The sequence below is a fragment of the Paenibacillus sp. MSJ-34 genome, assembly GCF_018918005.1.
Lineage (GTDB): Bacteria > Bacillota > Bacilli > Paenibacillales > Paenibacillaceae > MSJ-34.
The window spans coordinates 1-57,671 of the sequence record NZ_JAHLPR010000046.1 but is presented as its reverse complement, the minus strand read 5'-3'; the positions used below and the strand labels follow the sequence as shown (position 1 = coordinate 57,671).

Annotated in this window: 43 protein-coding genes and 1 pseudogene; 35 read left to right on the top strand and 9 right to left on the bottom strand. The window is 52.6% G+C overall.

Annotation, left to right across the window (positions count from 1 at the left end):
- The first annotated feature begins 61 nt into the window (after positions 1-61).
- Positions 62-328 (top strand): hypothetical protein, encoded by a 267-nt coding sequence (locus tag KQI79_RS21595; protein ID WP_216540377.1) that lies wholly within the window; start codon positions 62-64, stop codon positions 326-328.
- On the opposite strand, the gene KQI79_RS21590 is transcribed toward KQI79_RS21595, so the two are convergent.
- Complete coding sequence (locus KQI79_RS21590) at positions 310-777, bottom strand: GNAT family N-acetyltransferase (RefSeq protein WP_216540376.1); 468 nt, start codon at positions 775-777, stop codon at positions 310-312. The genes KQI79_RS21595 and KQI79_RS21590 overlap by 19 nt on opposite strands.
- Before the next feature lie 479 nt (positions 778-1,256).
- Between KQI79_RS21590 and ilvB the strand changes: the two genes are divergently transcribed.
- From ilvB to KQI79_RS28050, 6 genes and pseudogenes are all read left to right on the top strand, one after another.
- Positions 1,257-3,002: a biosynthetic-type acetolactate synthase large subunit gene (ilvB, locus tag KQI79_RS21585; protein ID WP_216540375.1), complete on the top strand. Its 1,746-nt coding sequence runs from the start codon at positions 1,257-1,259 to the stop codon at positions 3,000-3,002.
- A complete protein-coding gene (ilvN, locus tag KQI79_RS21580; protein WP_216540374.1) occupies positions 3,003-3,494 on the top strand; it encodes an acetolactate synthase small subunit in 492 nt (163 codons plus the stop codon).
- A 122-nt stretch (positions 3,495-3,616) separates the two neighbouring features.
- Positions 3,617-4,609: a ketol-acid reductoisomerase gene (ilvC, locus tag KQI79_RS21575; RefSeq protein WP_216540373.1), complete on the top strand. Its 993-nt coding sequence runs from the start codon at positions 3,617-3,619 to the stop codon at positions 4,607-4,609.
- Between the two features lie 811 nt (positions 4,610-5,420).
- Positions 5,421-6,305 (top strand): LamG domain-containing protein, encoded by an 885-nt coding sequence (locus KQI79_RS21570; protein WP_216540372.1) that lies wholly within the window; start codon positions 5,421-5,423, stop codon positions 6,303-6,305.
- 11 nt (positions 6,306-6,316) lie between these two features.
- Positions 6,317-7,999 (top strand): annotated as a pseudogene (locus tag KQI79_RS28055) (endo-alpha-N-acetylgalactosaminidase family protein); the annotation flags it as partial.
- A gap of 138 nt (positions 8,000-8,137) precedes the next feature.
- A complete protein-coding gene (locus KQI79_RS28050) occupies positions 8,138-10,180 on the top strand; it encodes a cohesin domain-containing protein (RefSeq protein WP_367398224.1) in 2,043 nt (680 codons plus the stop codon).
- A gap of 775 nt (positions 10,181-10,955) precedes the next feature.
- Here the strand turns inward: KQI79_RS28050 and KQI79_RS21560 are convergent.
- Both KQI79_RS21560 and KQI79_RS21555 read right to left on the bottom strand, forming a co-directional pair.
- Positions 10,956-12,146, bottom strand: a complete 1,191-nt coding sequence (locus KQI79_RS21560) for an MFS transporter (protein WP_216540370.1) — start codon at positions 12,144-12,146, stop codon at positions 10,956-10,958.
- A 105-nt stretch (positions 12,147-12,251) separates the two neighbouring features.
- Complete coding sequence (locus KQI79_RS21555; RefSeq protein ID WP_216540369.1) at positions 12,252-12,818, bottom strand: TetR/AcrR family transcriptional regulator; 567 nt, start codon at positions 12,816-12,818, stop codon at positions 12,252-12,254.
- Positions 12,819-13,066: 248 nt separating this feature from the next.
- Between KQI79_RS21555 and leuB the strand changes: the two genes are divergently transcribed.
- Together leuB and KQI79_RS21545 are read left to right on the top strand one after the other, a co-directional pair.
- The gene (gene leuB, locus KQI79_RS21550) at positions 13,067-14,146 is read left to right on the top strand and encodes a 3-isopropylmalate dehydrogenase (protein ID WP_216540368.1); all 1,080 of its coding nucleotides are present in this window, start codon (positions 13,067-13,069) and stop codon (positions 14,144-14,146) included.
- A 136-nt stretch (positions 14,147-14,282) separates the two neighbouring features.
- Positions 14,283-14,831, top strand: a complete 549-nt coding sequence (locus KQI79_RS21545; protein ID WP_216540367.1) for a peroxiredoxin — start codon at positions 14,283-14,285, stop codon at positions 14,829-14,831.
- A gap of 852 nt (positions 14,832-15,683) precedes the next feature.
- Here the strand turns inward: KQI79_RS21545 and KQI79_RS21540 are convergent.
- The 5 genes from KQI79_RS21540 to KQI79_RS21520 are packed head-to-tail and all read right to left on the bottom strand — an operon-like array spanning position 15,684 to position 23,798.
- Entirely contained in the window at positions 15,684-17,648 is a 1,965-nt protein-coding gene (locus tag KQI79_RS21540) for a glycoside hydrolase family 15 protein (protein WP_216540366.1), read from the bottom strand.
- Positions 17,649-17,652: 4 nt separating this feature from the next.
- Entirely contained in the window at positions 17,653-20,070 is a 2,418-nt protein-coding gene (locus KQI79_RS21535) for a sugar phosphate nucleotidyltransferase (protein ID WP_216540365.1), read from the bottom strand.
- Positions 20,067-22,985: a 1,4-alpha-glucan branching protein domain-containing protein gene (locus tag KQI79_RS21530; protein WP_216540364.1), complete on the bottom strand. Its 2,919-nt coding sequence runs from the start codon at positions 22,983-22,985 to the stop codon at positions 20,067-20,069. Before KQI79_RS21530 ends, KQI79_RS21535 begins: the two co-directional genes overlap by 4 nt.
- On the bottom strand, positions 22,982-23,569 hold the full coding sequence (locus tag KQI79_RS21525; RefSeq protein WP_216540363.1) for a DUF4912 domain-containing protein: 588 nt from the start codon (positions 23,567-23,569) through the stop codon (positions 22,982-22,984). The genes KQI79_RS21530 and KQI79_RS21525 overlap by 4 nt, the downstream gene beginning before the upstream one ends.
- 19 nt (positions 23,570-23,588) lie before the next feature.
- The gene (locus KQI79_RS21520; RefSeq protein WP_216540362.1) at positions 23,589-23,798 is read right to left on the bottom strand and encodes a hypothetical protein; all 210 of its coding nucleotides are present in this window, start codon (positions 23,796-23,798) and stop codon (positions 23,589-23,591) included.
- A gap of 151 nt (positions 23,799-23,949) precedes the next feature.
- Here KQI79_RS21520 and KQI79_RS21515 point away from each other — a divergent pair, with 151 nt between their 5' ends.
- A complete protein-coding gene (locus KQI79_RS21515) occupies positions 23,950-24,360 on the top strand; it encodes a hypothetical protein (protein WP_216540361.1) in 411 nt (136 codons plus the stop codon).
- A 225-nt stretch (positions 24,361-24,585) separates the two neighbouring features.
- Positions 24,586-25,692 (top strand): ATP-binding protein, encoded by a 1,107-nt coding sequence (locus KQI79_RS21510; protein ID WP_216540360.1) that lies wholly within the window; start codon positions 24,586-24,588, stop codon positions 25,690-25,692.
- A gap of 177 nt (positions 25,693-25,869) precedes the next feature.
- On the opposite strand, the gene KQI79_RS21505 is transcribed toward KQI79_RS21510, so the two are convergent.
- Positions 25,870-26,883 (bottom strand): LacI family DNA-binding transcriptional regulator, encoded by a 1,014-nt coding sequence (locus tag KQI79_RS21505; protein WP_216540383.1) that lies wholly within the window; start codon positions 26,881-26,883, stop codon positions 25,870-25,872.
- Positions 26,884-27,360: 477 nt separating this feature from the next.
- On the opposite strand from KQI79_RS21505, the gene KQI79_RS21500 reads away from it, so the two are divergent.
- From KQI79_RS21500 to KQI79_RS21385, 24 genes are all read left to right on the top strand, one after another.
- Positions 27,361-28,737 carry an ABC transporter substrate-binding protein gene (locus KQI79_RS21500; RefSeq protein WP_216540359.1) on the top strand — a complete coding sequence of 459 codons (1,377 nt, stop codon included), beginning with the start codon at positions 27,361-27,363 and terminating at the stop codon, positions 28,735-28,737.
- 106 nt (positions 28,738-28,843) lie between these two features.
- Positions 28,844-29,734, top strand: coding sequence for a carbohydrate ABC transporter permease (locus tag KQI79_RS21495; protein WP_216540382.1), 891 nt, complete (start codon positions 28,844-28,846; stop codon positions 29,732-29,734).
- Positions 29,734-30,570: a carbohydrate ABC transporter permease gene (locus tag KQI79_RS21490; protein ID WP_216540358.1), complete on the top strand. Its 837-nt coding sequence runs from the start codon at positions 29,734-29,736 to the stop codon at positions 30,568-30,570. The genes KQI79_RS21495 and KQI79_RS21490 overlap by 1 nt, the downstream gene beginning before the upstream one ends.
- 32 nt (positions 30,571-30,602) lie before the next feature.
- On the top strand, positions 30,603-33,824 hold the full coding sequence (locus KQI79_RS21485; protein ID WP_216540357.1) for a cellobiose phosphorylase: 3,222 nt from the start codon (positions 30,603-30,605) through the stop codon (positions 33,822-33,824).
- Positions 33,825-33,861: 37 nt separating this feature from the next.
- Entirely contained in the window at positions 33,862-36,600 is a 2,739-nt protein-coding gene (locus KQI79_RS21480; RefSeq protein ID WP_216540356.1) for a GH36-type glycosyl hydrolase domain-containing protein, read from the top strand.
- The gene (locus KQI79_RS21475; protein WP_216540355.1) at positions 36,597-37,472 is read left to right on the top strand and encodes a hypothetical protein; all 876 of its coding nucleotides are present in this window, start codon (positions 36,597-36,599) and stop codon (positions 37,470-37,472) included. Before KQI79_RS21480 ends, KQI79_RS21475 begins: the two co-directional genes overlap by 4 nt.
- An 867-nt stretch (positions 37,473-38,339) precedes the next feature.
- Entirely contained in the window at positions 38,340-40,127 is a 1,788-nt protein-coding gene (locus KQI79_RS21470; protein ID WP_483311405.1) for an ABC transporter substrate-binding protein, read from the top strand.
- Between the two features lie 66 nt (positions 40,128-40,193).
- Positions 40,194-41,156, top strand: coding sequence for an ABC transporter permease (locus KQI79_RS21465; RefSeq protein WP_216540354.1), 963 nt, complete (start codon positions 40,194-40,196; stop codon positions 41,154-41,156).
- Positions 41,157-41,168: 12 nt separating this feature from the next.
- A complete protein-coding gene (gene opp4C / locus KQI79_RS21460) occupies positions 41,169-42,095 on the top strand; it encodes an oligopeptide ABC transporter permease (protein ID WP_216540353.1) in 927 nt (308 codons plus the stop codon).
- Positions 42,096-42,175: 80 nt separating this feature from the next.
- Positions 42,176-43,165 carry an ABC transporter ATP-binding protein gene (locus KQI79_RS21455; protein WP_216540352.1) on the top strand — a complete coding sequence of 330 codons (990 nt, stop codon included), beginning with the start codon at positions 42,176-42,178 and terminating at the stop codon, positions 43,163-43,165.
- Positions 43,162-44,127 carry an ABC transporter ATP-binding protein gene (locus tag KQI79_RS21450; RefSeq protein ID WP_216540351.1) on the top strand — a complete coding sequence of 322 codons (966 nt, stop codon included), beginning with the start codon at positions 43,162-43,164 and terminating at the stop codon, positions 44,125-44,127. Before KQI79_RS21455 ends, KQI79_RS21450 begins: the two co-directional genes overlap by 4 nt.
- A gap of 172 nt (positions 44,128-44,299) precedes the next feature.
- Positions 44,300-44,854 carry a GNAT family N-acetyltransferase gene (locus tag KQI79_RS21445; RefSeq protein WP_216540350.1) on the top strand — a complete coding sequence of 185 codons (555 nt, stop codon included), beginning with the start codon at positions 44,300-44,302 and terminating at the stop codon, positions 44,852-44,854.
- 262 nt (positions 44,855-45,116) lie between these two features.
- On the top strand, positions 45,117-46,211 hold the full coding sequence (locus KQI79_RS21440; protein WP_216540349.1) for a sulfate ABC transporter substrate-binding protein: 1,095 nt from the start codon (positions 45,117-45,119) through the stop codon (positions 46,209-46,211).
- A gap of 35 nt (positions 46,212-46,246) precedes the next feature.
- Positions 46,247-47,098, top strand: a complete 852-nt coding sequence (gene cysT / locus KQI79_RS21435; protein ID WP_216540348.1) for a sulfate ABC transporter permease subunit CysT — start codon at positions 46,247-46,249, stop codon at positions 47,096-47,098.
- A gap of 31 nt (positions 47,099-47,129) precedes the next feature.
- Complete coding sequence (cysW, locus tag KQI79_RS21430) at positions 47,130-48,026, top strand: sulfate ABC transporter permease subunit CysW (RefSeq protein ID WP_216540347.1); 897 nt, start codon at positions 47,130-47,132, stop codon at positions 48,024-48,026.
- Positions 48,027-48,053: 27 nt separating this feature from the next.
- A complete protein-coding gene (locus tag KQI79_RS21425; protein WP_216540380.1) occupies positions 48,054-48,269 on the top strand; it encodes a YezD family protein in 216 nt (71 codons plus the stop codon).
- 193 nt (positions 48,270-48,462) lie between these two features.
- Positions 48,463-49,416 carry an aldolase catalytic domain-containing protein gene (locus KQI79_RS21420; protein WP_216540346.1) on the top strand — a complete coding sequence of 318 codons (954 nt, stop codon included), beginning with the start codon at positions 48,463-48,465 and terminating at the stop codon, positions 49,414-49,416.
- Positions 49,417-49,870: 454 nt separating this feature from the next.
- Positions 49,871-50,536, top strand: coding sequence for an MBL fold metallo-hydrolase (locus tag KQI79_RS21415; RefSeq protein ID WP_216540345.1), 666 nt, complete (start codon positions 49,871-49,873; stop codon positions 50,534-50,536).
- A 432-nt stretch (positions 50,537-50,968) separates the two neighbouring features.
- Positions 50,969-51,859, top strand: a complete 891-nt coding sequence (locus KQI79_RS21410; RefSeq protein WP_216540344.1) for a carbohydrate ABC transporter permease — start codon at positions 50,969-50,971, stop codon at positions 51,857-51,859.
- Positions 51,859-52,743 carry a carbohydrate ABC transporter permease gene (locus KQI79_RS21405; protein WP_216540343.1) on the top strand — a complete coding sequence of 295 codons (885 nt, stop codon included), beginning with the start codon at positions 51,859-51,861 and terminating at the stop codon, positions 52,741-52,743. Before KQI79_RS21410 ends, KQI79_RS21405 begins: the two co-directional genes overlap by 1 nt.
- Positions 52,744-52,796: 53 nt before the next feature.
- On the top strand, positions 52,797-54,146 hold the full coding sequence (locus KQI79_RS21400; protein ID WP_216540342.1) for an ABC transporter substrate-binding protein: 1,350 nt from the start codon (positions 52,797-52,799) through the stop codon (positions 54,144-54,146).
- A gap of 106 nt (positions 54,147-54,252) precedes the next feature.
- The gene (locus tag KQI79_RS21395; protein ID WP_216540341.1) at positions 54,253-55,248 is read left to right on the top strand and encodes a LacI family DNA-binding transcriptional regulator; all 996 of its coding nucleotides are present in this window, start codon (positions 54,253-54,255) and stop codon (positions 55,246-55,248) included.
- A 378-nt stretch (positions 55,249-55,626) separates the two neighbouring features.
- Entirely contained in the window at positions 55,627-56,583 is a 957-nt protein-coding gene (locus KQI79_RS21390) for an ABC transporter permease (protein ID WP_216540340.1), read from the top strand.
- A gap of 30 nt (positions 56,584-56,613) precedes the next feature.
- Positions 56,614-57,507: a carbohydrate ABC transporter permease gene (locus KQI79_RS21385; RefSeq protein WP_216540339.1), complete on the top strand. Its 894-nt coding sequence runs from the start codon at positions 56,614-56,616 to the stop codon at positions 57,505-57,507.
- Positions 57,508-57,671: the final 164 nt, after the last annotated feature.

Genomic DNA, 57,671 nt, shown 5'->3' with positions numbered 1-57,671 from the left:
AAGCATTGCTATTAAAAAAGAATAGATTATAGAGAATACAAATCGAAGGAGGGAACGAAGCATGAAAAACTCCGTGACGAAAAGTCAGGCGCAGAAATTGCTGGGCAAACAGATTTACGCGGTCCGCAAAGACGGTACGGTAGTATCGGGCAAATTGGTTCGCATATCCGGCAATCAACTGATACTGCAAAAAAAATCAGATAAAAAAGCACAGACTAAAGCGATTATTCCGCTCGTATTATTCGATTTATTGGCGATCGGCACCGGTCCGTACGGATACGGCTATCCTTATGGAGGATATTACGGCGGCTATCCGTTCATATGGTAATCCGGGGTTGACAACGATTTATTCATTTCGAAACAATAGGTTTCCGGCATATAGCGAACCGTTCGGTATCCTAGCCGTTCATAGAAATGCAGCGCATACGTATTGCGAATGTCGACTAACAGCTTGGCCCGCTCGCATCCGCGCTTTTTGGCGGCGGATTCGCAGCGGGCCATTAACTTTGTGCCGTAGCCTTTGCCGCGGTAGGAACTGTCGATTGCGAGCATATCTACGTACAACAGCGCGCCGTGAACCATAAAATGAACGAAACCGAACGGTTCGCCGTTCTCCTCGTCTGCGGCAACATAGGTGATTCCGTTTTTCAGGCGCATCGGCATTTCCTTCCTTAATTGCTCGTCTGTGTATTGAAAATGGGAAAGCGGCAACAATTCGCGTTGAATTAAGCGGATAATGGCGGGGTCGTCGAGGCGCGGCCTCCGTATACGAATCATGTTATGCCTCCTGTTCGTGCGGTTCTGGGGTATTGTATTTTATGCACGAACGCGCGCTTCGGAACCTTTTTTACGATTGCTATTGACTAATGGTAGGACTAGGAATATAATATTCCTTAACATTTGAAACATACTGCAATCGGCAATGAAGAGGACGAAGCGATAAGGGCCCTTATGCTCAGAGAGTGTGCGGATTAGCTGCAACCGCCACCTTAATCCCTTATAGGCGAGCTCACCTCGGAGCTGTTTCCCTGAAAAATCAGGCTAGCATGATCTATTAGGGGAAATCGTCGGGCGTACGTTACACGTCAGGGTATGATGCGAATCGTACTCGGCAAGGTCGGCCATTGCGAAGTGGTCGGCAAATTTGGGTGGTACCACGGAAGCGACAACCTTTCGTCCCTCGGCACAGTCTATGTGCGAGGACGAAAGGTTTTTTTATTTTACAGGAAGTTCAAAAACTTTGAGGAGGAAAGCCAATGAACGCACATCAAGCAACAACAATGCGGTCAAAAGAACAATTACGTGAAAAATGGATGAAGCCGGAAGTCATCACAGGTTCGGAAATTTTGCTTCGCAGTCTGCTGTTGGAAGGTGTCGAATGTGTGTTCGGTTATCCCGGCGGGGCAGTATTGTATATTTACGATGCGATGCACGGCTTTACGGATTTCAACCACATTTTGACACGCCATGAACAAGGCGCCATTCATGCGGCGGACGGTTATGCGCGGGCCAGCGGCAAAGTCGGCGTCTGCATTGCGACGAGCGGTCCGGGCGCGACGAATTTGGTAACGGGAATCGCAACGGCATATATGGATTCGGTGCCGCTGGTCGTCATTACCGGGAACGTCGCGACGACGGCGATCGGCACGGATGCGTTCCAGGAAGCGGATATTACCGGCATTACGATGCCGATTACGAAGCACAGCTACTTGGTTCGCAATGTCGAAGATTTGCCGCGCGTCATTCACGAAGCGTTCCACATCGCATCGACCGGCCGCAAAGGTCCGGTATTAATCGACATTCCGAAGGACGTTTCGGCGCAGACGACGCTGTTCAAACCGGTCACGGAAGTGAACATTCGCGGGTACAACCCGACGGTTCAGCCGAACAAGCTGCAAACCGACAAGATGATCAAGGCGATCGAAGAGGCGGAACGGCCGATCGTGCTGGCCGGCGGCGGAGTCGTTTATTCCGGCGGACACGATGAGCTGTACGAGTTTATTACGAAAACGCAAATTCCGGTCACGACGACGCTGCTCGGATTGGGAGGATTCCCGAGCGGGCACGAGCTATGGATGGGCATGCCGGGCATGCACGGCACGTACACGGCGAACTTTGCCATCCAGCAAGCCGATTTGCTGATCAATATCGGGGCCCGCTTCGACGACCGGGTAACGATGAAGCTGGAAGGCTTCGCGCCGAACGCGAAAATCGTGCACATCGACATCGATCCGGCCGAAATCGGCAAAAACGTCAAGACGGACATTCCGATCGTGGGCGACGTCAAATCGGTGCTGCAAGTATTGAATAAAGACGCCAAGAGAACGGACAAAGCGGATGCCTGGCGCGCGCAAATCGCCCGTTGGAAACAGGAAATGCCGCTCAAATACGTCGATTCCGACAAGGAATTGAAGCCGCAATGGGTCATCGAAATGATCCACGAGACGACCAAAGGCGACGCGATCGTCACGACAGACGTCGGGCAGCATCAAATGTGGGCGGCGCAATATTATAAATTCAACCAACCGCGCTCCTGGATCACCTCCGGCGGTTTGGGCACGATGGGATTCGGCTTCCCTTCGGCGATCGGCGCGCAGCAAGCTCATCCGGACCGGCTCGTCGTTTCGATCAACGGGGACGGCGGCATGCAGATGTGCGCGCAGGAACTGGCCATTTGCGCCATTAACAATATTCCGGTCAAAGTCGCGATCATCAACAATCAAGTGCTGGGCATGGTTCGGCAATGGCAGGAAATCATTTACGACAATCGCTACAGCCATATCGACTTGGCCGGCAGCCCGAATTTCGTCAAGCTGGCCGAAGCCTACGGTGTGAAAGGATTGCGCGCGACGAACAAGGAAGAAGCGCTCAGCGCATGGCGCGAAGCGATCGAAACGCCGGGTCCGGTCGTGGTGGAATTCGTCGTACGCAAAGAGGAGAACGTCTACCCGATGGTTACGCAAGGTTCGACCATCGATCAAATGATATTGGGGGATTCGTAAATGACTGCGACAAAACATACGCTAGCCGTTATCGTCAACGATCAGCCGGGCGTGCTGCAGCGCGTGTCGGGGTTGTTCGGACGCCGCGGTTTTAATATCGAGAGCATTACGGTCGGGCCGTCGGAAGAAGAAGGATTGTCCAGAATGGTCATCGTCACTTCCGGCGACGACAACACGCTGGAGCAAATCGAGAAGCAATTGTATAAGCTGATCGATGTCATCAAGGTCATCGATTTGGGAGCCAAACCGATGGTCGGACGCGAGCTTGCGCTTCTGAAAGTGAAAGCCGAGCCAAGCATGCGTCCGGAAATTATGGGCGTCGTCGAGACGTTCCGCGCCGCGGTGGTCGATATCGGGACGCATAGCATGATCGTGCAAGTCGTCGGCGATTCGGATAAAATCGACGCCATGATCGAATTGATGAAGCCTTACGGCATTCGCGAGTTGAGCCGTACCGGCGTCACGGCGATGATTCGCGGCAACGCGCAATAACAAAGGAATCAAATGCCCGCTTAAGCGGGTGTTTGAGAGGATGTGCGGATTGCGTACTGCGGACGTCCTTTGAAACACCCGCTTTAAGAAGGGGCTTATATTTTAAAGGAGGAACGAATACAATGGCAGTAACAATGTACTATGAAAACGATGCAGATTTAGGTGCTCTTAAAGGAAAAACGATTGCGGTTATCGGGTACGGCAGCCAAGGTCACGCCCAAGCGCAAAACTTGCGCGACAGCGGCTTGAAAGTCATTATCGGTTTGCGCGAAGGGAAATCCGCCGACAAAGCCCGCAACGACGGGTTCGAAGTGGTATCCGTTGCGGAAGCGACAAGCCGCGCCGATGTGGTTCAAATTTTGATGCCGGACGAAACGCAAGCGAGCGTATATAAAAACGAGATCGAACCGAACTTGAAAAAAGGCGCGGCACTCATGTTCTCCCACGGGTTTAACGTGCATTTCGGCCAAATCGTCGCTTCCAAGGACAACGATGTATTGCTCGTCGCTCCGAAATCGCCGGGCCATCTTGTACGCCGCACTTATGTAGAAGGTTTTGGCGTACCGGGCTTGATCGCCATCGAACAAGACGCGACAGGCAATGCGAAAGCGATCGGCCTCGCTTATGCGAAAGGGATCGGCTGCACGCGTGCCGGCGTCATCGAGACATCGTTCCGCGAAGAGACGGAAACGGATTTGTTCGGAGAGCAAGCGGTATTGTGCGGCGGCGTGAGCGCGTTGATCAAAGCGGGCTTCGAAACGTTGACCGAAGCGGGATACGCGCCGGAAATGGCTTACTTCGAATGCTTGCATGAATTGAAGCTGATCGTCGACCTGATCTATGAAGGCGGTTTGGCGACGATGCGCGACTCCATCAGCAATACGGCGGAATACGGCGACTACGTTACAGGCCCTCGCATCGTAACGGAAGAAACGAAGAAAGCGATGAAAGAAGTATTGGCCGATATTCAACAAGGCAAATTCGCTCGCGACTTTATTCTTGAAAATCAATCGAACCGCGCCTTCCTGACGGCTACCCGCCGCAATGAAGCGAATCATCCGATTGAAGTGGTTGGCGGACAATTGCGCGAATTGATGCACTGGATTAAGAAGTAATCATTGCTTATATCGATGCGTTGAACCGGCGGATCGAGAAGCGGGAAACGATAACGCCCGGAGGGGCAACGTAATGTTATGTTAATACGAAGATAATTTGAGGAAATCGGTGGTTTCGGCCACCGGTTTTTTTTGTGTTCCAGCGGTGCGTGGAAGAGTGCCCGCGGGTTCATGCTGTACATAATACAACATTTCCTCGACTCTCCATACTCAAGTGGTCCCCATCTTGTAATATATACAGCATCATGGCGTCATAACGGGTCATTTTGGCCATGTACTTACAATTAGGCTGTACATTGTGCAACATAAGGCTCTATTCCTTCCTTTTTACCCTCCGTATGATGTATTTCGTGCAACTTAGGTGTAGACCGTCCCAGAAGATTGTTCGCCCGCCGCGAAGTTCGCCGATAGAGATTTCTCATGCGTTGCTTCAGGCTGCAATGGTTCCAACGAACCTAAGGGAAGATATTTTGCCGGATCGGGCAGGTCCTAAGTGTTGGTTTCGAAACGATGCGGGCAGCGGAAATTGTCAATTGCGAAAGAACGGTGGCGGCCGGGAGAGCAAGATGGTTCCCTCGGCTTATTTGCGTGCCGTCATAGCAGTATTTGCTGGATGATGAGAACCTTTGTCGAAGTAAAAATAGTTAAGTTAGTAGTCAAAATATTGTATAGGTCGGGCATTGATTTTGTATTAAGATCGGAACGTAAAAAGTTGAAAAAAGGGGTGGTATTGGAAGGCTAGCCAAAAAATTATCGAATAACGATCATACCAAGAGGATGAGAAGAGGAGCCCGCGGAGGCGGCGGCTTGCATGGGGCTTCCCTCTTCCGGGAAAGGACGGATGGAATTGAAAAGCAATGGGAAAAGAGCAAAGTTCTCCGTTATACTTACGGCAATGCTGATGCTGACCTTGGCCGTACCGTGGTCGTCCGCTTTCGCCGCCCAAGATGAGGAGGCGAATCCGGCGAAAGCGGCGGTCGGCGCCACGCCGGCGAATCCCTATCATGTTACTTTCGAGGACGGGAATAACGGGGATTGGAAAGCGGGCGACGGAACCGTTACGCTTAACGTCAAAGACGGCGCGTTGAACGTGGACAATAGAGGAAGAACCGCCATTTACGACAACCAGGCGCCGTCTGTCAAGAACGGCTACTTATCCATGAAAGTTCGGTTTGAAAGCGAGCCGAAGCAATTCGGCATTCTGTTCCGCTATATCGACAAAAACAATTACGCCGGCTTGATTCAAGACGGGCAGAACAATTGGTTATATTATACGATGATCAACGGTCAAGAAGGGTACGGCGGCATTGCGACGAAACCGTACAATCTTGCGGCGGGCCAAACCTATCATTTCGAGGTGACGTTCGACGACGGCAATGCGGCGTTGAAAATTGACGGCAACGAGTTGTTCAGCGGCTCGATCGGCGCGCTGCCTGTCCAAAACGGGAAAATCGGAATGCGATCGTGGTTCGCGAACAAAAGTTGGAACATCGAGGAAGTCACGTACTATGGATTGGACGGAGGCTCGGAACCGAATCCGGACGCCGAGATCATCGAACTGACATCCTCGTCGGGAGCCGTGTCGGCATTCGTGGACAATACGTTTCCGCGCGTAGACCATTACGTGCTCAGAGCGGAAGGTGAAGACGATGTAGAGGTGTATGCGCAAGAGGATCCGGGCTATTCGCTCCGGTAGGTCCGGATACGGCGAAGTATGCGATGATGGTTGACGAGATCGTCAAGTTGACGGTGTTGGTCAAAGCGGAGAACGACGGCCTCGATTTGCGGGTGACCGAGATTGAGGAGTCGAACGGCTTTCAATTGAAGTCGTTGGAATTCCCGGACCACAGCCTCGTTTCGATCCGTTCCACCCAGCCGAAAGCGCAGGAAACCGCCGCTTGGATTACCGGGGGCTGGAATACGATTAACGAAGAGTATAACGATTTGAACAATAACGCCGCGAACGTGAACGGCGGGCGCACATACGCATTCCTTAGTACCGACCGCATGGCGGCGACATTGCTCAGCAACTCGGTCAACGGCAACGATAAAGTCCGCGTCAAAGTCGCGGATCATGCAAGCGGTTACAAAAAAGCCGAGCTATGGAGCGGTGCGTGGACGTATCGCGAAAGCGCGGCGGTGGAACCGGAGCAACTGCCGTTATGGGCGAAAGTCGTCTTTGCCGGAGATGAAAACGCGGACGGCGCCATCGATTGGCAAGACGGGGCGGTCGCATTCCGCAAAGCGGCGGAAGCGAAGGACGAGGCGACAGGCCAATACGCCATGGCTCCTTACGGTCACGAGATGATCCGCGACAACATTTCGTATATCAGCATGAATATCGGTTCTACGACGACGATGCCGTTTCTGCGCGCCTTCGACAATGCGAAGAAAATATCGAATTTGACGGACGGATTCGGGCAAATCGTGCTGTTTAAAGGATATCAGGCGGAAGGACACGACGATTCCCATCCGGATTACGGCGGCCATATCGGCATTCGCCAAGGCGGGGCGAAGGATTTCAATTATGTGTTGAGCGAAGGGAAAAAATATAACATTAAAGGCGGCGTCCACATTAACGCCACCGAATATATGCTTGACGCATTCGAACTGAAATATGACAATTTGAATCAGCCGCTCGGCAAAGGATGGGGCTGGCTCGACCAAGCCTATTACGTCGATCAGCGCAAAGATATCGAATCCGGCGAGTTGAAACGCCGCTTGGATATGCTGAAAGCCGATACGGGCGACAATTTGTCGTTCGTGTACGTGGACGTCTATTCGGGAGCGGGTTGGAATGCGAAAAAGATGGGCGAATATATTAACGCCAACGGCTGGATGCTTGGAACGGAATTTGCCGGACCGTTATTCGAACAAGCGGCTTGGGTTCACTGGGGAACCGATCCCGGATATCCGAACCAAGGCAACAGCAGCAAAATCATTCGTTTCATTCGCAATCATGTAATGGACGGCTTCATGAGCGATCCGCTCTTGAAAGGCAATAAGCAGGTCGGCGTCGGTTATTGGCAGAAGCAATCGGATTTTTACAGCTATAACCGGACGACGGAAGCGTTCTTCAATCATAATTTGCCGACGAAATATATGCAGCATTTCCCGATCGTGAAATGGACGGACAACCGGATTGATTTCGAAGGAAACGTCTATGTGGAGCGCGGGCAAGACGGCAAAATCCATCTGTATAAAGACGATCGTCAAATTGCTGTCATGAGCGACGACAGCGGAATTGCGGCCAGCACGGTCTTCGTTCCTTGGAATCCGCAAACCGAAGAGAAAATCTATCATTGGAATCCCGCCGGCGGGCAGACGACTTGGGACGTACCGCAATCCTGGAGCGGCGTCGCGGCGGCGAAGTTGTACAAATTGACGGATACGGGGCGCGAATTTGTAAGCGATGTCGCCATATCTTCCGGCAAAGCAACGCTTAACGCGGAGGCGCGCACCGGTTACGTTCTGTATAAGCAAGACCCGGGCGAGCAGGCGGAGACGGTTTGGGGCGAAGGCGGGCATGTGAAAGATCCGGGTTTTGACAGCCATACGTTTAACGAGTGGAGTAAATCGTCGAGCTCCGGAGATGCGAACCATATTGCGATGACGGTAGACGGCAACGGCGACGGGCAGTTGCAAATCAAAGGTTCGGGCGATGCAACCGTATCGCAGCCATTGACGGGGCTGACGCCAGGAAAGTATTATACGGCATCGGTATGGGGCAAAGTGGACGGCGTGCGCAAAACGAGCATTACGGTGCAGCAGGGAGAAGACAAGGCGACCAACTGGATGGACAACACGAGCCATCAATATTTGGCGCAGCAGCATAAGTATGTGAGCACCCATTTTCAACGCATCAAGGTGACGTTCCAAGCGAAGAGCGACATCGCGACGCTGCTTCTGCAGGCGGAAGCGGGCGACGCTACGGTCACGCTGGACGACGTGCGCGTATGGGAGAATCCGTCGCATACCGCTCCGGCGGGAGCGGTATTGTACGAAGACTTTGAGAATGTGGACGAAGGGTGGGGACCGTTCGTTTACTCCAAACTGGGTCCGGTGCGCACCCATTTGGTAGAGAGCAACGGCAATCAATATATGTCCTATGTGCTGGAAGGCCGTTATTCCTTAAAAACGAACGAGAGCGGCACCGGCGAATGGCTGCGGACGCTGCCGCAAACGCTGCGGCTGGAAGCGAACACGACATACCGGTTGACGATGGATTACAATGCCGAGACGAAAGATATGTACAGCGTTGCCGTTCGGGTCAAAGAAGGAAGTGCGGTGCGTGATTTGACGCAGACGACTTTGGACGCCGGCAAGGGCAAGCTGGATGTTACGTTTACGACGGATGAAGGCAAAGAACCTTACTTGGCCATTATTAAAAATTTCACGAATAACAACGCCGAATTGACCGGCACGCTAGTCGTAGACAATATCCGCGTTGTAAAAGGCGGCGGTGCCAACATCGCTCCGGTTGTGAAGGAAGAGATCGCGGATCGCACGATTGCGCTCGGCAGCGGCAATGTAGCGATCGATATTAGCGGAACGTTCCATGACGAAGACGGAGACGCATTAACGTATGCCGCCGCTTCCAGCGATGAGACGAAGATTGCCGTCTCGGTGGAAGGCGAAGCCGTCGTGCTGCGGCCGGTGGCTGCAGGTAGGGCGATAATCACGGTAACGGCCGACGACGGCGGCGGCGGAACGGCCAGCGCCGAGTTTCAAGCAACGGTGACGGCAACGAGCGATCCTGCGGCGACGTTAACCGGTCCGGGCACAGTCCAGGCCGGGCAGCCATTCGCGGTGACGTACGGATTGGCCAATGTTTCTCAGCATGTTTACGCTCAGGATATTACCATTCGTTACGACAGCGGGCGATTGGAGTTCGATTCCGCGGCTTCGCTGCGTGACGGCATGGAAGTGATCGAAACTGCCGCGAAGCCCGGGGAAGTTCGTCTGATCGCGGTAAGCCTCGGTCCGGATCATGCGGTAGTCGGCGGGGATGTGCTGGAATTGCGATGGAAAGCGAAACCTTTATCCGAACCTGCGACGGGAACGATTGAAGTAGCGCAAGCCGTTATTGCCGATGAGAAGGGCAATGAAACGACAATCGAGGGCACGCAGCATGCCGTTCGGATTACCGTGACGGATAAGCGCGCGCTGAGCGCGTTGATTGCGGAAGCGCAATCCGTGCATGACGCCGCGGAGGAAGGAACCGGAGTAGGACAATACCCGGCCGGATCCAAGGCGATACTGCAGTCGGCGATCGACGCGGCTAAGGCGGTTGCCGATCGCGCCGAAGCGTCGCAAGAAGAGATCGACGCGGCGGAAGCGGCGCTGCGCGCGGCGTTGAACGCATTTAAAGAATCCGTCCATAGCGGCGTTCCGGGCGATTTGAACGGCGACGGCAAAGTAAGCATCGGCGATTTGGCGATCGTGGCGGCCCATTACGGCAAAACGTCGAGCAGTCCGGATTGGAACATCGCGAAGAAAGCGGATATGAACGGCGATGGAAAAATCGACATCGACGATTTGGCGGCAGTGGCCAAATTGATCCTTCAATAGCGCGGCAATAAAATATAAAGCGGTTGGGCAGAGCTTGGAACTGTCCAGCCGTTTTTCGCTATACTTGGCGAACCCTCGTCTTGGGATCGTTTGGGGCGGAATTTCTGCATAATGAGTCAATTTCAAATACCGCAGCGGCTGACGACCCGTCGGGCGGGGGGCTAACGAAACGTATACACGCTATTAGCCTGTAAATTGCCTTGTTGCCGGTGTAACGAAACGAAAACACGCTAATGAGGGGGAAAAAGCGATAAAACGGCCGATTTCCAAGGAATAACAATACGTACTTTCGTTAGGAAGGGAACCACTTCATTTTGAGCCCAATAAGGATTGCCAGTTTCGTTTACAGCCAAACAAGAGCGCCGCGCGAATCGCCTTCGAAATGTAGGGAAACATCTCCTTCTATATGCGCATTAAAGCCGTTATATCAATGGTTGCGAATGATGAAATTGACTCTTTTCGCAGGCTTTTTGCCTCATTTCCTGTTTCACAGGGCAAATATTCCATGAAATCGAATCCGCAGCCTTTCTCGATGCCGCGCCAGTGGTTACAATCGCAATTTTCTCTACTTAGCGAGTCTTTTCTATCCCTTTTGTCGATATCCCTCTCGATCAGAAAGCCTGTTTCTTGCCGCCTAGCAGCGTTGTTCTCGTTACGGGTTGCCGCAGATATGATACCCGTTTTCCGTTCCGCTTCCCAGCAGCCATACGATGTTTGCCGCTATCCTGAGCGAACGGAATTTCGATAGAAGGGGGAATAAGTAGAAACCCGGCGCCTAGGAAGCCGTTGTTTTCGCGCCCCGCATCAGCCATATCGACAGCGCCGCGACGGAAGCGAGCACCGTTATGCCGACGGCGACGATGGCGGCCGGAACGGTGAGCATATCCGTCAGTACGCCGCCAACGAGCGGCCCGATAATCATGCCGACCGCATGAAACATATTAAAGAGCGAGTAGGCGACGCCGTACGAGCCGCTGCCGTCCCGGTCGACGATTTGGCCCAGCGTCGGCAATGTCGGGGACAAAGCGAATCCGACGCTGCCGCCGGCCAGCAGACCGGCGATCGCGACTTGCCATATGTTCTGCGAGACGACGATCAGCGGCATCGTAACCGCCAGGCAGCCTAGGCCGATAAGCATCAAGATGCGCGGATTGTACCGATCCGCCAGCGAACCGGACACAGGCGCGACGACGCCGTATGCCAGCGTCATCGCCCCGAACAGCAACCCGAGCGCCAGCGGCGAAAGCAGCAAATGCTCCGTCAGAAAGACGGGCAATGTCGGTTCCATCAACGTTAAGCATGATTCCGCGAGCAGAATGACGATCGCGATATACAATACGGAACGGTTGCGCAGCAAGGAGAATAGGCTGGTTTGTTCGCTTGCCGCCCGTTTCCCTTCTTGTAACAAGAATAACACGAGTACAAAGTTCAACAGCGTTAAACCGGCCGCCGTCACGAACGGCGTCATATGTCCGCCGGCTTCAAACAACCAGCCGCCGACCGGCGCCCCAAGGAGCGAGCCTGTCGAGATGCCCGTCAGCGCGAAACCCATCACTTTGCCGCGCGACGCCTGGGGGAACAGGTCTGCGACGAGCGCGAGCGCCGCCGTCCACGTTGCCGCCGCGGCGATCCCTTGGATGAAGCGGGCCGCGATAAGCATGAACATCGACCCGGCGAACATAAACAATACCGTCGACAGCGCAAGTCCGATTAAACCGAGCAGCAGCGGCTTCCGTCTGCCGATCCGGTCGGATAATTTGCCGAAAAACGGCGTAGCCGCAAGCATCGCGACGGCATAGCTGCCGAATAGAACGCCCATGGCCGTAGCCGAAGGTTGAAGCAGCTCGTTGTAGTAAGGGATAATGGGGATAAGAATGCTGTATAGCAACATATCGATAAATAGAATGGATATCGTTAAAGTTAAACCGATGCGTTGCGCTTTGTTCATTTTTGGACTAACCATCATGTATTTCACCTCATATCACTGCATTGCAACATAAGAAACTATTTTTGTTTCTATAGTTTCCACACGCAAAAAAGAAGAACGGCAGAATCCCGCCCGCTGTCCCATTTACTGTTGCTTATGCGCCGGGACCAAGCCGTATAGCAGCACGTCAACGATCGCATGCAAAGCCTCTTGCGCGGAAATGTTGTTTTCCATGTAAAATTTCTGGTCCAGCGTCGAATTGGCCGCATCGATGAACAGCTTCATAATTAAAGACACATTCATATCTTGGATGATCCCATCGCGAATCCCTTGTTCGATTAGCGCGCGCAACGTTCGCCAATCGTCCTTGAGGGCCGAGTCGACCTTGCTCCATTGTTCCGGATAATAGCGCTTCATTTGCTCCAATATGCGCAGATCCAACAATTCGTTGTGTGAAGGGACGACAGTGAAGACCCTTCTGATTTTATCGAGCAGCGTTAACGAGTCGTCTTGCAAAATCCGTTCCGTCTGCTCGTCGGATTCTTGAAACGATTGATCGATGATCGCCTCCAATATTTCCACTTTGGAAGAGTAATGCTCATACAAAGTGCGTTTGCTGATGCCCAATCGTTTCGCTAAATGATCCATCGTGAACTTCATGCCATGGCTTTGAATTTCCTCGACAAACGCTTTTTTGATACGTTCTTTCATGAACAATCCTCCTTGGGAAGCGCAATCGGCCACGCCGGAAAACTAAATAAACGAAAATAGTTTTATGGTTATACTTACTCATTTTCGCATAATTTAGACGTTTATGCAACCGGCGAACGTTACTTCATAGATAAAACCTATGAAGACGATAGATTTTATATCTTGGTCAAGCCTAAGGAAATACGATAAAATAAGTAAAAGTTTGTTTATTGAAGCGAATGACGAATGATAGATAAGGAGCGAACGTAATGGCAGACGTAAAAAAAATCGCGGTCATCGCCGGCGACGGGATCGGCCCGGAAGTAGTAGCGGAAGCGGAAAAAGTGCTGAAACGAACGGAGGAATTGTTCGGCTACCGATTTGAAACGGAGCACGCCTTGTTCGGCGGAATCGCCATCGACGAGAAAGGAACGCCGCTGCCTCAGGAAACGCTGGAAATTTGCCAAAAAGCGGACGCGGTGTTGCTCGGCGCCGTCGGCGGCCCGAAATGGGACAACAATCCGAAGGAGCTTCGTCCGGAAACGGGATTGCTTGGCATTCGCAAGGCGCTCGGGCTGTTCTCGAACATCCGTCCGGCTGTCGTGTTCGATTGCTTGAAAGACGCCTCCACGTTGAAACCGGAAGTGCTTGACGGAACCGATTTGATCGTCGTGCGCGAGTTGACGGGCGGCATTTATTTCGGCGAGAAATACCGCCGCGAAACGGAGAACGGACAAGAAGCGGTCGATACATGCGCCTATAACGTGAATGAAGTGGAACGCATCGTCAGACAAGCTTTCGAAGTCGCGCAGAAGCGCCGCAAAAAACTGGCCTCGGTCGATAAAGCGAACGTGCTGGAAACGTCCCGTTTATGGCGCGAGGTCGTAAACCGCATCGCCCCGGAATATCCGGATGTGGAACTGGAGCATGTGCTTGTGGACAATTGCGCGATGCAATTGCTGCGCCGTCCTTCGAGCTTCGACGTCATCGTGACCGAGAATATGTTCGGCGATATATTGAGCGACGAAGCGGCCATGCTGACCGGTTCGATCGGCATGCTGTCGTCCGCGTCGCTCGGCGAAGGAAGCTTCGGCTTGTACGAGCCGGTGCACGGATCGGCGCCCGATATTGCGGGACAAGGCATCGCCAATCCGATTGCGACGATTTTGTCCGTTGCGCTCATGTTCCGCTTAACGTTCGGATACGAGAACGCTGCCCAATCGATCGAAGACGCGGTGAAATCGGTCCTGGACGCAGGGCATCGCACAGGCGACATTGCGGTGGACAAATCGAAGGCGATCGGAACGCAAGCGATGGGCGATCTGATTGTTGCCGCGATGAAATCATAATAAGCAGTAATGAATACAGGCCAAGGGAGCAAGATACGTTCCCTTGGCTTTTTTGTGCCCGAAATCGTTTTTTTGCTTTTGCCTGAATAAAATACGAGTTTAATTACAATTATGAAAATAGAAGGGGGGATTTACCATGCCAGAGCGTTTCGTAGGAAGACCGGCTCCGGACTTCAGCATGGAGACGGTATCCGGCGACGGCACACAATTCGGCTCGATTTCGTTATCCGATTACAAAGGAAAATGGCTCGTATTGTTCTTCTATCCGCTCGATTTCACTTTCGTCTGCCCGACGGAAATTACGGCGCTGAGCCATGCCGCCGAAGCATTCCGGAAGTTGGACACCGAAATTTTGGGCGTAAGCGTCGACTCCATTCACAGCCATCGCGCTTGGATCAACACGCCGGTGGAAAACAACGGCCTCGGCCCGTTGAACTTCCCGCTCGCTTCCGATATTACGAAGAACGTAGCCCGGGATTACGGCGTACTGATCGAAGAAGAAGGCGTCGCGCTGCGCGGGTTATTCATCATCGATCCGGAAGGAGAGTTGAAATATCAGGTCGTGAACCACAACGACGTAGGACGCAGCGTTGATGAAACGCTGCGCGTGCTTCAAGCGCTTCAATCCGGCGGATTGTGCCCGATGAACTGGAAACCCGGCGACAAGCATCTTGTAGCGAAGTAATGGGAAAGAAGCTCCTAACCCGCTGTGAAAGCGGAGTCGGGAGCTTCTTTTTCTTAATAAGAACATCATTTCTAACTTGGCTTGCGCGTCCGCGCGTCTATTGGAAAATGTCCAATAGATCGTGCTATTTTGCCGGCCGGAACGGGTTTCCATTGGAAAACCTCCAATGCATTCATGCCGTTTTCGCCATCTCAGCCCTGTTATTCAATAAGCTATTGGATGAATTCCAATGAAAGGCCGTGTAACGGCGGCCAAACGGTGAGAACATTGGACAAAATCCAGCAGATTTGTTACTATTCTTTATTATTTCAGTTCTATCTTCCATTTTTAGAAAGGAGTACTCCAATCATGAAGAAAAAAATACTTGCATGTCTATCTTCCGGATATGGATACTCTATATTACCAAAATCCCGAGGAATTCGGAACTCTATCACAGATAACAGAACATCTGTCCGTATTGCGAATGGTTCATGCGAAAAGCTGCGTCTGCGTGTGACTTGGCGGACCCAGGTTCCGTTAAATTGGTTAAATGAGCGTTTTTCAGTGATTGACGGACACACCTTCCGCTAATTGACCCGGAATGCGCCCAAATAAGACAATTTGTCACAGATAACGGCTTCTCCGTCCTCCAACATGCCGAAGAGGGCGTATTTTTACCAAATAAGGAATCCTCTGTCCGCAATGCAACATTAGCGTTGCAACGTCTTTTATAAGGTTTGTCCGTTGTACCCGCGTGAAAGCCCGTTTTGGGCAAAATAACGGACCTACGGTCCGCAGCTCAACCGTTCCCGCCGCTTCTTCCGGGAAAAGAATGGCCCCGCCGTATCGAAATACAGCGGGGCCATTCGCATGTCATCCGCCTGCCAGCGCGCGGTATTTGCCCACGTATCCGATGACGGTGGACACGAACGTCGCGTGGGACCAGGTGAGCGGCGCGACGGAAACGGGAGCTCCCGTAAACGGGTCCAGCTGCTCCGGCAGCATCCCGCTCTCCATGCTATGCTTCACGGCCCACTCCAGCGCCGCGCGCGGGCCGGACAACTCGACGGGCGTACGGGCGGCGGCAATATCGTAGTCGGCAAGCCATAACGTGCATATGATCCAAGGATTGCCCGGAATGCGATCGATCTCCGCGCTGCGCTGAAAGTAGTAATCATGGTAATACCGGGCGATGCCGCCGACTTCGGTTTGCACGGTCAGCTTGCGCCGAATCCGTTCCATCGTCGCGGCCATCCGTTCGTCGGAAGCGGGCAGCACGCCGAACCGGAAAATGCCGGCGATGCTGCTCTCCGGGGTCATATCTTGAACCCAACTTCCGTCCTTGCGGTATAAGCCGCGCGCGAAACAAGCATGCTCCTCGTTCCACAAATGGCGCAGCATGGCCGACTTGACGTTCTCCGCGGCGTTCCGGTACCGTAGCGCCCGCCGATCGTCCCCGAACAGGGAGGAGAAGTCGGCGGCGGCGGCGAGGCCGCCGTATACCGCGGCCGCCGTAAAAGCGAATATGCCGTACCGTTCCTCCCACAGATCGTAGCTCGGCAGCGGCAAACCGAGCCCCGGGTCCATATGTTCGCACAGGAAATTCGCCGCCGGCCGGATGAGCGAGCGGTAGAGCGACTGCGGCAGTTCGATATCGCCGTGCCTCTCGTAATCTTTCCATAACGCATACAGTACGAGCGCCGTTTCATCCTCTTGAATGGGAAGCTGAATGTTGCCGTCCTGCCAATACGGATGCCAACTGGAGCCGACCGTGCCGTCCGGATTGTACTTATGCTGCAGGCAGCCTTCCGGCGTCAGCGCATCGGCGCAGAAACGGTAGAAAGGAGCGGTCGTCCCGTGATATCCGGCCATCGACATGGCGAGCGCAATCAGCGCGCCGTCCCGCGGCCACATATAACTGTAATGATCGCGGTTATATTGCAAAATGTCCGTATCGTTGGCGGCGATGACGGCGCCGTTCGCATCCGATTGCGCGCGGATCATAAGCAGGCTGTGCTTGAACAGCTTGGCGACGCCTTCGTTCAGGTCGGCGAAATCCCATTCCGTTTTATTCGCCCATCTTTGCCAGTAGATCATGACGCGGTTCAACAAATTGTCCGGACCGCTGTCTCTGACATACGCATCGAGCTTTTTGACTTCCTCCAAACTATGCCCCGCAGCAAACCAATAGTAAAGATCCCGCTGCGCGTGCGACGGGACGAACGTCCGCAAGCTGATCGTACTGTCCACGGAGCCTTGGGCGATCGGATTTCCCATTAAATGGCCGTCCTCCGCATCCTTCCACGTGCCTTCCGCTTGATGGAACCTTTTGATCCCGGTCGAAAATTGATAGATGCCTTCTTCGCCGGTCCGGCCGTTGAACATGAAGTATATATTTTTTTTATAATGATAGACCGTCCGGTTGAACGGATAGAAGACGGCCGTATCTCCGACCTCCGTTTCGTTGATGACGAGATCTTGGTGAAAAAAGAGGCGGATTTCGCGGTCCGAGCCGCTATGATTGATCGCCGTTATTTTTTTCAAATAGATGCAATCCCGTTGATGAACGCCGTCGTTGAAACGGAGCGTCAATTCCAAACCGGGGTGGGTGGCGCTGACCGAGGTGACAAGCGACTCGTCCGCATAGCTTAAGCGAAAATCCCATTCCGGATCTTCCAGCCAGGTGAACCGGCCGTCCGCCCAGCAGCCGACGCGGCACAAATAGCCGCCGACATGATTCAACTGACCCACATATGGAAAATAGATGTCGCGAATATATCCGTTTCGATCCAGGTTGACCAATAATTTGCCGTTCCCGACGACGAGATGTCTCGGCACTCCATCACTTCCTTAACGATTGATGCGAATTTTTAATCCGCTCGGTGTAGCGGGAAAGGATGTTTTGCGCATGCAGCGCCGTTTTGGCCTGCGCGATGATGCGAAAGGCCGGTTCGTCCTGATCGGGCAAAATCAATACCCATCCTTCTTCGCTATATATTTTGATGCCGTCGACGAGTTCGATCGTTTTATGCTCCGCCTCGCTCATCATTTGACGCATAATCATTCCTTTATCGTCCCAAGCGAACGGTATTTCCTGTTTGGCCATATGAAAATCCGGAATATGCCGCAGAAGTTCCGCAAAGGCGAGCTTTTCCCTGGCCAACGTTTCAAGAATAAGGCTTACCGCATATACGTTGTCCAGCAGCGGGTGAAAGACAACATCCTCGCTCGCCTCCAGCAGCGCCCGAGCGTTCTCCTTCGTACGGACGATCCGGACGCCGCTTCCGGCGGCCACCGCTTCGACGATCTGCGGCGCGCTGACCGGGATGCCGAGTACGCCGCTTCGTTCCGTTCTGGCGAATGCCAGTACTTTGAGCGCGAGCAGAAGTTCGTCTTTCACAGGCTTGCCTTCATGCGTCACAATCGTTACACCTTGATGGCTTCCGTGAAAATGGATGCCGATGTCCGCTTCGTTCTTGACGACATGATAGGCGATTCCTTGCTCCTGGTCCGAGTGGATGACGATTCGTTTGCAGCCGAGACGCTGCGACCAATGTTCGATCAGCCTGCCGTGATCTCTCGGATCGTATTGCAGGACGATTTTTATTCCCGAGCCCCCGATCGTATGGAACCGAATTTCGCCGCATAGTTCCTGCATATAATCCGCTTCGGCATACTCATAGCTGCGAAGATGGCCGATCCGCTCCGATTCGCTGCGCGCGTAATCTTCTTGCCGGTACGCATTTTCGATTTTGCGCTCCTGGTTTTTGGCGAGCGGGTAACCTTGCTTGTCGATGAACTCGATGTTCAGCTTCGAACCGCGGCCGGAGCGCTGCTGCCGCAAATAGACGGCGCCGTCAAGCCGCAGCGTTTGGACGGCGTGCCTGCATACCGCATCGGAAGCTATGCCGAGATCCATGACGTGAATGCCCGCCGATTGCAGCCCTGCCGCGAAAGCCGATTGCATCATGCCGGCGAACGGATGCGGCGAGCGGCACATGCCGATCGTGGCTCCCCGACGGAGCGTGGAGCCGTAAGCCGACGCGAGCTTGCCGGCAAATTCCGGCGTCATATCCACGTTCGGAACGCCGCTAATTCCTTGGCCGCGGAACAATTGATTGTCGGCCAGCTCGTTCCAGATCATGGAGGAGTGCAGAACGGCGTTCGATTGAATCCGTTTGTCCGGCCATATCTTCACGTTCGATTTCACCGTCGCTTTGGAACCGATCTCGCTCCCCGTGCCGACGACAACTCCTTCGTGCAGTTGGACGCCGTCGCCGATGTTGGTGCGGTGGCAGAGCAAGGCGCCGCGCACCTCGCTTTGCCGGCCGATATAATTTCCGTTCCATATAATGGAACGTTCCGTCGCCGCGGCGGAAGAGACGCGGTTCGATTTGCCCAGAACGCTGTATTCCCCGATGATCGCGTCGTTCTCGATCGTACAGTCCGTGCCGATATAGGCGGGGCCGATGCATTTGACGCGCTCGGGCAGGTTGATGTTGTTTTCCATATAAATGCCAGGCAGCACTTCGTCCGCCGCGATGCGAACGTTCACTTTGCGGTCGAGCATATCGAACTGCGTCTGCCGGTATTGCTGCAATGTGCCGATATCCGACCAATATCCTTCGGCCACATAGCCGTATAGCGGAGCGTTGTCCCGCAGCAGCGCCGGAAACAAATCCATGCTGAAATCGCATATTTCTCCGGGATGCATATAAGCGAAGATGCTCGGGTCGAGTATGTAAATGCCCGTGTTGACCGTATCGCTAAACACTTCGCTCCAACTCGGCTTTTCCAAGAAACGGGTAATCCGGCCTTCGCGATCCGTCATGACGACGCCGTATTCGAGCGGGGTAGGAACCCTGGTCAGCACGAGCGTGGCCAGCGCTTTTTTCTGCCCATGATAGGCGATCGCGTCGCGCAACTGAAAATCGGTCAGCGCGTCGCCGCTAATGACGATGAACGGTTCGTCCAGGAAGCTTTCGGCGTTTTTGATGCTGCCGGCCGTCCCGAGCGGTTCGGTCTCTTCGAAATAGCGAAGGTCGACGCCGAATTCCGCCCCGTCTCCGAAATGGCCGCGAATCACTTCCGGCAAATATTGAACCGTTACGGCAATATCCGTTATGCCGCTCGATTTCAGCAATTCGATAATGTATTCCATACAAGGACGATTTAACAGCGGGACCATAGGCTTGGGGGTATCCAAAGTAAGAGGACGCAGGCGCGTTCCTTTTCCACCGGCCATAATAACAGCTTTCATCGGGTCATCACTCCTTCATACACTTGTCGCGTCGTTACGGCAATGGATTGCCAATGATACGATCGTTTCACTTTGCGCTGCGCCGCTGCGGCCATGGAGGCCGCACGCTCTCCGTTCAGCAGCATCTCGGTAATATGCCATGCGAGCGATTCTCGATGTCCCGGCAAAGCTTTGAAGCCGTCGACGCCATGCTCGATCAATTCGGCGAAGCCGCCGGTATCGGATACGACGACGGGGGTGCCGCTTTGCATCGCTTCCAGCGCCACGATGCCGAACGGTTCGTATAAGCTTGGGAACACGCATACGTCGGCGGCTTGCAGCAGCCCGTTTCGCTCGTCGTCAAGAATAAAACCGGTAAAAATAATATGCCGTTCCAGCCCTAGCCGGCCGGCCAAGTCGACGAGTTCACGCTTCATCGGCCCCGTGCCGGCGATCACCAGCTTCGTCTCGGGACAATGCTGTAGAATAGCGGGCATCGCCTCGATTAAGACATGCACCCCTTTCTCGTAGACGAGTCGGCCTACGTAGAACAGCAGACGCTCATGGGGCTGCGCGTAGCGAAGCCGGAATGAAGCCGAATCGGCAGCGTCTGCGACCGCGCCGGCATCGACGCCGTTCGGGATGAGCGTCAATTTATGCCGCGGCAAAGCGAACAGTTCCATAATTTCCTTGACCATCGCCTGGCTGCATACGATGACGCGGTCCGCTTCTTCGGAGAGCTGCCGCTCCAATTCATGAATGCGGCGCTGAATGTCCGTATGAATGTTGCCGTGATTGCGGCCGTGCTCGGTGGCATGAATGGTGGCGATGAGCGGCAGTCCGGTCGCGCCCTTCAGGTCCGCAGCCGCATAATAAACGAGCCAGTCATGCGCGTGAATGAAATCAAACCGGCAGCCTTGCGCGATTAATTCCATGGCGCAATCCGCAATCGCGGCATTCAGTTGAAACACCCAATCCATAAAATCGATATCCGTGGCGGTTTGCAATATCCGTACCCGATGGACGTGAATGCCTTCCATCGTTTCATAGGCCGGCGCCTCGGGCGTATCCCGGGTAATGACATGAACGTCGGCATGCTCGCTTACGAGATGGCGCGACAAATCGTAAACGGCTCTCGCGAGTCCGCCGACGATCAGCGGCGGGAATTCCCAGGCAAGCATCAGCACCGTTTTGCGAAGAACCGCGGAGCGAGGCGCGGTCATTCCCTCGTCTCCGGGGTCGGAGACGATCGCCGCCGGGCCCTTTCCGAACGAGGGCGGCCGCAATATTCCGGCCTCGTCGCCGTCTTGCCGGAGTTCTTCGGGCAAATACATTCGGTAATCCGCCGCCGGAAAGCAAGGAAAAGCCCGTTCCATCTCCTCCAGCGCTTCTTGTTCGTATATCCCGCTGTCGATCATATCGAGCAGCCGATGAACGTTGGCGATATGCAGCGACGTACGTTTAACGGCATAGCTTGGAACGGTTTTGGAATCGATGATGAACGCCCAGTCGCTGCTTTGCGCAAGCATCAGTTCCCGAACCGCTTGATTGAGGATCCGCTCCGCCGTTTCCGGATAGCCCCATAATTCGTTTCGCCGCCGCGACGCGGTCTGTCCGAGCCGCTCTTCCGCTCGATGCAAATGGCGGTAGATCCAATCGTTGTCTTCCTGCAGCCACACTTCCGCATATCCGCCCCGGCCCCAACTGGAGAACGGGATATCCGCCGTTTCGGACTCCGGATAGATGCGCAAATAATCCGACGGCGAGACCATGGCAACCGTATAGGGGCGGCGCTCCAGTTCGCGAAACAGCGCTTCGATCCATAACGGGCCTTCGTACCACCAATGTCCGAACAGTTCGGCGTCGTACGGGCACAGTACGATCGGCTTGCGGTCTAATGAAGACGTGCCGCTCCCGATTTGCCGTTCGCGGCATTCGAGAAAATGCCGGGCATGCGTCTCGGCCTTCCGCCGCGCCCGATGTTCGACGTAAGGCTGTTTAGGTTGCGAATCGCCGGTAACGCGATAATATTTCAAACCGGTATGTATACGCTGGCCGTCCGACAGCAGGAAAGGCTTAATATATTCCCACTCTTCGGCGTCTCTCCAACCGAGATCGAAACCGATGTCCCGGTAATACTCACGGTAATCGGGATCGCCGGGATATCCTTCGCGGCTGCTCCACACTTGCCGTGAAGATTCCGGATCCCGCGCGAAGACATGAACGCCTTCCTGCGTCATGACGGGCGAGTTCATGCCGCGCTTGGGTTGAGGACGGGCATGTTCGAGCGCATGGTGATCCGCGATAAAATACCGGATGCCATACTTGTGCAGTATGGCCGATATTTCCCGCGTATAGCCGCATTCAGGCAGCCAGATGCCGATAGGTTTGCGGCGGAAGTGGCGCTCGTATTCCGCCGCGCCGAGCGCAATTTGCGCTTCGATCGATTCCGGATGCTTCAGAAGCGGCAGGAATGCGTGCGTCGCCGCGCAAGCGATAATTTCCAACGCTCCCGCGTCTTGATACTCGCGAAACGGGGCGATGATATCTCGGCCGCAATCGCGGTATAGCGACGCGTAATGGGACAGTTTCTCGTAATACATTGCCGCAACGGGCAAAATCGACGCCTCGTCCGCATTGCGCTCGATTTCCATCTCCGCCAGCCGGATCAACTTGCGCAAATGCGCTTCGTACCGATTTTGCATGAGCGGATCTTCCATCATGGCGAGCAGGGTGGGGGACATCGACATCGTTAACCGGAACGGAACGCCGTCCCGGGTCAGCCGGCCGAACAAATCGATCAGCGGCAAGTACGTCTCGGTCATCGCCTCGTAGAACCATCGTTCCTCCATGTAATCGTCGCGGTCGAGATGGCGCACATAAGGCAGATGGGCATGCAAAAGCAAAGAAACGTATCCTTGTGCGGTTAAATTCATGTACTGGCTCCTTCTTTTGAAAAATAAGTGTCGGTTTGATCTTTCGCCTTCGTTCTCGAAGTAGAATATAGCGTATACGTCGAGAAGGTCTCGTAAGGCGATGTCGACTCCGGCGTCTTCGCTCCCGCTGCCTTGTCAAAGACGATTTGCAGCGAAGCGCCGCCGTTGTCGGTTTCGTCCGCACCCGCTTCTTGCAGGGCCATAGCCGGCGTTGACGCGGGATTGGAGCGCAGCAGCGGGATGAATTGGCCGAACGGATTGAACATTCCGAAATCGGCAACGTAGACAGAGCCCGGCTTCAAGTCGCGAAAATACCATGAGGACGCATGCTCGACCCGGACATCCGTATACTCCGTAAGCCGGAGCCGGTCGTTCGCGTCTGCGCCCCGGCCGCCGCTAATGCGGTACAAGCGGACCGCTTTCGGCATCGCATCCCAATCGATGCGATAATGCCGCGCCGTCATCGCCTGTTTGCGCGTGGAAACTTCCCAATAAGCGAATAGGGTTGCCGGATCCCGCGCCATGAGATGAAATGTGTCGCAATTGTATGAATAGGGCAGATCCGCTGCTTGGTTGAAAAACATAGGTTCCTCCTTACAGTGATTACAATGATTTCAATGCCAGTCTGCCGGTTAGTTGAACGAATGCGTCATAACGGTTCTCCGAACGGATCAAAATTTCATAATCGTCCTGCGGCACGGAGCTAAACGATTTGACTTCTCCCGTGTGATAATGGGCGAGCAGTTCGCAAGTGTTGTCGTTGTACATTAAGTAACTGATCTGCTTCGAGCCGATCGGAATGACGTTCAACATCCCTGTAGTTCCCCTCCTTTTTATTCATCACCCAACTATATGAACGGGATATCTCGTTTTATTACCTCATCGTTTTCTCCTGAAAAAGAGGAATTATCGCATTCCCCGGCGAATAAGTGATGAATAGACGTTTTGACTCGGGAGGGGTAGCATGAGTTTTTGTTGCGGCGCAAGTATGATGGGAACAAAGGGAACGATCAAACATTACCGAACGCATATCCATAACGTTCCTCTTCTGTTTTGTCCGGTTTGCCATCGCATCGAGGTTCACCATCTGGTGGCGAACGAATATGAGATATTGGCGGAATTCGCTCATGGCGACGGCGCTTCCGAAGTCGACTTTCAAGATTATGTCAGCGAAGTGGACGGCGATATTTACGAAAATTGCGTCAATTGCGAGAACGAGGACCCGCTCGACGTCGTACAGAACCAAATCGACATTTCGCTCGATTTGCTGACGGTCGCCAAACAGTTGAACGATACGCACTGGCAAATGCAGCTCAAAAAGCGATTGGCCGTCATGAGCCAACGCCGTATCCGTCTTATGCAAAAAAACAAATAACGCATGTTAAACATATGCATCCATGGAAGATCCGGTTGGTCAGCGAAATTGCTGCCGCCGGATCTTCTTTTGCAAGCGGAGCGAAGCGAAACGGGAGCGATTTTGGCAAATGAACGGTACCGTTTCGGGGCATGCGATCTATTTCGACTTGCATGTGGCGAAATTAGAGGAAAGTTCTATTATTTCGACAGTATCTCCCGTTGACCCAATTGCCAAATGTTTACTATGATTAAGTTGACACTATCGTTGCTAGAAGAGGGGGAATCGTCTTTGTCGGTGCAATTGGTAAGCCGAAAGTACGAAAATGTACTTCAGCAAATGGATAGCGGTATTCTTTTGTTCGATCGCGACGGAGAGCTATGCTTTATGAATATTCAGATGGAGGGCATGCTTGGCGCCCCGCAGCATCTGTTTCTGGGATGCACTCTAAGCCAACTTATTCGTCATCCGTATATGGGGCGGGACAAGCGCAAGATGATCGTCCGCATTTATAAGGAAACGATCACCCGATGCTCCAAATATTGCGAATGCAACGATTCGCAAGGCAGAACATGGCTTGTCACGGTAACGTACGGAGATCAACTGGATGGAGACGTACTGCTCAGCTTCAAGGATATTTCGGAGTCCAAAAGAATCGAGCTAACGGCCGTTCAAAACGACAAACTCGCCATGCTCGGGCAAATCGCGGCGGCGATCGCCCATGAAATACGGAATCCTCTCACTTCGATCCGCGGGTTTATCCAACTGCTGAGGCCGCATTTGCAAACATTGGGGAAAGACGAATACGCCCGCATCATTTTATCGGAAATCGATCGCGCGAACGATATCATTTACGAATTTCTCAATTCGTCCAAGCCGACGGATCCGATGAAGAGGGATATTTCCGTCAGTTCGCTGGTGAAGGAAGTGATTTTGCTGTCGGAGAGCGAGGCGTTGATGAAAGGATGCCAAATCGATTTTGCGGAACATGCGGTCCCTTTATATGTCTCGATCGACGTCAAGCAGATTAAGCAGGTCATTTTGAATGTGATCAAAAATGCGGTCGACGCGATCAGTTCCATACGAAGGGAACATGACGGTTTGATCCGGATCAGCGTCGCAAGAAAGGGCAGCTATGCCCATATTATGATTCGCGATAACGGAAAGGGGATGGATAAACTGACGATGAGCCGCTTGTTCGATCCGTTTTTTACGACAAAGCAAGCCGGAACCGGATTAGGCATGTCGGTCAGCGACCGCATCGTTAAAAATCACGGAGGTACGATAGAAGTGCAAAGTGAAGTAGGAGAGGGGACGGAATTTACGATCGTTTTGCCTCTGGCCGCACATTAGCCCGGCTGTGCCGGCGAATTGCTGCAAGGAGCCGCAACCATACATATCGATTCGGTGAAACCGAAACAGAAAAATCCGGTTATATGGGCAAAGTCGGGGCGTATTCCCTCGTTTCGCCGAAATAACCGGATTTTGTGTGAGCGGTCTTCATAAGCGGTTGCCGCCGATGGCTAAGCTTCAAACCGCGCTTCCGCAAGATTCGCGAACGACCAGCAAAGGCTCGACGACGACGGAGCTCGCTTCCAGTTGATTGTTCATAATATCGTACAGCATCATCGCGGCCAGTTTGCCGATTTTATCTTTATCTTGGCGTATCGTCGTTAACGACGGCGTCGTATATTTCGCCGCTTCGATATCGTCGCAGCCGATCACGGCGATATCATGGGGAACGGCATGCTTATGCTCCTTGAGCGCGCGCATCGCGCCGATGGCGATCAGGTCGGAGCTGGCGAATACGGCGCGCGGCAAATCGCCTTTGCGGATCATTTCGTTCATGGCGTCATAACCGCTCCGTTCGTAGAAGTCCTGCCCGTAAACGAACCAATTCTCATTGACGACCAGGCCGAAGCTTTCGAGCGCGTTCAGAAACCCGGACTTGCGCATATTCGAAATTTCCGCGTCCGGCCGCCCCCCGATGAAGCCGAGATCGCGGTATCCCATTAAGTAGAAATGCTCTACCACTTTCGCCCCGATTTTATAATTGTCCGACATGATCGTTCCCGAGTTTTTCCCGGTTAATTGAATATCGACGCCGATGCACGGAATTTCGCTCTGATCCAGTTCGTAAATGCATGGCTCCACTTCCGTGCCGTTAATGATGATGCAGCCGTCCACCTGAAAATGGCGGCAGCGCGCCAAATAATCTTCCCCGGATTGATGAAATTTTTCGTTGGAGAAAAAAATCAAATCGTATCCGAGCACGCCCATCTGTTTTTTGAACGCGTTCAGCACCTCGACGAAAAACGGGTGGGTGAAATCGATATTAATATGGCCCGCGAATACGACGCCGACCAGATTCGATTTGTTCGTAGCCAGCGTTTTCGCCGTATAGGAAGGAATATATCCGGTTTCTTTCATAATTTTGAGAACCTTCTGCTTCGTTTCCTCGCCGACGTCGCTGTAATTATTAATAATTTTAGAGACGGTGGAGACGGAAACGCCCGCCAAATTCGCAATTGTTTTAATATTTATTTTCATCGAAATCCATCCCTTTCTCCGAACCCGTTCTAAAAGCGGACAAGCAGTTTCGAAAAGTTTTCGCAAATGTTTTCGTGATTATTGTATATTTAAGTTTCATTTTCGTCAATCGTTTTCGAAAATTAGTTTCGTAAATGTCGAAAAGTTTTAAAAGCATAGAAAAAAAGGGGATTTCACCGCGTCGAAAGCAAAAAAATAAAACCCGAAAATACGCGTTGCTTCGGGAAAATACAATCGTTTTAATCATCGTTCACATAGATATCACAACAAAATTTCGAGGGAAGTTCTTTACAAAATAAAAATTGTGAGTAATAATAAAAGTGCCGAAACCGATTTCGTGATTGGCGATACCCGATATGAAAACAATCTCTATGAAATGGGAAGCGGCAGGATGTATGCCGTTAAGTCGGATTTTCGCTTGTTTCGAAAACAGGGTTGAGAACTTATATTTAGGAATTGGGGGTAATGGTTTTGTTGAAAAAATGGTCTGCATTAACGCTGGTGCTCGCGCTTATGGTTACGCTTGCGGCATGCGGCGGCAAAACGGAATCTCCTTCTGCAAACGGCAACGGAACTGCAGGGGAAACGTCATCGGAAGGCAAACCTTCCGGCGAGAAAAAAGTAATCAAAATGCTGCATTGGAAGCAAGGGAATATTAATGAAGTGATTAAAGATATTAATCGCCAGTTTGAAGAGAAATATCCCGAATATACGATAGAGTATACGACGACGGGACCGGACGACGAATACAAACAAGCGCAGCGGGCAAGAATTACGGCGGGCGACGTCGATATTTTCCCTGACTTGTCGGGCATGAGATTGTCCCCGAAAGAGTGGACGCCTGGCGCGAAAGTGCCGGATTGGCAGCAATGGATCGATTCGGGTCTCATCGCCGACCTGTCGGACCAGCCGTTCGTGAAAAATTACGAAGCGAGCGATATCGAGCAAGCGGGTACTTATAACGGCAAAGTATATGCCATTCCAACCGGCAAAGTAGTCATGTCGGGATTGTTCTACAATAAGGAAATTTTCGAAAAACATAATTTGAAAGTGCCGACGACCTGGTCCGAGTTTATTGAATTGTGCGAAACGTTGAAGAACAACGGCGTGACGCCGATCGCGATGGCGGGCAAAGACGTATGGCCGCTCAAGCTTCCGGCATTCAGCCTGCAAGCCCAAATTCTCGGGGGCGGCGATCAAATGAAATTTATCGAGGGCGTATGGAAAGGGACGGCGAAATACAATGATCCCGATGCTGTAGAAGTGCTCGAAAAAATGAAGACCATTCAAGACAATTACACGATCGACGGATTTATGGGAATCGACTACGGCACGCTGCCTTCCTATTTCGCAACGGGCAAAGTTGCCATGATGCCGAACGGCTCCTGGGAAGCTCCGACCGTGCAAACGGCGAATCCCGACTTGAAATTCGGATATTTCCCGCTGCCTGGTACGGAAGATCCGGCGAAAAACAATTCCTTGGTCGGCAAATACGATATGACATGGTACGTAACGGAAAAGGGCAAAAACAAGGAAGGCGCCCTGAAGTGGCTTGAATTTTTCTCCCAACCGGAAATTTACCAACAATTCGTGAAAGCGGCCGGTTTCTTGCCGACGCAGCCGAACATCAAAACGGATAGCGAATTTTTCGATAACGAAGTCATGCCTTACATGGACGGCTTCCAACTGGCTTATGAAATTTTGATGATCAATCGGGAAAATGTAGGCGAGCATCTTGCAGCCGAAGGGGTTCATACGGAATATTTGGCGCCGGGCGGCGAATTTAAAACCGCTCAGGAATTGGCAGACGTTCAGCAAAAAGAATGGGAAGCCGCAGCGCCGAAATAAAGAGAGTATCGCTTGCAACGGTTAATCGTCGGGGTCTGAGATCAACATTTCAGGCCCCGACTTGCTTCAAACCGAATTTTGATCGAATGTTAGGAAGGTGTCGATGATGTATCCGTTTGGCAAAGGATTGTCCCGGTTCGTGCCATACTTGCTGCTATTTATTCCTTTGGCGTTGTATTTGCTGTTTTATGCGGGTCCGTCGTTCATGTCGGTGGTCTACTCCTTTACCGATATGACGAACGTGCCGGGCAAAGGCTTTCGGTTTGTCGGACTGGAAAATTACCAGAAGCTGTTTTTTTCCGGCAATTCGCATGAGCGATGGGCTTCGGTCGGCAGAACGCTTTATTTTACGTTTACGGTTACGGTCGTACAGAACGGGCTCGGGCTGCTTATGGCCGTCATTATTAATCAGAAGCTGAAGGGCGACCGATTTTACCGCTCCGTCTTTTTCCTGCCCGTCGTGCTCGGGGTCGCCGTCGTTTCGCTCATCTGGACGTTAATGTTCGATCCGATCAGCGGGCCGGTACAGCAAATCTATCAACTGTTCGGGTATTCCGACACGTTTTTCGGCAGCTTCAGCAATGCGTTCAACTATATTATTTTCGTGCAAATCTGGATGTACATGGGGTATTCCATGCTTATTTTCCTGGCAGGACTGCAATCGGTGCCGAAGGATTTATACGAAGCGGGATATATTGACGGTACCAGCCGCTGGCAATCGTTCAAAAATATTACGTTCCCGCTCATCGCGCCGTCGTTTACGGTCAATATTTTGCTGTCGATTATCGGGGCGATGCAAACGTTCGATATTATTCTCGCGACGACGGACGGGAAATTCAACACCAGAACGATGGCTTACGACGTCTATAAGGAAACGTTCCGCGGCAGTTTGGAGATGGGGCTCCCTTCGGCATTGTCGGTCGTGCAGTTTCTGTTCATTCTCGCCTTCGTCATCGTAGCCGTGAAATTGATGCGCAAAAGAGAGGTGGAATACTGATGCGGCAATCGACATCCTCCAAAGTCGTTTCCTATGCGGTCATTTTATTGTTTCTTATTATATACGTCGTGCCGCTGCTGTTCGTTTTCAACGTGTCCTTCAAATCGTTTGACGAATATTTGCGCAACCCGTTAGGCCTTGTTCAAAGCATTCAATGGTCCAATTACACGGATGCGTGGAGCGAGGGCAATTTTTCGCGGTATTTCGGGAATAGCCTGCTGTATACCGGCGTGTCTACGGTGCTGACCATTATCGTTTCCGTCTTCGCCGCGTTTCCGGTGGCGAGAGGGTACGTCAAATGGGCCGGTTTCATCTACCTGTTTTTTATTATGTCGCAATTTTTGCCGAATCCGCTCGTTGCGCAGTTCAAGTTCATGCTGTTTATGAAGGATCATATTCCGTTTATCGGATACGACACCAAGCTGGGCTATACGCTGCTTAAGACGACGGGAACTGGCGTCGTCTTTATGATGTTCGTCGGATACATCAAATCGATCAGCCGGGAACTGGACGAAGCGGCAGGCGTGGACGGCTGTTCTTATACAAGATATATTTTCCAGATGGTGCTTCCGCTCATGAAGCCGATTATCGCCACCGGCGTCATTTTGACAGCGATCGGCACCTGGAACGATTTCGTCGGGCCGGTCATGTATTTGTCGAGTCCGGACAATTGGCCGATTACCGCGGGCCTTAAGGAGTTCAGAGGGCAATACGGCAACAATTGGCCGCTTCTGGCATGCGGGATTACGATTGTAGCCGTTCCGCTGATTGTGCTGTATTCGTTCATTCAAAAATATATCGTGGACGGCGCTTTGGCCGGCGCGGTGAAAAGTTAATCGACAGACTGGGACAGGAGGCCGTACAAGGAATGGAAAAACGATACGAATTCGACGAACGGGGCCGATTCGTTATTAGAGATTACAACCGGACGAAGCCGTTCGCGTCGTTCTTGCCCGGGATCGCCGGAATTCGCGGCAAGCCGATGTGGGCGTATTATGTGAACCGGGGCCAGGGCATCGCCAGTTTCGGCGTGCAGGATAAGGACGGGGCTGTTATGGAATTTTATCCTGCGGATAAATCTTACCGGTTCGTGCCGACGAACGGGTTCCGCACGTTTATTAAGGCGGACGGCGAGCTGTTCGAACCGTTCGCTTACCGTTCGTCCCGCGAGCAGGATGTGACCGAGAAAATGATGATATCCCCCAATATGCTGGAACTCGAATCGGTGCACCGGGGGCTGGGCATCGCCGTTCATGTCGAATATTACACGCTGCCGAACGAGTCGTTCGCGGCATTGGTGCGCCGGGTCGGCATTCGCAATCTCGGCCCGACGGCCAAACAGGTGGAATTGCTTGACGGATTGCCGGCGATTTTGCCGTACGGCATCAGGAACAGCGAGTACAAGGAAATCGGCAATACGTTGAAGAGCTGGATGGATGTATACAATATGGACCGCGGCATTCCCTTCTACCGATTGCGGGCAAGCACCGCCGATTCCGTAGAGGTATCGGAAATCGCCGGCGGTCATTTCTATGCGAGCTTCGCCGGCGAAGCGGGGAAGGAACGGCTGCTCGCGCCGATCGTCGATCCCGGTTTGGTGTTCGGGTACAACAGTTCGCTGGACGTTCCGGACGCATTCGCCCAGCGGCCGCTCGAGGAGCTGTTCGCCGCGGAGCAAACGACGGCGAATCAGGTGCCGTGCGGCTTCTCCGGCGTCGAACGCCGTCTCGAACCCGGCGGGCGCATCGATATGTGCACGATGATCGGGCATGTGAGCGATATCGGCATATTGAACGGGCGCATCGGCGATTTGGCCCGCTTCGCTTATGTCGAAGCGAAGCGGGAGGAGGCGCGGGCGCTCGCCGAGCAATTGACGGAGGCGGTCGCCACCCGCACGTCCATGCCGGCATTCGATGCGTATTGCAAGCAGAACGCGCTCGACAACATCTTGCGGGGCGGACAGCCGATCATGCTGGAGAACGGCGGAGAACCGTTCGTTTATCATCTTTATTCGCGCAAGCATGGCGATTTGGAACGGGATTACAATTTCTTCTCGCTCGATTCCAGCTACTATTCGCAAGGTAACGGCAATTTCCGCGATATGAACCAGAATCGGCGCAGCGACGTGCTGTTTCATCCCGAGATCGGGGATTTCAACATTCGCATGTTTATGAGTTTCATGCAGACGGACGGATACAATCCGCTCGTCATCAAGGGATGCAGCTTCCGCGCGAAAGACGCGGCGGCGCTGGCGAATTTCGCCGATCCGCAGCATCGGGCGGCGCTTGGCGAATTTATGCGCAAGCCTTATACGCCCGGCAAACTGCTCGCTTTTCTCGAAGACAGCGCTATTTCGTTGTCCGTATCGGCGGACGAATTTCTGTCGCGCGCGCTTAGCGTATCGGAACAGTCTTTCGAAGCGGATTACGGCGAAGGCTATTGGATCGATCATTGGACGTATAATTTGGATCTGGTCGAGAACTATTTGGCCGTCTATCCGGACCGCTTGGAAGATTTGCTGTTCCGCCGCCGGGATTATACGTATTACGACAGCCCGGCCGTCGTGCTGTCCCGGGAACGGAAGACCGTACTGGCCGATGGGAAAGTAAGGCAGTTCGGAGCGGTCCGGCGGGATGAAGAGAAGGAACGCATGATCCGGGAACGGGACCGTATGCCGCAATGGATGCGGACGCGCCATGGCCAAGGAGAAATCTATCGTACTTATTTATATGAGAAATTGCTCTCGCTCGCTCTGATCAAATTCGTCACGCAAGATCCGGAAGGCGTCGGCATCGAGATGGAGGCGGGCAAACCGGGCTGGAACGATTCGCTGAACGGCTTGCCGGGATTGTTCGCTTCCGGGTTCAGCGAGCTATGCGAATTGCACCGGCTGCTCGCTTTCCTGTTGGACGCCGAGCGGGTCGGGCCGGAGACGATCGATTTGCCTGTCGAGACGGCCGACTTGCTGGCGGAGGCGGCGAGCCTGGCGGAACGATTCGCTTCTGCGCCGGAAGAGGGCCGCGACTTCGAATTTTGGGATCGGGCCGCGGCGGCGCGCGAGCGGTACCGCGAGCGGGTGAGATTCGGCTTCGAAGGAACGATGGCGCGGCTGTCCAAGCGCGAGGCCGAGGCGGCATTGCGCAAATGCCTGAACAAGGTGAAGCATGGGATCGGGAAAGCGTTGCGAATCGGGGGCGGCGTCTATCCGACTTACTTCTATTACGAAGCGACGGGCTTCGAACCGATTCCGGGCGGGAACGGCGAAGCGGCGGCGAACGCCAAAGGGCAGCCGTACGTGCGCGCGACCGGATTCCGGCGCGTCGACATGCCGTATTTCCTCGAAGGACCGATGCGGGCGATGAAAATGATCGATTCGCAAGAAGAGCGGCTTGCCCTGTATCGGAATATCAAGGAAACCGAGCTTTACGACCGCAAATTAAAGATGTATAAAGTGAACGCCTCCCTGGCGAATGAGCCGCATGAAATCGGGCGGGCGCGCGCATTCACCCCGGGATGGCTCGAGAACGAGTCCGTCTTTATGCATATGGAATATAAATATTTGCTGGAATTGCTCAAGGGCGGCTTATATGAGGCGTTCTTCGAGGAGATGAAGAATGCGATGCCTCCGTTTCTGGACGCGGAGACGTACGGACGCAATCCGCTCGAGAACAGCTCTTTTATTGCCAGCAGCGCGAATCCCGATCCGAAGCTGCACGGTACGGGCTTCGTCGCCAGATTGAGCGGCTCGACGGCGGAATTTTTATCGATGTGGAATACGATGATGTGGGGCGAGCGGCCGTTTCGCGTAGAAGACGGCAGGCTGCGGCTGCGGCTCGAACCGGCGCTTCCGGCATGGCTGTTCGCTGACGACGATACGGTGCGGGCGACATTCCTCGGCTGCTGCGACGTCGTCTATCATAATCCGCGGCGTCTCGACACGTTTGGCGCGGACGGCGCTGCGATCGAGCGCTTGGAAATTACGATGCCTTCGGGCGAAATCGAGCGTATTGACTGCGGCGACATCGACGAACCGATCGCTCTGCTGGTACGGGAGAAACGGGTTCGCCGGATCGAAGCATTTATGCAATAAACGGGGAATTTCGGCGGGAGAGAGGAAGGGACATGAAATGCAACGAGAGAAAGCGAAAAATAAAGGTTGGAAATTTATTGGGGAGTCCGGAGATTTTACGTTAGAAAGACCCGAGGAGACGAGTTATTTATATTTCCCGCTCGCGAACGAAGCGGGCATGCTGTCGGCGATTACGCCCGTGCTGCACGGCGATATCAAATCGGGCCATAATACGTTCTTCATGCCGCCCGTTTCCGTGGAAGACTTGCATAATTCGAGAGCCTCGCGCAATTTCTGGGTGTACATGGAAGGAAAAGGCGCCTGGTCCGCGGCCGGTAATTCGGCGAAGCAAACGGCTTCCCGGTTTGGCGGCAAGGAAGAGGCTTCGGTTATGGAAGCCGGGTTCCTGTGGCATAAAGTCGTCCGCGAAAACCGCTCGTTTGGGCTGAAAGCGGAAATCGTCAGTTTCGTTCCCGCGGAAGCGGAGCAGGCGGAATTGATGCAGGTAACGATTACGAACATCGGCGATCGAGCGGCAACGATAACGCCGACGGCGGCCGTCCCGGTCTACGGGCGGTCGGCGGACGATCTGCGCGATCATCGCCATGTCACGTCGCTGCTTCATCGGATTTACGTCTCGAAGCACGGCATCGAGGTGCAGCCGACGTTATCGTTCGACGAGCGGGGGCATCGCGCCAATCGGACCGCATACGGCGTATTCGGCGCCGAAGGCGAAGGGAACGCGCCGGCCGGATTTTTCCCGGTGCTGGAAGAATATATCGGCGAAGGCGGCGCTTTGGACTGGCCGGAAGCGGTCGTGACGAACGCGCCGCCGCAGGAACGGGCGGGAAGCGAGCGCGAAGGCTACGAAGCGGTCGGGGCGATCCGGTTCGCTGCCGCGGAACTGCAGCCGGGAGAGTCGAAGCGGTATACGATCGCCATGGTTATCGCCGACGGCCGGATCGAAACGGAACGGCTGGCCTGCGAATATTTGTCCGCAAGCCGATTCGACGAACTGCTGGCACAGACGAAACGGCATTGGCAGCGGAAAGTGGGCGCGGTTTCATTCCATTCGGGGGATCGGCAGCATGATCTATGGATGAAATGGGTGACGCTGCAACCGATCTTGAGAAGATTATACGGCTGCTCGTTCCTCCCGCATCACGATTACGGCCGGGGCGGACGCGGCTGGCGCGATTTGTGGCAGGATTGCCTGGCTCTATTAATCATGGAACCGGCGGAAGTGCGGCATTTATTGTTCAACAATTTCGCCGGCGTTCGCATCGACGGCAGCAATGCGACCATTATCGGGGCGAACCCCGGCGAATTCGTCGCGGACCGCAACAATATTCCGCGCGTCTGGATGGATCACGGCGCCTGGCCGCTTGTGACGACCTTGTTCTACTTGCATCAAAGCGGCGATCTCGAATTTTTGCTGCAGGAGCAATCCTTTTTCCAGGATATTTATGTGCGGCGCTGCAAGGAGAAGGACCCGGCTTTGGGCGCGGACGGAGAGAACAAGCTGCGAACGGAAGACGGAGCCGTCTATCGCGGCACCATTCTGGAACATTTGCTGGTGCAGAACGTCGTGCCGTTCTTCCACGTCGGCGAGCATAACAATATGAAGCTGGAAGGGGCCGATTGGAACGACGGCCTGGATCTGGCGCCAGATAAGGGCGAGAGCGTGGCCTTTACGGCGTTGTATGCAAGCAATTTGAGCGAGCTGGCCAAGCTGCTGCGGAAGATGAAGGAACGAATGGGCGTTATGCAGGTCGAACTGGCGGAAGAAATCGGCGTGCTGCTCGATACGATTTCCGGTTCGGTCGATTACGGGTCCGTTTCCGCCAAGCGCGAATTGCTGGAACGGTATTATGACGCCTGTCCCGGCAAGGTCAAAGGCCGCAAAACCGCTTTTGACATCGGGCGGGTGGCGGAAGATTTGGAGCAAAAAGCGAACTGGCTGAAGGAGCATATTCGCAGAAACGAATGGATCCGCAGCGGCGAAGGCTATGAATGGTTCAACGGTTATTACGACAATGACGGCGCGCGTGTGGAAGGCGATCGCGGGAACGGCGTCCGCATGACGCTGACGGGCCAGGTGTTCGCCGTGATGGGAGGAACGGCGAGCGCGGAGCAGGTTCGGAAGGTGACCGCCTCCGTCGACCGGTACTTGAAAGACCCGGAGATCGGCTACCGCCTGAATACCCGCTTCGGCGGCATTCAGCAAAATCTGGGCCGCGCCTTCGGCTTCGCGTTCGGCCATAAAGAGAACGGAGCCATGTTCAGCCATATGACGGTCATGTACGCGAACGCGCTGTACAAACGCGGCTTCGTGCGGGAAGGCTACGCCGTGCTTGACTCGATCTATCGCCTCAGCGCCGATTTCGAACGGAGCCGCATCTATCCGGGCATTCCCGAATATATCAACGAGAAAGGCCGGGGAATGTACCACTATTTAACGGGCTCGGCGAGCTGGTTGCTGCTGACGGCCGTCACGGAAGTGTACGGCGTGAAAGGGGCGCTTGGCGATTTGACGCTGGAACCGAAGCTGGTGCGGGAGCAATTCGACAAGAACGGCGAAGCCGCGATCGATACTCTGTTTGCGGGGAAGAAGCTGCGCATCGTTTACCGCAATCCGCGCGGGCTGGATTACGGCGAGTACCGGATCGGTTCGGTATCGTACTCGAATGCGCGGTTTCCGGCGGAAACCGGCGGCCCGTCATGCGTGATCGATCGCGGGCTGATATCGGGCTTGCCGGATGAAGGAACGCATACGATCGAGGTCATGCTCTCATGATCGAATTAGTTAGCGACAGGCTTTGCGTAGACATAGCCGAACCGGGGGAATGCCGGGGCGCGCGCTTCGACCGGACGGCCTTCGTGACGCAAGTGCGATTGATCGAAGGCGGCCATACCTTCTGCGTGCGCGAGCATCCTTCCTCTCATGTGCGGGGGGGCGGAGCCGGCCTTTGCAACGAATTCGGCATCTTCCAGGGGATCGGGTACGAAGAGACGCGCGTCGGGGAACGGTTCCCCAAACTCGGGGTCGGCTTGCTCGAGCGCCGGGACGAAGCGGAATACGATTTTCGCGCCGATTATAAGGCGACGCCTTTTGAGGTTGAAGTGCGGACCGATCGGCGATCCGCCGAGTTCGTCGTTCATCCGGCGGATTGCCGCGGGTATGCCGCGAGACTGGCCAAGACCGTAACGCTTCAAGGCTCGGGACTGAGCATCCGCTACCTGCTTGAAAACGTTGGATCGCGGCCGATAAGAACGCATGAATATACCCATAATTTTATCGGGATTGACGGGCATCCGATCGGTCCCGATTACCGCTTGGCCTTTTCCTTCCCTGTTGCGGCGGCTCAGATGGAACCGGATTATACGCCGCGCGTGCTCGAGTTCGGCGGCCGCGACATCCGCTGGCGGCATGCGCCGGAGCGGGAATTTTATTGCCGTTTGGAGGGATTCGGCAGCGGGGAGGCGGTTTCTTGGGAAGCCATGCATCTCCCGAGCGGGGCCGGGATGCGGGAGACGGTAACGCGGCCCGCCTCGATGATTGCGCTATGGGGCGCGCCCCATGTCGTATCGCCGGAAGTGTTCGTCGAAATCGACCTTCGGCCGGGCGAATCGATGACATGGACGCGAACGTACGAATTTTTCGGGTGATCGAATCATAACTGCTGGAGTAATTTGCTCCAGCGGTTTTTTTTGTCGAAAATGTTCGGGGCTGACGACCCGCCGGGCGCCGGGCGGACGAAACATATACACGCTATTAGCCCGTAAATCACCTTGTTGCCGGCGTAACGAAACGAAAACACGCTAATGAGGGGAAAAAGGCGGTACAACGGCGGATTTCCAATGAATAACGACACGTACTTTCGTTAGGATGGGAACGTCTTCATTTTGAGCCCCATAAGGATGGCCAGTTTCGTTTAGCCCTAAACAAGAGCGCCGCGCGAATCGCCTTCGAGGCATCTCCATGTCTGGCTTGGCAACCGCCATAGCCTCTTTTCGTATGTCGCTTCTCCTCATTTTTTTATCGAAATGCTGCTCATTCATTTCCTCTGTCGAAATCCCCTTCGTTCAGACAACCGGTTCTTTTTCTCACTAACTTCTGCCCCTGAGTGAAGGGGATTTCGACAGAAGGGGAAAAAGAGACGACGAGCGTAACCGCCCAAACAACAAACAAATGAGGCGGCGATCATTAACCTAGATTCAGATGGGAAATTTTCTCACAAAAATGTTATACAATGCCGGAAATGAGATTATGTATTATAAAGGGCAAAAAGATAAGCCTCTATTTTTATTTATAAGAGTCCGCAACCAGACGCCTCAACCCGAATGACTCGGATAGTCTTTTTCTCAATTGACCTTAGGTTTATTTTACCGCTTAAGGCATCCATTCATCTTTGACGCTGCCATACCGATCATCTTCTTCCGGGGGTGGTTTATGAAAGTGTTGGAAATAAGGATACAAAGCTTCTTCACCGTAGAGGCTTTGCCTTAATATTATTCAAAGTGAGGGGAATCGTTTTGGGAAAAAAATGGTCTGGTTTGATGTTGATTATGATGATTGCGGTTTTACTTTTATCGGCATGCACAGGAGACAAAGCTGCGGAACCGCCTAAGGACCCGCCGCCGGCGGCGGAGTCGACCGACAAGGGGTCCGATCAAGCGGAGCCGGACAAGACAGAACCGGAAAAGACGGAACCGGGAACATCGCAAGACGATGCCAACTCCGGGTATTTCCCGGCAACCGACAAGTCGCTTAATCCCGCCTTGGCTCTGGGCCGCAAAGACACGCTGATCATTGGCACGACGGCGCCGAAAGGGATATTCAGCCCTCTATTCTGGTCAACGGTTTATGATAAATATGTCGTTGAAGTCGTATTCGACAGCTTCCTGGTCGTTCAAAGCGACGGTACATATGCGGAGCATCTAGCCGATAAAATCGATGTGTCCGACGACGGCCTGAAATATACGTTTCACTTGAAGCCGGGCATAAAGTACAGCGACGGCACGCCGGTGACGGTGAAAGATTATCTGTTCGCGTTGAAAGTGCTGCACGATCCGACCTATGACGGAGAATCGGACATTCTATCGCTCAAGATCAAAGGCGGCCAGGAATACCATGACGGCAAATCGCCGGATATATCCGGGGTCAAAATTATCGACGACAACACCGTGGAAGTCGAAGTGTTGGAAGTAAACGCCCAGACGAAAAACGAGCTCGGCACCGTCGAGTTCCTGCCGGAGGCTTACTATGGCAAAGGCTATAAATTGGGACAGCTTGATTCGGTGAAAGCATTGAACGATAAACCGATCGGCAGCGGCCAATATATCGTTACGAAATATACCCCGGGCCAAGAAGTCGTTCTGGAAGCAAACCCGAATTATTTCAAAGGCGCGCCGAAAATTAAAAATGTGATCTTAAAAGCGACGACCGACGATACGAGAATTGCCATGCTGCAATCCGGCGAGATTGACGTGGACGAAGTAACCGTTAACGAGGACAATGTCGAGGAACTGACAGGGCTCGGTTTTCTGGACGTCAATATATTCCCGACGAACGGATACGGCTATGTTGCGTTCAATCATAACGATCCGAAATACCAGGATGTCAAAGTGCGCCAGGCGTTAACGATCGGTTTGAACCGCAAGGAAGTGGTGGAAGGCGCATTCGGTAAATACGCCAACGTCATTAACATTCCGGAGTCCAACGTAGGATGGGCTTATACGAACGAAGGCATCGAACCTTACGAATTCGACATCGATAAAGCGAAGAAGCTTCTGGACGAAGCGGGATGGGTAGAAGGTTCCGACGGCATTCGCGAGAAAGACGGACAGAAGTTTAAAATCAACTTCTCCGCGACTGCGGATAGCTCGGTTGTCGAGGCGCTGCTTCCGATCATGACGAAAAACTATAAGGAACTCGGTATCGACTTTAATGCCGAGACGCTCGATTTCAACGCCATCAGCGAAAAGCGGAAAACGGGCGATTTCGAAATGTTCTTCGCGGCTTGGGGATTGACGCCGGATCCGGACAGTACCGTTTATATTACGAACGGCGCCCAGAATAACATCGGCTATTCCAATAAAACGGTCGACGAACTGATGTTGAAAGGCAAGAAAACGCTGGATCTCGAAGGGCGGAAAGAGATCTATAAACAAGTGTTTCAAGAACTTAACAGGGACCTTCCGGTTATTTTCATGTACCAAAGAAGAGATATGTGGGGAATTAACGCAAGAGTTACAGGATTGGATATTACTCCGTACAAACACTTTACTTTCAGCCTGTATCAAGCGGAAATTGTGCAATAACAGCATGAATCGTATGCTCAGCCCGTATGGGCTGAGCATTCCACTATAAGCCTAGGAGGAAATGCTATGAAGCAGTATATGATCCGCAGGCTGCTACAGATGATCCCGACGCTGATCGGCATATCCATTATTGTCTTTGCGATTTCCGCGATGGTTCCGGGCGATTACATTACCGCCAAAGTCACTCCCAATATGACTTACGAGAAGATGGAACAGTTAAGGCAAATATACGGCCTCGATAAACCGGTAGTAGAAAGGTACTTCACTTGGGCCGGCAACATGCTCAAAGGAAATATGGGGGACTCGCTGCAGCATAAGCAGCCGGTCGGCAAAGTCATAAACAATTATGTCTGGAACTCCTTTGTAATCGCTTTCGTTAGTCTGATATTTAGTTGGCTCATCGCGATATTCGCCGGCGTTTTCTCGGCGAAATTCCAATACTCGATATTTGACAAACTGGTCACTTTACTTATCTTTCTATGCATGTCCTTGCCGTCGTTCTTTATCGGTCTGCTGCTCATTTACGGATTAAGCCTGCATCTCGGGTTATTCCCCGTCGGCGGCATGACGACGGCCGGGCTGAACGCGACAGGCTGGGCGTATATCAAAGACGTCGCCCACCATATGTTCCTGCCGGCGCTCGTGCTGACCATGCTCAGCACAGGCAGTCTGACCCGCTATTTCCGCACAGCGATGCTGGAAGTGATTCGCCAGGATTATATTCGAACCGCCCGCGCCAAAGGTTTGAAGGAACGTACCGTTATTTTCAAGCATGCGTTGCGCAACGCGTTGCTGCCCGCGATTACCCTGTTCGGCTTCGAGCTTCCCACTTTGTTCGGCGGCGCCATTATTTTGGAGAAAGTATTCGTTTGGCCGGGGGTCGGCCAAGTATATCTGGAATCGATCACGGTGCGCGACTATCCGTTTATGTTAGGCTTCACGATCTTTCTGGCCGTGTTGACGCTGATCGGGAATCTGCTGTCCGACGTGCTCTACGGCGTTGCAGATCCAAGAATTCGCTTAAAGTAGGAGGTGGTCGAGGTGTCCGCGAGAGTTTCGTCTTTGGATACGAATGCTAAAGTCGCCGTCAAGCGGCCGGCTTCTCCCTGGAAAACGGCGATGCGCCGGTTCGCGCGAAACCGCTTTGCTTTGGCGGGACTTATTATATTAATCTTGATGTTTCTGATCAGTTTCATTGGGCCTTTGTTCTCGCCTTACGAATTGGAAGATTATGATTTGGCATATAAAAATCAGCCGCCCAACAGCGCCCATTGGCTCGGCACCGATAAGCTCGGACGCGATATTCTGCTGCGGACGATGCTGGCGGGACGGATCTCGCTCACCGTCGGACTCGTAGCTACGGGCATATCGGTCGTGATTGGCGCGACGCTCGGTGCGGTGGCCGGATTTTACCGCAGAGGCGCAGATGCGATCATTATGCGGATTGCCGATATATTCATGTCCTTGCCGTCTTTGCCGATTCTCATTATATTAGGCGCCGTATTGTCCGATTTGAAAGTCGATTCCGCTGACCGCATTTACTTCCTTATGCTTATTATCGGCTTGCTTGGCTGGACGAGTTTGTCGCGGCTCGTACGCGGCCAAATGCTGATGCTGCGCGAGATGGAATTTATGCAGGCTACCGACGCCTTGGGATTGCGCGACCGGCGCAAAATATTCCGCCATCTGATGCCGAACGTCGTTCCGATCATTATTGTATCGGCGACGCTTGGCGTGGCGAGCGCCATCATCTACGAATCGGCGCTCAGTTTTCTCGGGATCGGCGTCGTGCCTCCGACTCCATCATGGGGCAATATGATCTCGGCGGCCAACAATTTGATCGATTTTCGCAAGAGGCCTTGGCTGTGGGTGCCGCCCGGCATGTGCATTCTTATTACCGTGACGGCTATTAACCTGATCGGCGACGCGCTTCGCGACGCTTTGGATCCGAAAATGAAACACAGATAAGAACGCGGGCAAGCGCCAATGCCAGCCCGACAATTATCGGGCACCCCGGGCAGCCGATCATTTCAAGAAGGAGATGCGATATGGCGAAAGTGTTAGTCGAATTTCGAAATTTAAAGACGCATTTTCATACATCCGCCGGTGTGGTCAAAGCTGTCGACGACGTCAGCTTCACGATACGCGAAGGCGAAACCCTTTGTGTCGTCGGGGAATCCGGCTGCGGCAAGAGCGTAACGGCGATGTCTCTTATGCGCTTGATCGAGACTCCTCCGGGCGAAATTGCCGGCGGGGAAATAAGGTTCGAGGGAAAGGACATCCTGCGATTGAGCAAGCGCGAAATGAGCCGGATTCGCGGCAACGAAATTTCGATTATTTTCCAGGAGCCGATGTCTTCGCTGAACCCGGTTCTCACCATCGGAGAGCAAATTATGGAGCCGCTTATGCTTCATCTGCTGCTCGACCGCAAGGAAGCCCGCGACAGGGCGATCGAACTAATCAATTTGGTAGGCATTCCGCGGGCGGAACAAATATTCGGCTCGTTCCCGCATGAGCTTAGCGGGGGAATGCGCCAGCGGGTCATGATCGCCATCGCGCTGAGCTGCAATCCGAAGCTGCTCATTGCCGACGAACCGACGACGGCGCTGGATGTAACGATCCAGGCGCAAATCTTGGATTTAATGCGGGATATTAAGGATAAAATCAAGACATCGATTATGCTGATTACGCATGATCTGGGCGTTGTCGCCGAAATGGCCGATTTTGTCGTCGTGATGTACGCAGGGAAAGTGATTGAGGAAGCGCCGGTGCTGGAGCTGTTCCAAAACCCGCGGCATCCGTATACGCAAGGGCTATTGAAAGCGAAGCCGATTCTCAATCAGAACCGGGAACGGCTGTATTCGATCCCGGGGCAGGTCCCCAATCCTGTCGAGTTGGGCGACAATTGCCATTTTCACGACCGCTGCGCCTTTTGCATGGACATTTGCAAGGAGAAACAGCCGCCGCTGCGCGCGCATGACGGCGGCAAACATAAGACAGCCTGCTGGTTGTATGAGGAAGCGGGGAATAAGCGATGAGCGAAGCGTTGATTCAGGTGCAGCAGCTGAAAAAGTACTTTCCGATTCGCGGCGGCGTATTCCAGCGTACGATCGGCAACGTGAAGGCGGTGGACGGCGTTTCCTTTCAAATCAAGAGAGGCGAGTCGTTCGGGCTCGTCGGCGAGTCCGGCTGCGGGAAGAGCACGATCGGCCGGACGATTTTGCGCCTGACCGAGAAGACGGAGGGCGTCATATCGTTCAAGGGGCAGGATATCCATCAGCTATCCAACAAGGACATGCGTTCCATGCGTCCGAAGCTGCAAATGATATTCCAGGATCCGTTCGGTTCGCTCAATCCCCGGATCAAAGTCGGGGAAGCGATCGGCGAAGCGTTGATCGACCACGGTCTTGCCAAGCGCAAAGACGTACGGGACCGGGTTGTCGAAACGATGGAGCTTTGCGGTCTGGCAAGCTATCATTATGAGCGGTATCCCCACGAGTTTTCCGGGGGACAGCGGCAGCGCATCGGCATTGCCCGGGCGCTCATTATGAACCCGGAATTTGTCGTGGCCGACGAGCCGGTGTCGGCGCTGGACGTGTCGATTCAAGCGCAAATTATTAACTTGCTCAGCGATCTCCAGCGGGAGAAGCAACTGACATACCTGTTCATTTCCCACGATTTGAGCGTGGTCGAACATTTGTGCAATCGCGTCGGCGTCATGTATCTCGGTTCGATCGTCGAGACGGCGAGCAGGAGCCAATTGTTCGGCAATCCGCTTCATCCTTATACGAAAGCGCTGATGTCGGCCATTCCCATTCCCGATCCGACCTTGAAGCGGGAAAGAATCGTGCTGGAGGGGGATATACCGAGTCCGGCCAATCCGCCGTCGGGATGCAAATTTCATACGCGTTGTCCGATAGCGACCGAATGGTGCAAACGGCAAATTCCGGAGTATAGAGATGTGGGCGAAGGGCATTTCGTCGCTTGCCATCTTGTATGATATATGGTCGAACATGACGGCGAATGCGGCGGGAGCGGTTTCTCGCCGTTTTTCGTTTGACGTTTCATTCCGCTTTCTAATCCAATATAATGGAACTATCTTTATCGCCGGCAACACCGATACTCTGTGAAATGCAGAAAGGTAACTTATCGATGGAACGGGGGAATGGACCATGTTTGTTTGTACGATTCGCGAATCGCTTGAATTGAAGTTGTTGGAATGGAAACATGCGCCGGAATTATTTCAACTAACGGAGCGGAACCGCGATTATTTGCGCGAATGGCTGCCGTGGGTGGACATTACTCGCAGCGAGGAAGATTCGAAGCAATTCATTTCCATGGTTTTGGAGCAATTCGCGCAAAACAGAGGATTTCAATGCGGCATTTTTTATGAGGGCCGTTTGGCAGGTTGTATAGGATTCCATCGGATCGATTGGACCAACCGCAAGACGTCGATCGGCTACTGGTTGGACGAGCAAGCGCAGGGCAAAGGGATCATGGCGGATTCGTGCAGGCGGCTGCTTGATTATGCCTTTGAAGAATTGAATTTGAACCGGGTGGAAATTCGGGCGGGAGTCGGCAATGCGAAGAGCCGGGCGATTCCGGAACGATTGGGATTTCAACTGGAAGGCGTTTGCAGGCAGGAAGAGTGGGTAAACGACCGTTTTGTCGATCATGCGGTATACGCCATGTTAGCGGATGATTGGAATTCGCACATCCGGCGTTGACAAGCGGAGGATTGGGCGATAGGGAGCGCCCGCTGCCGGATAGGAAGGGTGGGCCAACCCGCCCATTTTTTGTATTGACATGGGAAAAATTCGGTGATATGATAATTGCAAATTAAATCCATACTAATTTAATAGGAATAGTTGGTTTACCGGACAGCCGGAGACACAACCCATTTGGCGAAAGGAGTGGTATGTGTCTTTTTTTGTACTTTTTTTCGGAAAGAAACGATGCAAGCAAGAACAATAAAGGAGTTAGAGAACGATGAAAAAGGTAACGTTATTAACGGCTGTCATCACTGTCTTATTGGTAAGCTTAACGGCTTGCGGCGGAGGGCAAACGAACACGAAGGAGGGGAGCCAAGGCCGTTCGGGGGAGCAGCCCGCCCAAGCTAGCGTTCGGGAAGAGAAGCCGGAAGCGGCGAAAGCTCCGGTCGAACTGCTCAACGTATCGTACGATCCGACCCGGGAGCTTTACGAAGAGTATAACAAAGCGTTCGCGGTCTATTGGAAGGAGCAGACGGGGCAAACGGTAACGGTGAAACAATCGCATGGAGGATCGGGCAAGCAAGGGCGCTCGGTCATCGACGGCTTGCAGGCGGATGTCGTAACGCTGGCGCTCGCTTACGATATCGATGAAATTCAGGCGGCGGGACTCATAGAGGAAGGCTGGCAAACCAAGCTCGACCAGAACAGCTCGCCGTACACGTCCACCATCGTCTTTCTCGTGCGCACCGGCAATCCGAAAGGAATTAAGGACTGGGACGATTTAATCAAACCGGGCGTTTCGGTCATTACGCCGAATCCGAAGACGTCCGGGGGGGCGCGTTGGAATTATTTAGCGGCATGGGGATATGCGCTGCAAAAGAACGGGAACGACGAACAGAAAGCGGAAGAGTTTCTGTCGGCATTGTTTAAGAACGTTCCGGTGCTCGATTCCGGGGCGCGCGGTTCGACAACGACGTTCGTGGAAAGAGGAATCGGCGATGTGCTGATCGCATGGGAGAATGAAGCGTTTCTGTCGTTGAAAGAATTCGGCGAGGACAAATTTGAGATTGTCGTGCCTTCGATCAGCATTTTGGCGGAACCTCCCGTTGCCGTTGTCGATAAAGTCGTCGATAAAAAAGGAACTCGCGAAGTGGCGAAAGCGTATCTCGAATATTTGTATACGGAAGAAGGCCAAACGATCGCAGCGAAAAATTTCTATCGCCCGCGTCTCGAATCGGTCGCTCAAAAATTCGAGTTTCCGCAGGTGAGCCTTTTGACGGTTGACGACGTATTCGGCGGCTGGAAGCAGGCGCAAAAAACGCATTTCGCGGACGGCGGCGTATTCGACCGGATTTATTTAAACGGAAAGTAAGCCGGAAACGGCGAATCAGGGGGGGGACTTGGCTGATGAGACTATCGGTTCAAACGACGAGTGGAAGGATGCGGAAGGTCGTACCGGGGTTCGGCCTGACGATGGGCATCGTCGTCTTCTATGTAAGCTGTCTCGTGTTGTTTCCGCTATCGGCGCTCGTTATACATTCCGCGGCGGCGGGTTGGGATCGTTTCTGGCAGGCGATTCTCGACCCGCGCGTCGTAGCCTCCTATCAGATCAGCTTCCTTACCGCTTTCTTCGCGGCGCTTGTCAATGCGGGATTCGGTTTGCTGGCAGCGTGGGTGCTCGTTCGTTATCATTTCCCGGGAAAACGTATCGTCGACGGCTTGATCGATTTGCCGTTCGCGCTGCCGACGGCGGTAGCCGGGATCGCCTTGACGGCCATCTATGCGGAGAACGGCTGGCTCGGCGGCTTATTTCATCAGCTTGGCGTGAAAACGGCGTATTCTCCGGTCGGCATTACGATCGCGCTCGTCTTTATCGGCTTGCCGTTTGTCGTTCGCACGGTGCAGCCGGTGCTGCAAGAGTTGGAGAAGGATGTGGAAGAAGCGGCCGCCTCGCTTGGGGCGTACCGATGGAGGACGTTCAGCCGGATCATTTTTCCGGAGCTGCTGCCTCCGCTTTTGACCGGATTTGCTCTGGCGTTTGCTCGCGGAATCGGAGAATACGGTTCGGTCGTATTCATTTCCGGCAATATGCCGATGAAAACGGAAATCGCCCCGCTGCTCATTATGACGAAGCTGGAGCAATACGACTATGCCGGGGCTACGGCGATTGCGCTCGTCATGCTGGCGATCTCGTTCCTCATGTTATTGATGATTAACTGGCTCCAATGGCGCAGCAGGCGCAAAACGATATCCGGATAAAGGCCGGCAGGGTGAAGGGGGGAATGGGCAAATGGCCGGATATGCAACAACCGCGGGAACGTATTCGACTTCGGACATCAGGCCGAAACATATTACGGAATCGTCGCTCGTCAAATGGATATTAATCGCGGCGGCGCTGCTTTTTTTGGGCGTAGTGCTTGTATTGCCGCTTATTACCGTCTTTGCGCAAGCGTTCCGGAAAGGCGCGGAAGTGTTCTTCGCCGCGATCGCCGAGAAAGACGCATGGTCCGCGATCCGATTAACGCTGCTGACTTCGGCGATTGTCGTGCCGCTCAATACGCTGTTCGGCATCGCCGCCGCATGGCTCATTACGAAGTTTCGTTTCCGAGGAAAGAACGTCTTGACGACGATCATCGATTTGCCGTTCGCGGTATCTCCCGTTATATCGGGACTGATCTTCGTGCTCTTGTTCGGCTCGCGCGGCTTATTCGGCGCCTTTTTGGCGGAGCACAATGTTCAAATCATTTACGCTCTGCCGGGAATTGTACTGTCCACGTTGTTCGTGACATTTCCGTTCGTCGCCAGGGAATTGATTCCCTTAATGGAATCGCAAGGCATCCAGGACGAAGAGGCTGCCATCAGCCTGGGGGCAAGCGGATGGCAAACGTTTTGGCGCGTTACGCTGCCCAACATAAAGTGGGGGCTGTTGTACGGCATTATTTTGTGCAATGCGCGCGCCATGGGGGAGTTTGGAGCCGTATCGGTCGTTTCCGGGCATATTCGCGGGGAAACGAACACGCTGCCGTTGCATGTGGAAATTTTATACAATGAATATCAGTTTGCCGCTTCGTTCTCCGTTGCTTCGTTGCTCGTACTGCTTGCTTTGGCAACGCTGGCGGCGAAGAGCGTCGTGGAAGCAAAGCAGCGCCGGTTGCAATCGCCGAAAGGAAAGAAAACAAGTGCGTAAATATAGAAGAAACGGGAGGATAAGATGATGAGCAAACCGCTTCAAATCGATGATCTGTGGGCAGAGCGGATATTGGCCAGCGTGAGAGGCTTGGAATACGGCAACGTGCAAATCGTTGTGCATGACGGCAAAATCGTGCAAATCGAACGGACCGAGCGTAAACGGTTTGACTCGGAATATCCGCCTCTTGCCGGCGCAGGGAAACAAAAAGGAGAAGATAAAAAGGGGAAAGACCGGAAATAATGCTTTAAACGAAGGGACTGTGTCGGGGGACAGTCCTCTTTGCCATGTTCCGTTTCGCAGGAGGATCAAGGCGAAGTTTTCGGCTTCGCGGCGCAGGCAAAATTCGACAGCATCGTCAATATTTCTTTTGCTTTAGGTTGCAATATCAAGTAGAATGAAAGGAAAATGTTATTGGGTAAAAGGAGACATCTTGATGAAGGCGAATCAATGTAAAATCGTCGATTGTACGATTCGTGACGGCGGGCTCGTCAACAATTGGGACTTCAGCGTCGAATTCGTACAGAATTTATATGCGGGACTAAACGAAGCGGGCGTCGATTACATGGAGATCGGTTACAAAAACTCTCCGAAACTGTTAAAAGGAGCCGATCAAGCGGGACCGTGGCGTTTTCTGAACGACGATTTCCTGCGTAAAGTCATTCCGCAAAAAGGCACGACCAAATTATCCGCCTTGGTGGATATCGGCCGCGTCGACGAAAACGATATTTTGCCGCGCAGCGAGAGCATGCTCGATCTCATTCGCGTCGCGTGCTATATTAAAGACGTGGATAAAGCGCTGCAACTGGTGCAAACCTTCCACGACCGCGGCTACGAAACGACGTTAAATATTATGGCGTTGTCGAACGTGATGGAGCATGAACTGCTTGAAGCGTTCGAAATGATTAAAGAAAGCGTCGTCGATATCGTTTATGTTGTCGACTCTTACGGCAGTCTGGATCATAACGATTTCAAATATTTAATCAGCAAATTCAAACAGCATCTGCCTAACAAACGTCTGGGCGTTCATACGCATAACAACATGCAGCTTGCGTTCTCCAACACGCTGGTCGCCGTTGAGAACGGAGTGGAGCTGCTGGACGCATCCGTATACGGCATGGGACGGGCTGCGGGCAATTGCCCGACAGAGCTGCTCGTCACCCATTTGAAGCATACGAATTACAAATTGCGGCCCGTGCTCGACATCATCGAGCGTTATATGATACCGCTTCGGGAAAAAGAAGAATGGGGTTATTTGATCCCATACATGATTACGGGCACGCTTGACGAGCATCCGCGCTCGGCGATGGCTCTGCGCGCTTCCGAAGATAAAGACAAAGTAGTGGATTTTTACGATAAACTGACTACGCCCGAAATTCTAAGCAAGTAAGATGATTTAGACAAAGGCATGATCGGCTCCGCTTTGGCGGCCGGTCATGCCTTTTTGCGATTGGAAACTGGCGGATAAGCGAATTCGACGTTCATCATTTGTAACGGAAATGGAAGACCTTATCGTGGGAAGAAAAAGTCTTTTCGGATTGTAACGGAAGCCGGAGCTCTTATTGGTTGTTTTTCTAGCGAGAAATGAACGAATCTCCCAAAATTAGGTTCCTCAAATCCGTTACATTTAGAAAAGTCGCGAATTTGCTCAAATAGCGTCTCCTACATCCGTTAGCCAATCGGACGATATGCAGCCAAGCATCGGTTTGATCCATCATGAAACAGTGTAAAGCCGGCCGACGAAATTTTCGTTGACAAGGGAAAAAGATTCGTCCTATAATATAACCAACGGTTAGTAACCAATGGTTATATTAGATTCGGCGGATTGAAAGGATGCGATCAAGATGAAATGGACGAGAATATCGGAACATATATGGAGTTTGCGGGCATGGGTACTCATTCCCGTCAATGTATGGCTTGTGAAGGAGGAGGACGGCTGGACGCTGGTCGACGCCGGCATCGGGCCGATGGCGGCAAAGATTACGCGCCGGATTGAAGCCGGCGGACACGGGCCGTTGCGCCGCATCGCGCTGACGCACGGCCATTCCGATCATGTCGGGGCGATAACGCGGGTGCTGGCCGCCTTCGGCGGAGATATTCCCGTGATGGCGCATGAGCTTGAAATACCGTATATGGAAGGAAGGCAGCCGTACCCGCGGCGGAAGAAAGCGGCGCAATCGGTGCCGGCAGGCATCGCAAGCGCGCTGCCAACCGACGGACAAGGCAAGCTGGCGCAGGTCGGCGGATTAACGCCGCTGCACGCGCCGGGGCATTCGCCCGGACATGTCGTTTATTATCATGAACAAGACGATGTTATGCTTGCGGGCGATTTGTTCACATCAAGCGGCGGCCGGCTGAAGCGGCCGATGGCGATGTTCACCGCGGACATGGAGGAGGCGCTGCGCAGCGCCCGAGTCGTGGAGCATATCAAGCCGGGCCGATTGGAAGTTTGCCATGGCGGCTCCGTACTGCGGCCCGCCGAACAAATCGGCGCCTATTTGCGCCAATAAAAGCATCCCCGGGGCTATACGGAATGGATAAGCTCCGGGGAATGTATTATTCCTCGACCCGAACGTATTCGCGCTCGCCGGTCTTCGGATTATAGTAGACCTTATCCATGATTCCCATATAGTACGATTTGCCATCGCCGAAAGTTTCATGAGAAAAATTAAAAAAAACTATTGAAAAATAATCCATTAGAACGTATGATAAGAATAGATAAAAAAGTTAAAGCCCTTTAATTTTTAAGGACAAGGCAGCTTGGTGTTATTTTTTTTACCCGACAAGTAAACGCATTCAATTATTTTTTTAGGAAAAAATGTAAAAAACCAGAGGTGCTGCATGATAAGGAGTTCGGGGGTTTTTTATTTTCGCAAAAGTTAAAGCCCTTTAACTTTTGCGGTTGGACGTCCAAGCTTAAAGAATGAGAGAGGGGTTAAGGGATGAAGTTATCCGAATCGAGAAGAGAGGGAATGTATTTTTATTTGTTCATTATGCCGTGGTTGATCGGGTTTGCCGTGTTTGCCATGTACCCGATTTTGGCATCGCTTTATTACAGCTTTACGGACTACGACATTATCAGCAAGCCGACATTTATCGGACTGGATAATTTCAAGGAGCTGTTTCGGGACGAGTTGTTCTATAAGTCCATTGCCGTCACGTTAAAGTATACGTTCATCAGCGTGCCGCTATCGTTGATTTTATCTTTGCTGTTTGCGATGCTGATCAACCAGAAAGTGCCGGCCCGCGGCTTTTTCCGCACGGCGATGTATTTTCCGAGCATGGTATCGGGCGTCTCCATGTCCCTTTTATGGTTCTGGGTGTTCAACCCCGAAATCGGTTTTCTGAATTACATATTGTCTTGGTTCGGCGTGAAGGGGCCGGCTTGGCTGCTCGATGAGCATTATGCGTTATGGGCGCTCATTATTATGTCGTTTTGGGGAATGGGTACGGGGATGCTGATTTTCCTGGCCGGGCTGCAAGGGGTTCCGGCAAGCTTGTTGGAGGCTGCGCGGCTGGACGGAGCGGGACGTTGGAAAACGTTCTGGAACGTCACGTTTCCGATGATTTCGCCCGTATTTTTATTCCAGTTGATCATGTCTGTCATCGAATCGTTCCAGGTGTTTACGCAAGCGTACGTCATGACGCAGGGCGGGCCGAACTATGCGACCCGGTTCTATGTTTACAACTTGTATGTAAGCGCATTTAAAGATTTCCGCTTAGGGTATGCGTCGGCGATGGCGTGGCTGCTGCTCATTGCGATCTTGATCGTCACGATCATTATTATGAAAACTTCGAATCGCTATGTTTACTATGAAGGAGGGCGGGAGTAATGAATCAAGTCGCGCTGGAGAACAAACCGATGATCAAGGCGGATAAGAGAAAGAAAGTAACGGCCGGGCAAATCGTCGCTTTCCTTATTTTGCTCGTATGCACCGTCGCCATGTTGTCGCCTTTATTCTTTATGGTCTCGACATCGCTGAAAACGACGAAGGAAATGCTTCGTTTTCCGCCGACCTGGATTCCGGAGGTATTCGCCTGGGATAACTTCCGGACGTTGTTTACCAATGAAGAAATCAAATTCGGCATTTTGTATAAAAACAGCTTGATTATCGCCATCAGTTCCGTGATCGGGACAGTGATGTCTTCGGCCCTGGTCGCATACGGGTTCGCGCGTTTTCGGGCGAAAGGGAAGCAAATTTTGTTCATGTTGATGATCTCTACGATGATGCTGCCTTATCCGGCGATTATGATACCGCAATTTATACTGTTTTCCGAGCTTGGCTGGATGGATACGTTTCTGCCGCTCATCGTGCCGGCCTTTTTCGGTTCGGCGTATCAAATCTTTTTGCTGCGGCAGTTTTTCAGCACGCTGCCGAACGAGTTGTACGACTCGGGCAAAATAGACGGCTGCAGCGAGTTCCGCATGTTCTGGAATATTGCGCTGCCGCTGTCCGGCCCGGCCATTGCGACGGTCGCTATTTTCACCTTCATATGGACTTGGAACGATTTGCTGGCGCCGGTGCTGTATTTAAGCTCGCAAGAAAAATTTACGCTGCCGATCGGCATGGCGGCGATGATCTCGTCGAAATTCCGCATATCGCCGTGGAACTTGCTGATGTGCGCGTCCATCTTAACGGTGCTGCCGATTATCGTCTTGTTCTCGGTCGCGCAGAAACGCTTTACCGAAGGCATTGTTCTTACCGGTATTAAGTAGTCGCCATTGCGATTGCTTGATATATAAAAAAACCTTTACAGGGGGATGTTTGAATGAGACAGGGGAAAAAAATGCTGTTGGCGCTGCTCGGTTTGACGTTGCTGTTTTCGTTGTTTTTAACCGCTTGCGGCGGGGAAACGGGAGGCGGCAGCGGGAAGACGGTAACGATTACGTATTATACGATCGATTCGCCGGACAGAACGTATGTGGAGAAGTTGATTCCGGATTTCGAAGCGAAGCATCCGAACATTAAAGTGAAGGTCGATAAGGCGCCGTACGAGCAATTCGATTCCAAACTGCAGGCGCAAATCGCGGCGAAGAAATCGCCGGACATTACGTCGCACTTCGGTTACGGCGGGTTTGCGGAATATTACAATAAAGGCATGCTCACGGATCTAACCGACATTATGAAAGAGGATAACTTCAATCCGGCGGATTACGGCATTGCGCCGGAGTTGATGGATATTTACAAAGTGGACGGCAAAACGTACGGAATCCCTTTCAGCAACTACATCACTTTGCTGCTCTATAATAAAGATTTGTTCGATCAAGCCGGCGTGCCGTATCCGCCGGCCGATTATAACGACGAAAGCTGGACGTTCGATAAGATGGTGGAATATGCCGACAAGCTGACCATCCGCGACGAAGATATTACAAAATCCCAGTACGGTGTGGATTTCGGTTGGGGCGAACTGGATATGAGACCGGCCTATTTCGGGGCGAAAGTGTATTCGGACGATACGTGGACCAACGGTGGCAAGCCGAGCGAAACGCATTTCGATTCGCCGGAAGCGATTGCCGCTTACGACAAATGGATCGGTTTGATTCATGACAAAAAAGTGTCTCCGACGCCTGCATGGAGCAATTCCGTGGCCGGACAATTCGGCGATCCGTTCTTGTCGGGGAAAGTGGCGATGTCCGTCGTCGGCTCCTGGAGCTTGGCGAGTCAAAGCGAGTTTGATTTCAAAGTCGGCGTAGCGGCCGTGCCGATCGGCGGCGATCCGAAAGAGCGCAGCGTGCTGTACATCGATCCGCTGTTCGTGCTGAAAGATTCGAAACATCCGAAAGAAGCTTACGAATTTATTAAATATATGATCACCCAGGAAGTGCAGGAGAAATCGATCGAGCTGAGCGGCGGCACGCCGCCAATCAACGACAAAGCGAAGGAGACATACTATAATTCCTTTGAAGGCATCGACCCGGCATTGATCAAGCAAGTATATGACGGCGCGAATACGCATGGCGTGGAATCGTATAACCATTTGGTCGCCAACTACTCGCAAATTAACGAATTGTTTATTAACGAATTGCAGCCGGTGCAGAACGGCGACAAAAAACCGGCCGAAGCATTGCCCGCGCTGCAAGAAAAATTGAATAAACTATTGGAACGCGTCAATAAATAGGGTACAGTAAAGGAAGCGGGGTCAACGGTATGGGGAATGAAAGGATTTTCATTCCCCTTCGGTATATACTATAATATAAGCATTTAAGGTTGTAGGAGCGAGGTCTATGAAGGTTAATATTTTTGACGTGGCCAAAAAGTCCGGATTATCGGTCGTCACGGTGTCCCGCGTATTGAACAATTCGACGTCGGTCCGTGAAAAAAACCGGGAAAAAGTGCTGAAGGCAATTAAAGAGCTCGATTATCATCCGAATGCGGCCGCCAGAAGTTTGGCAAGGGGCAAAACGCGCATTATCGGTTTAATCGTGACGACACTGCAAGACTCCTTTCTCGACGAGGTTGTGAAAGAAGTTACAGATGTACTCAAGGCGCACGGCTATTATTTGGCGTTGTCCGTATCGTCGGGCATGGAAGACGAGGAACATTATTTGATCCAGGAGGACCGGGTTGACGGGCTCATTATTTTGTCTCCGGTCAATGAAGGCCCTTACGTTGTCGAACTGAAGAAACGGAAAATCCCGTTCGTGATGGTCGATAACCAGAAGGATATTCCGTCGGTTTCCAACGTCATCGTCGACAACTTTAAAGGCGGATACGACGCGACCAAGCATTTGATCGAGCTCGGGCATAAGAAAATCGCCCATCTTGGCGGACCGGCCTTCTTCTTAAGCGCGATCGAACGCGAGAAAGGATATTTACAAGCGCTTCAGGAAGAGGGTTTGGAGCCGTTCGCGGTCGAGCAAGGGGAATTTACGATTAAGCAAGGATACAAAATTGCCCGCAAATGGATGGAAGCGAGTTCGTTGCCGACCGCCGTATTCGCCGGAGACGACAATTTGGCGATCGGGTTTATGAACGCTTTAAGCGAGGTCGGAATACGCGTGCCGCAAGACGTATCGGTTGTCGGTTATGACGACCAAATCTTCGCGTCCGCGCTAAAACCCTATCTTACGACCGTAAGACAGCCGTCGGCGCAAATCGGCAAAACGGCGGTCGATATTTTGTTGAAACAAATTGACGGCAATTTGAAACGGAGCATGACGGTCAAGTTTGATCCGGAGTTGATCGTACGCGAATCGACGGCCGCTCCCAAATCGGATTAAATTCTCATTTTTCATATGAACGAAGGAATTCATTCCACGCGTCACCCGCGAAGGCTTGAATTCTTTTTTTTTGCAAAAAAAACCAATATTGCTATTGAAAATTTATTGCTTTGAATATATTATATAGACATAATAAATTAAAGCCTTTTAATTTTTAATTGAAAAAAACGATGTTTTCGTTTTATTTTTCACACCTTAGGTAAGCGTATACATACATGATAATATTGAGTTTATACGATTGATTAAACAAAAATTTATTGGCAGGCTGGAAACATTAAGTTAAAACCTTTTAATTTTTGCTCGAATGTTGTTTTGAACTCTGCGATAGCGTCGGGCAAATCGGCAAGTCATGCAATTTATTACTACGGGGGGATAAAGATGGCTCAAATTTCAACGAATCGGGAGCGCGTGATCGAGAAAAACCGCAAAGGGCCGGTTAGGCGGTTTTTGGCGCAGTGGGATATCCAATTGATGGTTCTGCCTGCGCTCGCGCTCATTTTCGTATTTAGTTACTTACCGATGTACGGCATTTTGTTCGCTTTTCAGGACTACAAGCTTACCAACAGTTTTTTTGTGAATCCATGGGCTGGGTTTAAGCATTTCCATATGTTCTTTACGGCGCCGGAATTTTATACGGTGATGCGCAACACGATCGCGATCAGCCTGCTGAAATTTTTGATCGGATTTCCGGCGCCGATTATTCTCGCGCTGATGCTCAATGAGGTCCGCAAAATGGTTTTCAAAAGAGTCGTGCAGACGGTCACTTATCTTCCGCATTTTATGTCCTGGGTTATTATCGGCGGACTTGTCAGTTCCTTGCTTTCCGTTGACAACGGAAGCGTCAATATATTGCTCGAGAAGCTCAGAATCGTTGACAAACCGATTAACTTCCTGTCGCTGACCGATTATTTCTGGGGGATCCTCGTATCGACGAACGTCTGGAAGGAGATCGGCTTCAACTCGATCGTTTATTTGGCGGCGATTGCCGGCGTCGACCCTCATTTGTACGAGGCCGCTTCCATGGACGGCGCGAGCCGGTTTAAACAAATTTATTTAATCACGCTTCCAAGCATTATGCCCGTCGTCATCATCTTTATGATTCTTGCGATCGGCAACCTGATAAGCGCAGGCTATGAAGATATTTTGGTGCTTGCGGTCAATGACGGCCTAAGGGATGTTTCCGACGTGCTGGACACCTATGTCATACGCGTCGGTATCGATAACTACAGGTTCTCTTACGCTACCGCAGTCGGTTTGTTCAAGGCAGTCGTTAGCGTCGGTTTGCTGACCATAGCGAATTACATAGCAAGAAGATCCGGCAACAGCTTATGGTAAGAACGCTCAATTTACAGGAGGTGAAAGTCAGTGGTGCGCGATAGCTTTGGAGATCGTTTGATGGTTGTTTTTATATATGCGTTTTTAATCGTTCTGTCCTTTTCTACATTTTATCCGTTCTGGAACGCGCTCGTCATTTCGTTTAACGAAGGGCTCGATACTTCCCTGGGAGGCGTCACCTTTTGGCCGCGGGAGTTTACGCTTGAGAATTATAAAATCGTCTTCGAGGACCAGCGATTAATCAACGGCTTTTTCATATCGGTGGCGCGTACGGCCGTCGGGACGGTAACCGCGATTCTGGCGACCAGCATCTTCGCATACGGGATGTCGAAGAAAGAATTGATCGGCCGCAAATATTACATGATTATGTGCATTATTACGATGTATTTCAACGGGGGACTCATTCCCACATTTTTGCTCATGCGAGCCCTTCACTTGTTGAATACTTTCTGGGTCTATATCATTCCTTTGTTGATCAGCGTATGGAACATGATTATATTCAGAACCTTCTTTCGGGGATTGCCCGCCGGTTTGGAGGAATCCGCGAAGATCGACGGCAGCGGCAACTGGGGCATATTTTTCCGCATCATCCTGCCGCTTTCGGGGCCGGTTATCGCAACGCTGTCGTTATTTACGGCGGTTATGCATTGGAACGAATGGTTTTTGGCCAGCATTTACATTACCGACGAAAAATTGTTGCCGATCCAGACGATATTGAAGCAAATTTTGGATTCCAACATTATGACCGAAAGCATGGGAGTGGATTCGGCGGCGTTGGCCCGGATTTCTTCCATGAAGAGCGTGACGAGCAAATCCTTGTCCATGGCCACGATGATGGTTGCAACCATTCCGATCGTATGCGTGTATCCTTTCGTTCAAAAATATTTCGTCAAGGGCGTACTGGTAGGTTCGCTGAAGGAATAGCCCGTTTATGCTGCGGCGTTTAGAGCGCAATGCTTTAAACATAAACCTAAATTTCGAAAGCCCGTAATATCAAACACTGAATATAGTGGATCTGCCTCGCGGACTGTAAAAAAGTGGAGGTTTCCCAGTTCGTTCGGTTCAAGTCAACATTATGTGGATACACT

What these genes read in the sequence shown, in the direction of transcription:
- ilvN (WP_216540374.1), top strand. Translation starts at nt 3,003, where the DNA reads ATGACTGCGACAAAACATACGCTAGCCGTTATCGTCAACGATCAGCCG.
- KQI79_RS21395 (WP_216540341.1), top strand. Translation starts at nt 54,253, where the DNA reads ATGAAGGTTAATATTTTTGACGTGGCCAAAAAGTCCGGATTATCGGTC.
- KQI79_RS21480 (WP_216540356.1), top strand. Translation starts at nt 33,862, where the DNA reads ATGCAACGAGAGAAAGCGAAAAATAAAGGTTGGAAATTTATTGGGGAG.
- leuB (WP_216540368.1), top strand. Translation starts at nt 13,067, where the DNA reads ATGGCAGACGTAAAAAAAATCGCGGTCATCGCCGGCGACGGGATCGGC.
- KQI79_RS21445 (WP_216540350.1), top strand. Translation starts at nt 44,300, where the DNA reads ATGTTTGTTTGTACGATTCGCGAATCGCTTGAATTGAAGTTGTTGGAA.
- KQI79_RS21515 (WP_216540361.1), top strand. Translation starts at nt 23,950, where the DNA reads ATGAGTTTTTGTTGCGGCGCAAGTATGATGGGAACAAAGGGAACGATC.
- KQI79_RS21530 (WP_216540364.1), bottom strand. Translation starts at nt 22,985, where the DNA reads ATGAATTTAACCGCACAAGGATACGTTTCTTTGCTTTTGCATGCCCAT.
- KQI79_RS21420 (WP_216540346.1), top strand. Translation starts at nt 48,463, where the DNA reads ATGAAGGCGAATCAATGTAAAATCGTCGATTGTACGATTCGTGACGGC.
- KQI79_RS21590 (WP_216540376.1), bottom strand. Translation starts at nt 777, where the DNA reads ATGATTCGTATACGGAGGCCGCGCCTCGACGACCCCGCCATTATCCGC.
- KQI79_RS21410 (WP_216540344.1), top strand. Translation starts at nt 50,969, where the DNA reads ATGAAGTTATCCGAATCGAGAAGAGAGGGAATGTATTTTTATTTGTTC.
- KQI79_RS21405 (WP_216540343.1), top strand. Translation starts at nt 51,859, where the DNA reads ATGAATCAAGTCGCGCTGGAGAACAAACCGATGATCAAGGCGGATAAG.
- cysT (WP_216540348.1), top strand. Translation starts at nt 46,247, where the DNA reads ATGAGACTATCGGTTCAAACGACGAGTGGAAGGATGCGGAAGGTCGTA.
- KQI79_RS21475 (WP_216540355.1), top strand. Translation starts at nt 36,597, where the DNA reads ATGATCGAATTAGTTAGCGACAGGCTTTGCGTAGACATAGCCGAACCG.
- KQI79_RS21400 (WP_216540342.1), top strand. Translation starts at nt 52,797, where the DNA reads ATGAGACAGGGGAAAAAAATGCTGTTGGCGCTGCTCGGTTTGACGTTG.
- KQI79_RS21510 (WP_216540360.1), top strand. Translation starts at nt 24,586, where the DNA reads ATGATTAAGTTGACACTATCGTTGCTAGAAGAGGGGGAATCGTCTTTG.
- KQI79_RS21545 (WP_216540367.1), top strand. Translation starts at nt 14,283, where the DNA reads ATGCCAGAGCGTTTCGTAGGAAGACCGGCTCCGGACTTCAGCATGGAG.
- KQI79_RS21495 (WP_216540382.1), top strand. Translation starts at nt 28,844, where the DNA reads ATGTATCCGTTTGGCAAAGGATTGTCCCGGTTCGTGCCATACTTGCTG.
- cysW (WP_216540347.1), top strand. Translation starts at nt 47,130, where the DNA reads ATGGCCGGATATGCAACAACCGCGGGAACGTATTCGACTTCGGACATC.
- ilvB (WP_216540375.1), top strand. Translation starts at nt 1,257, where the DNA reads ATGAACGCACATCAAGCAACAACAATGCGGTCAAAAGAACAATTACGT.
- KQI79_RS21485 (WP_216540357.1), top strand. Translation starts at nt 30,603, where the DNA reads ATGGAAAAACGATACGAATTCGACGAACGGGGCCGATTCGTTATTAGA.
- KQI79_RS21425 (WP_216540380.1), top strand. Translation starts at nt 48,054, where the DNA reads ATGAGCAAACCGCTTCAAATCGATGATCTGTGGGCAGAGCGGATATTG.
- KQI79_RS21440 (WP_216540349.1), top strand. Translation starts at nt 45,117, where the DNA reads ATGAAAAAGGTAACGTTATTAACGGCTGTCATCACTGTCTTATTGGTA.
- KQI79_RS21450 (WP_216540351.1), top strand. Translation starts at nt 43,162, where the DNA reads ATGAGCGAAGCGTTGATTCAGGTGCAGCAGCTGAAAAAGTACTTTCCG.
- KQI79_RS21455 (WP_216540352.1), top strand. Translation starts at nt 42,176, where the DNA reads ATGGCGAAAGTGTTAGTCGAATTTCGAAATTTAAAGACGCATTTTCAT.
- KQI79_RS21560 (WP_216540370.1), bottom strand. Translation starts at nt 12,146, where the DNA reads ATGATGGTTAGTCCAAAAATGAACAAAGCGCAACGCATCGGTTTAACT.
- ilvC (WP_216540373.1), top strand. Translation starts at nt 3,617, where the DNA reads ATGGCAGTAACAATGTACTATGAAAACGATGCAGATTTAGGTGCTCTT.
- KQI79_RS21570 (WP_216540372.1), top strand. Translation starts at nt 5,421, where the DNA reads ATGGGGCTTCCCTCTTCCGGGAAAGGACGGATGGAATTGAAAAGCAAT.
- KQI79_RS21415 (WP_216540345.1), top strand. Translation starts at nt 49,871, where the DNA reads ATGAAATGGACGAGAATATCGGAACATATATGGAGTTTGCGGGCATGG.
- KQI79_RS21465 (WP_216540354.1), top strand. Translation starts at nt 40,194, where the DNA reads ATGAAGCAGTATATGATCCGCAGGCTGCTACAGATGATCCCGACGCTG.
- KQI79_RS21490 (WP_216540358.1), top strand. Translation starts at nt 29,734, where the DNA reads ATGCGGCAATCGACATCCTCCAAAGTCGTTTCCTATGCGGTCATTTTA.
- KQI79_RS21520 (WP_216540362.1), bottom strand. Translation starts at nt 23,798, where the DNA reads ATGTTGAACGTCATTCCGATCGGCTCGAAGCAGATCAGTTACTTAATG.
- KQI79_RS21535 (WP_216540365.1), bottom strand. Translation starts at nt 20,070, where the DNA reads ATGAAAGCTGTTATTATGGCCGGTGGAAAAGGAACGCGCCTGCGTCCT.
- KQI79_RS21525 (WP_216540363.1), bottom strand. Translation starts at nt 23,569, where the DNA reads ATGTTTTTCAACCAAGCAGCGGATCTGCCCTATTCATACAATTGCGAC.
- KQI79_RS21555 (WP_216540369.1), bottom strand. Translation starts at nt 12,818, where the DNA reads ATGAAAGAACGTATCAAAAAAGCGTTTGTCGAGGAAATTCAAAGCCAT.
- KQI79_RS21390 (WP_216540340.1), top strand. Translation starts at nt 55,627, where the DNA reads ATGGCTCAAATTTCAACGAATCGGGAGCGCGTGATCGAGAAAAACCGC.
- KQI79_RS21595 (WP_216540377.1), top strand. Translation starts at nt 62, where the DNA reads ATGAAAAACTCCGTGACGAAAAGTCAGGCGCAGAAATTGCTGGGCAAA.